The sequence below is a fragment of the Rathayibacter sp. AY1F4 genome (assembly GCF_002931775.1).
Lineage (GTDB): Bacteria > Actinomycetota > Actinomycetes > Actinomycetales > Microbacteriaceae > Rathayibacter.
Genome location: NZ_PSVE01000009.1, coordinates 1 through 56,184 on the forward strand (window position 1 = coordinate 1; position 56,184 = coordinate 56,184).

Below are 56,184 nucleotides of genomic sequence, written 5' to 3' on the forward strand. Positions count from 1 at the left end.
GCGAGCCGGGCAGGGACCGGCTCACCACAAGCACAGCCGAACCAGTGATCCGCGTGCCAGCGGATCGCTGTAGGCGGACGCGACCCGCTCCACCCACCCAGCCACCCCCGGGAGCCGACCGCGGCGAGCCGGGCAGGGACCGGCTCACCACAAGCACAGCCGAACCAGTGATCCGCGTGCCAGCGGATCGCTGTAGGCGGACGCGACCCGCTCCACCCACCCGCCATCTCCGGAAGCCGACCGCGGCGAGCCGGGCAGGGACCGGCTCGCTATCTGATCAACCGCGACAGCAGCCGGTCGGCGAGGATCCTGCCGTCGGTCTGGCAGGTGGGGCAGTACTGGAGCGTGGAGTCGTGGAAGACCACCTGCCGGATCGTGTCGCCGCAGACGGGGCACGCCTCTCCTGTGCGGCCGTGGACGCGCATGCCGAGCTTCTTCTCGCGCTTGAGGTCGGCCGCGTGCAGGCCCTCGGCGCGGGCGAGCGCCTCCTCGAGGGTGTAGCGGAGAGCCGCGTAGAGGCGGCCCAGCTCGTCGGCGGTGAGCGCGGCGGGCTTGAAGGGCGACATGCGCGCCACGTGGAGGATCTCGTCGGAGTAGGCGTTGCCGATGCCGGCGATGCGGGACTGGTCGCGGAGGACGCCCTTCACCTGCGCCCTGCCCGCCGTGGCGAGGATCGCGCCGAGGATCTCCTCGGTGAACTCCGGGTCCAGCGGATCGGGACCCAGCCGGGCGACGCCCGGGACGTCGAGCGGATCGGCGACGATCGAGAGCGCGAGGCTCTTCTTGGTGCCGGCCTCCGTCACGTCGAACCCCGACCCGTCGTCGAGGACCAGCCGCGCGGCGAGCGGGCCCCTGCCGGGCTTCGCCGGCGCCGTCGGCCGCTCGGGCCGCCATCGGACCCAGCCGGCGCGGGCGAGGTGCAGGAGGACGTGGGCCCCGCCGACTGCGAGGTCGAGGAACTTGCCGTGCCGCGACACTCCGTGGACGGTCTCGCCGGACAGAGCGGACGGCGGGATGGCGACGGTCTTGAGGGCGGAGATCGCGAACACGTCGAGCCGCTCGAGGACGCGTCCGCCCAGGCGTGCGTCGAGATCGAGGGCGAGGGCCTGGACCTCGGGGAGTTCGGGCATGCGACCACCCTGGCCCGCGGGTCCCGCACCGTCCACCCCTGGCGGAGGGGACGGCAGCGGGTCAGTCGCCGAAGCGCGTCGCCGCGACCTTCCGCAGGAACAGCTCGTGGAACCGGTAGTCGCCGGTGATCTCGGGATGGAACGCCGTCCCGAGGAGGTTGCCCTGCTCGACCGCGACCACCCGCCCGTCGGCGACGCTGGCGAGCGCGGTCGCCCGCTCCCCCAGCTCCTCCACGACCGGTGCGCGGATGAAGACCGCGTGCACGGGCGGATCGCCGATCGCCGGCACGTCGAGATCGGTCTCGAAGGAATCGAGCTGGTTGCCGAACGCGTTCCTCCGGACCGACACGTCCAGGCCGCCGAAGCTGCTCTGGCCGTCGATGCGGTCGAGGACCCGGTCGGCGAGCATGATCAGCCCGGCGCAGGTCCCGTAGACGGGCATCCCCGCCCCGATCGCCTCGACGACCGGCTCCGCGAGGCCGAAGAGGCGCGACAGCTTGTCCATCACCGTGGACTCGCCGCCCGGGATGACCAGCCCCGCGACGGCGGCGAGCTCCTCCGGGCGGCGCACGAGCACCACCTCGGCGCCCAGCTCGCGCAGGACCTGCGCGTGCTCGCGGAAGTCGCCCTGCAGCGCGAGGACGCCGACGCGGAGCCCCTCGAGGGACTCCCGCGTCGGTCCTGCGCCGGCGAGCGGCGCGTCGGCGCTACCAGCCACGCTCGGCGAGGCGGTGCGGCGCGGGCACGTCGGCCACGTTGATGCCGACCATCGCCTCGCCCAGGCCGCGCGAGGCCTCCGCGACGACCTTCGCGTCGTCGAAGAAGGTGGTCGCCTTCACGATCGCGGCCGCGCGTTTGGCGGGCTCGCCCGACTTGAAGACGCCGGAGCCGACGAACACGCCGTCGGCGCCCAGCTGCATCATCAGCGCCGCGTCGGCCGGGGTCGCGACCCCGCCGGCGGTGAAGAGGACGACGGGGAGCTTGCCGGTCCGGGCGATCTCGACGACCAGGTCGTAGGGGGCCTGCAGCTCCTTGGCGGCGACGTAGAGCTCGTCCTTGGTCATTGCCTTCAAGCGGTTGACCTCGCCGGAGATCGTGCGGATGTGCTTGGTCGCCTCGGAGACGTCGCCGGTGCCGGCCTCGCCCTTCGAGCGGATCATCGCTGCGCCCTCGGTGATGCGGCGCAGCGCCTCGCCCAGGTTGGTCGCTCCGCAGACGAAGGGGACGGTGAAGTTCCACTTGTCGATGTGGTTCACGTAGTCGGCGGGCGAGAGGACCTCGGACTCGTCGATGTAGTCGACGCCGAGCTCCTGCAGGATCTGCGCCTCGACGAAGTGGCCGATGCGCGCCTTCGCCATGACGGGGATCGACACGGCGGAGACGATGCCGTCGATCAGGTCGGGGTCGCTCATGCGCGCGACGCCGCCCTGCGAGCGGATGTCGGCGGGGACGCGCTCGAGCGCCATGACGGCGACCGCGCCGGCGTCCTCCGCGATGCGGGCCTGATCGGCGTCGACGACGTCCATGATGACGCCGCCCTTGAGCATCTCGGCGAGACCGCGCTTGACGCGGCTCGAGCCGAACTGCTCGGGAGCGGACGAGGACGGAGTGGTGGTGTCGGTCATGTTCGCGAGTCCTGTTCTGTGCGGCGACTTCCGCCGACGGCAGCTCCGAGTCTACGAGACGGCGCCTACCGCCCGCGGCGCTGGACAGGGGGCCGGGCGGCGGTCTAGAGGCTCGGCCAGGCCGCCGCGAGGCTCGCCCGCACGTCGCCGAGCAGCTGCGGGAGCGCCTTCGTGCGGGCGATGATCGGGAAGAAGTTCGCGTCGGTCGCCCAGCGCGGGACCACGTGCTGGTGCAGGTGCGCGGCGATCCCCGCTCCCGCGACCGCGCCCTGGTTCATCCCGAGGTTGAAGCCGTCGTTGTTCGAGACCGAGCGGACGACGCGCATCGCCGTCTGCGTGAGCGCTCCGATCTCGGCCACTTCCTCGGGAGTGGCCTCGTCGTAGAGCGGGATGTGCCGGTACGGGCAGACCAGGAGGTGGCCGGAGTTGTACGGGAAGAGGTTCAGCAGGACGTAGGCGTGCTCCCCGCGGGCGACGATGAGGGCCTCCTCGTCGCTCAGCGTCGGCGCCACGCAGAAGGGGCAGTCGTCGGCTCCGGGCTGCCCCTTCTGGATGTAGACCATCCGGTGCGGCGTCCACAGGCGCTGGAACTCGTCGGGAACCCCGGCGAGGTGCGCCGAGCCCTCCGCTCCCTCGGGCACGTGGCCGTCGCTCACGCTCAGACCTGCGCCTTCGAGGCGACGGCCTCGCGGATGCGCGCGACGGCGTCGGCGACCGGGATCCCGTTCTCCTGCGTGCCGTCGCGGAAGCGGAAGCTGACGGCTCCGGCGTCGCGGTCCTTCTCCCCCACGATCATCTGGAAGGGCACCTTCTGCAGCGTGGCGTTGCGGATCTTCTTCTGCATCCGGTCGCTGGAGTAGTCGATCTCGGCGCGGATGCCCGACCGCTTGAGCTCGCCGACGACCTCCTCGAGGTAGGGCAGGTACTCGTCGGCGATCGGGATGCCCACGACCTGGACCGGCGACAGCCAGACCGGGAACGCTCCGGCGTAGTGCTCGGTGAGGATCGCGAAGAAGCGCTCGATGGAGCCGAAGAGCGCTCGGTGGACCATCACGGGCCGCTTCTTCGAGCCGTCCGAGGCCGTGTACTCGAGCTCGAAGCGCTCGGGCTGGTTGAAGTCGAGCTGGATGGTCGACATCTGCCAGGTGCGGCCGATGGCGTCGCGCGCCTGCACCGAGATCTTCGGACCGTAGAACGCCGCTCCTCCCGGATCCGGCACCAGCTCGAGACCGGAGGCGACGGCGACCGCGCGCAGCGACTCGATCGCCTCCTCCCACTGCTCGGGCGCACCGACGAACTTCGGGTTGCCCTCCTCGTTCGTGGACAGCTCGAGGTAGAAGTCGTCGAGGCCGTAGTCGCGCAGCACCTGCAGCACGAACTCGAGGTTGCGGGTCAGCTCGGCCGACACGTCCTCCTGCGCGACGTAGATGTGGGCGTCGTCCTGGGTCAGGCCGCGCACACGCGTGAGGCCCTGCAGGGTGCCGCTCTTCTCGTAGCGGTACACGGTGCCGAACTCGGCCAGGCGCAGCGGGAGCTCGCGGTAGCTGCGGCCGCGCGAGCGGAAGATCAGGTTGTGGAACGGGCAGTTCATGGGCTTGAGGTAGTAGTCCTGGCCCTGGCGGGTGACGTTGCCGTCCTCGTCCTGCAGCTCGTCGAGGTGCATCGGGGGGAACATCCCCTCGGAGTACCACTGCAGGTGCCCGCTCGTGAGGAACAGGTCGCCCTTGGTGATGTGCGGCGTGTAGACGAGCTCGTAGTCGTGGGCGAGCAGCTGCTCGCGCATGTACTGCTCGATCTCGTAGCGGATGATCCCGCCCTTGGGGTGGAAGACCGCGAGGCCGGAGCCGATCTCGTCCGGGAAGGAGAACAGGTCGAGCTCGTGGCCGAGCTTGCGGTGGTCGCGGCGCGCCGCCTCCTCGAGGCGGGCCTGGTGCTCGCGCAGCTCGTCCTTCGTGGGCCACGCGGTGCCGTAGACGCGCTGCAGCTGCGGGTTCTTCTCCGAGCCGCGCCAGTAGGCGGCAGCGTTGCGGGTCAGGGCGTAGCCGTTGCCGATCATGCGGGTGTTGGGCAGATGCGGGCCGCGGCAGAGGTCCTTCCAGACCGTCTCGCCGGTACGCGGGTCGACGTTGTCGTAGATGGTGAGCTCGGCGCCGCCGACCTCGACGCTCTCGTCCTCGGCTCCCCCGCCCTTGATCCCGATCAGCTCGAGCTTGTAGGGCTCGCCGGCGAGTTCGGCGCGCGCCTCCTCCTCGGAGACGACGCGGCGCACGAACCGCTGGCCCTGGCGGACGATGCGGTCCATCGCCTTCTCGAGCGCCTTCATCGCCTCGGGCGTGAAGGGCTCCTCGACGTCGAAGTCGTAGTAGAAGCCGTCGGTGACGGGCGGGCCGATGCCCAGCTTCGCCTCCGGGTTGATCTGCTGCACCGCCTGCGCGAGCACGTGGGCCGCGGAGTGGCGGAGGATGTTCAGCCCGTCCGGCGAGGAGATGAGCACCGGCTCGATGCGGTCGCCCGGCACGACGTCGGCGGCGAGGTCCTTGAGCTCCCCGTTGACGCGGATCGCGACTACGGCCCGGTCGGTGAAGTGCGTGAATCCCGTGCCCGCCTCGGTGACGACCGAGTGGGACTCGTTCTCTGCGGGATTCGACGGTTCGTTCGACACGTGCGGGCACTCCTCGGGCTCGGTTGACCCCTCGACTGTAGTCGGCGGCGGCCTCTACCCGAGCGCGTCGCGCACTCGGGCGTCGAGCGCGCGCAGAGCGGAGGCGAGCTCGTCCCGGTCGGCGCCGGGGAGTACGAGCGAGGTGCGCTCGAGCTGGTGCAGGAGGACCTCCTCCAGGCCGGGCGGCAGGGAGTCCACGGCGAGCGCCCCCTCGAGTGCGGCGAGGACGGCGACGACGGCCACGGCGTCGCGTGCCGCGAGTCTGCGTGCGCTGATCTCCATGCGTCTCCGTCCGTGTCGTCCGACCCCGTCACCCTGCCGACAGGACGTGCCCCGGACACGGACGCGGGGGCGACCGGTGCGCAATCCGTCCAGGTGGCATCCTGGTCCGATGGGTGCCGGTCCTTCGCTGCAGCGCTTCACACGCTCCGGGGCCGACCTGGAGGAGGCGCGGCGCTTCTACTCGGACGGCTACGGCGGGTCGGGATTCCGGACGGAGACGGTCGAGCGGCCCTTCTCTTTCCGCTACGACGTCTCCGGGAGCGAGGGCGTGAGCCTGCGGACGTCGGTGTTCCGCGGCTCCGTGTCCGGGGGGCTGCGTCCGGAGGGCGAGTACGTCGTCTCGTGGTTCCTCTCCGGCACGAGCGTGGTGGACCCGGAGGGCGATCGGATCGTCCACCTGCCGGGGCGGCCGGTCGTCTTCCCCAGCGCGCGTCCGTTCGAGTTCGTCAGCCGCGACTTCCAGCAGCGGCTCGTGCACGTGGCCGCCGGCCTCCTCGAGCAGGTCTCGTCCGAGGCCGGCGACGGCGTGCCGCTGCCGCTCGTCTTCGACCACCGCTCGATCGCCTCCGCCTCGGCGCTGCCGGGCTGGTGGCGGGCGGTCGACGACTTCGCGGGCGTCCTGCGGTCGGGCCGCGAGGCGACCGCGCTGCAGCTCGTGGCGGCCGAGCGCGGTGTCGCTCTGCACCTGCTCGCGACCTTCGCGCACCGGCCGGTCGTCGTTCCGGCGCAGGTGCTGCGGCCGGGGCTCGAGCACCTGCTGCGGGCCGCCGAGTTCCTGCACGCGTTCGCCGCATCGCCCGTCACCGTGTCCGACATCGCGGCAGCGGCGGGGCTCACTCCGCGGGCGCTGCAGGCCGCGTTCCGGAGGCACTTCGGCGACACTCCGCTCGGCTACCTGCGCGGCGTGCGTCTCGACCGGGCGCGCGTCGAGCTCCGCGAGGGCGCTCCGGGCGAGGAGACCGTGCGCGCCGTCTCCGCGCGCTGGGGCTTCCTCAACCAGGGCCGTTTCTCGGGGGCGTACCACCGCCGCTTCGGCGAGTACCCGGTGGAGACCCTGCGCCGCTGACGCTCAGGCGCCGGGAGCGAGATCGCGGGCGTAGCAGACCGAGTGCTCGGACCCGATGTAGGCGCCGAACGGCGGGATGGCGTGGTAGCCCTCCCGGAGGTAGAACCGCATCGCGTCGGGCTGGAGCGTCCCGGTCTCCAGCACCAGGCGCGTCGTGCCCAGAGCGGCCGCCCGCGCCTCGAGCGCGCGAAGGACGGCCGTGGCCGCTCCGGTGCCGCGGGCGGCGCGGTCGGCGAACATCCGCTTCACCTCGATCGCCCCCGGTCCGAGGACGTCGTCGTCGAGAGGCCGCAGTCCGCCGCAGGCCACCGCCGCGCCGCTCGCGTCGCGGGCCACGAGGAAGACGGGCACGTCGTCGGCCGAGGGCGGCGTGCCGGGCTCGTGGTCGTCGTTGCCGTAGCGCTCGTCGAGCTCGCGCCGTTGCGCGTCGCGCAGACACTCGGCGTCCGGGTGGGTCCACGCCACCTCGTCGATGGTCCAGCTCATGAGGGCTCCTCCCGGCCGCGCGGCGGGCACGGCCGAGGCCATTCTGCCGCGCTCGCCCCCCTCCGGCCGGCCCGGTGGCAATCCCTTCCGCGCCGGGCCGCAGCGGGCGTCGACTGGAGGCCCACCGACGAAAGGGCTCACCGTGCTCTCCGACTCCCCCATCGGCCCCGTTCTGCTCTCCCGCGACCTCGCCGCCTCCCGCGCCTTCTACGCCGGCTCCCTGGGACTGGAGGTCCTCGAGGAGAGCGAGTCGGCGATCGCCTACTCCTGCGGCGGCACGCGGCTCACCGTCACCGCCAGCAGCACGGGCTCGAAGGACGAGCAGACCAAGGCCGCCTGGCGGGTGGCCGACCTGCGCGCCGAGCTGGACGCGCTGGCGGCTCGGGGCGTGGCTCCGGAGGACTACGACAGCGACGAGCTGCGCACCGAGAACGGCGTGGCCGACCGCGGCAGCGTCTGGGCGGCCTGGATCCTCGATCCCGACGGGAACGCGCTCGCCATCGAGCAGCCGAAGAGCTGATCGGCGCCGCTCTAGACTCGCCCCATGCCCGACGACTCCGCTCCGCTGCCCGCGCCCGGGTGGTACCCGCACCCGGCCGACCTCGGCTCGGAGCTCTACTGGGACGGCGCGGCGTGGACGGACCGGTCCCGCCCGTCCTCCTCGGAGCCCGCTCCCGCCTACGGCACGCCCCCGGGCGCTCCGGAGCAGGAGCTGTACGCCTATCCGTCCGCCCCGTCCTCCGCGGCGGGCCGCAACCCGATGGCGATCGCGAGCCTCGTGCTCGGCGTCCTGAGCCTGCTGATCAACCCGCTGCTGATCCCCTCGATCCTCGCCATCGTCTTCTCGGCGAAGGGCCGGGCGGCCGCACCGCTCGTCGGAGGCGGTCGCGGGCTCGCGACGGCCGGACTCGTCACCGGGATCCTCGGTCTGGTGTCGGGCGTCTTCACCATCGTCGGCAACCTCTCGGCCGGGGTCCCCGGCCTGGCCGGCTGACCGGGGTGCCGCGGCCCTCGACGCCCCGATGACCGCGCGCCGAAGCGCTCCCTGGCTCCTCGTCGTGGCGGTCGCCCTGGTCGCGCTGGTCCTGCGCGGTCCGATCGTCGCCGTCGCGCCCATCATCGACGCGGTGCGCGAGGACCTCGCGCTGTCCGCGGGCCAGGCGGGGATCCTCACCAGCATCCCCGTGCTCTGCTTCGCCCTGGCGACTCCGCTCGCCCTCCTCGTGATCCGCCGCGCGGGACCCGACGCCGCCGTGACCGTCACGGTGATCGGCGTCGCGCTCGGCACGATCGTCCGCTCGATCGGCGACGTGGGACCGGCCGTGGCGGGCACCATCCTGATCGGCGTCTCCATCACGATCGGCAACGTCGTCCTCCCCGTCGTGATCCGGCGGGACGTCGCTCCCGAGCGCGTCGACCTCACGACGGGCGTCTACACCGCGGCCCTCAACATCGGCTCGACGATCACCTCGCTCGGCACCGCTCCGCTCGCTCTAACCCTCGGCTGGCGCGGCGCCCTGCTCGTCTGGCTCGCCCTCAACGCCCTCGCTCTGGCCGGCTGGCTCGTGGCCGTGGGGCCTCGGGCGGCCCTGCGTCCGACTCCCCGCCAGGCCCGCGCCGACCGCGCACCGGCCGCACCGGCTCCGCGGATCTTCCGCAGCGCGACCGTGCTGGCGCTCGCGCTCTGCTTCTCGAGCCAGGCGTTCTCGTACTACGGAGTGACGGCGTGGCTCCCCTCGCTGCTCGTCGACCGCAACGGCTTCTCGATCGCGACCGCGGGCGCGAGCGCCTCGGTGTTCCAGCTCGCCGCGGTCGCCGGCGCCCTCGGCGTCCCGCTCCTGGTCCGGAGGCTCGGACCCCTGGGGAGCATCGTGCTCGTCGGCCTCCTCTGGTGCACGGTGCCGGCGGGGCTGCTGCTCGCCCCGCAGCTCTGGGCGCTCTGGTGCGTGCTGGGCGGCGCGGCCCAGGGCGGAGGATTCACGGTGGTCTTCGTGCTCGTCGTGCGGCTCTCCCGCTCCGACGCCCATGCGTCGCGGCTCTCGGCCACGGTGCAGGGGATCGGCTACGCCGTGGCCGCCACCGCCCCGACCGTTATCGGCTTCGCGCACGACGCGAGCGGCGGCTGGGAGGCTCCCCTGCTGACCGTCCTCGCCGCGACCTGCTCCTTCCTCCTCTTCGGCACCCTCGCCGCTGCGCGCCAGCGCCGGGCCTGACCCGCGACACGACCGGCCGCGCCGTCAAGGGGGCCGTCCGATGACTGTCGGCCCCGTAGCGTGTCCGCATGGCCGAGCAGAGCACGACCCGCGAGAAGACAGCGCCCGATCCCGACGATTCCCGGAAGCCCGACGACGTCACCGACATCACCAAGCGCTCCTGGTTCTACGTCCTCAAGAAGACGGCCCGCGAGTTCGGCGCGGACCAGTGCACCGACCTCGCCGCCGCGCTCACCTACTACGCCGTGCTCGCGCTCTTTCCCGCCCTGCTCGCGATCGTGTCGGTGCTGGGGCTCTTCGGCCAGGCGCAGGCCACCACCGATCTGGTCCTCGACCTGATCGGGAACCTCGCGTCGAGCGAGGTCGTCGACCTGCTGCGCGACCCGATCCAGGCGCTGACCAGCTCCTCCGCCGCGGGTCTCGCCTTCGTGACCGGTGTCGTCGGAGCGATCTGGTCCGCCTCCGGCTACGTCGGCGCCTTCGGCCGCGCGATGAACCGCGTCTACCAGATCGACGAGGGGCGCCCCTTCTGGAAGCTCCGCCCGACGATGCTCGGCGTGACCGTGGTGACGGTCGTCCTGATCGTGATCGCGGCGCTCATCCTCGTGCTCAGCGGACCGGTCGCGACCGCCGTCGGCGACGTCGTGGGCCTCGGCCCCGCCGCCCTCACCGTGTGGAACATCGCGAAATGGCCGGTGCTCGTGGTGATAGCGATCGTGATCGTCGCGATCCTGTACTACTGGGCGCCCAACATCCGCCAGCCGAAGTTCCGCTGGATCAGCATCGGATCGATCGTCGCCCTGGCGATCTGGCTGATCGCCTCGACCGGCTTCGCGTTCTACGTGGCCAACTTCTCCAACTACAACAAGACCTACGGCTCGCTCGGCGCGGTGATCGTCTTCCTCCTCTGGATCTGGATCACCAACATCGCCCTGCTCTTCGGCGCGGAGTTCGACGCCGAGCTCGAGCGCGGACGCGAGCTGCAGGCGGGCATCGAGGCGGAGGAGACCATCCAGCTCCCCCCGCGCGACACCGCCGCGAGCGACAAGAAGGCGGCCGTGCACGAGAAGGACGTCCGCGACGGACGCTGGCTGCGCCTGGCGAGCGAGAACCGCAGCGACGAGGGCGCGGCCCAGGACGACGAGGCCGCGAAGAAGAAGTGACTCAGGACTCGGACGACCAGAGCGCGCGGTAGTAGGCCGCGCGCTCGTCGTCCGGCTCCGCTCCGTACTCCGCGAGGAGCAGCGGAGTGTGGCCGGGTCCGTAGTTCCAGCCGAGGCTGACCGCGGCGACCGCCAGATCCGCCCAGCGGTCGCCCACGCCCAGGTCGCCGACGTCGACCGTGCCGCTCCAGCGTCCGTCGTCGTCGACGAGCGTGTTCGGAGCGCACGCGTCGCCGTGCACCACGACGGGGTCCACGAGCTCCGGAGCCGAGCCGAGCGCCGACGGCCGGCGCGCGAACCAGGAGTCGCCGCGCAGCTCCTCGGGCACCGCGTCGACGGAAAGCGCGTGGACCGCCCGCAGGCCGGCCGCGATCGCACGGACGGCCTCCTCCGGCCGGGCTGTCCACTTCGGATCGACGGCGCTCCGCCCGGGCAGCGGTGCGGTGAGGAGCCACTGCCCCTCCTCGTCCTCGCCCGCCTCCAGGATCCGGGGCGCGTCGATCCGCCCCTCCAGCCAGCGCAGACGCGCGATCTCGCGGCGAAGGTCGACGCCCGTGGACCGGGGATTCCACTTCAGGTACCCGGCGTCCACGCGGAAGGTCAGCCCGTCGAGCTCGTTGCGCCAGACGAGCGCCGGATCGGTGCCGCCGTTCAGGCGCCTCGCCGGCGACGGGATCCGGACGCCCTCGAGCGAGGACTGCCGTGCGAGGTCCGGACCGCTCATGCCCCCAGGGTAGGCGCTTCGATCCTGAGAGGATCCGCATGCCGCGGACCGCGCCATCCGCCTCCTCAGAGCAACGCGCCCTTACCCTGACGGGCGTGCCGGAGCAGCCGCCCGGCGCGATCCGGTGACGAGGGAGCCCCCGTGACGCAGAGCGACGACGACCGCGGGCCCGTGCAGCCCGACTTCTCGAAGGAGCAGGAGGGCTACCGTCCCGGCCTCAAGCCCCGGCAGCTGCAGATGATCGCCATCGGCGGCGCGATCGGCACCGGCCTCTTCCTCGGCGCCGGCGGCCGACTCGCCACCGCCGGTCCCTCGCTCGTCGTCGTGTACGCGGTCTGCGGCGTCTTCGCCTACCTGATCCTCCGCGCGCTCGGCGAGCTGGTCCTGCACCGGCCGAGCTCGGGCTCCTTCATCTCCTACGCCCGCGAGTTCCTGGGCGAGAAGGCCGCCTTCGTCGCCGGCTGGATGTACTTCCTGAACTGGGCGATGACCGCGATCGCCGACGTCACCGCGGTGGCCCTCTACGTGAAGTACTGGTCGCTCTTCTCCTCCGTGCCCCAGTGGCTCCTCGCACTCATCGCCCTGGTCGTCGTGCTCTCGCTGAACCTCGTCTCGGTCAAGGTCTTCGGGGAGCTGGAGTTCTGGTTCGCGCTGATCAAGGTCACGGCGCTGGTGGTCTTCCTGGTGATCGGCGTCGTCGTGCTCGCCGCGGGCTGGCCGCTGCAGTCCGGCGGCGTCGCCGTGGACCCCGGGATCAGCCTCTGGAACGACAACGGCGGCATCCTGCCCGGCGGCCTGATCGCCAGCGTCCTGGTCGTCCAGGGCGTGGTGTTCGCCTACTCCGGAGTCGAGCTGGTCGGCACGGCGGCGGGCGAGACCGCGGAGCCGGCGAAGGTCATCCCGCGGGCGATCAACTCGGTCATCCTGCGCATCGCCGTCTTCTACGTCGGCTCGGTGCTGCTGCTGACGCTGCTGCTGCCCTACACGGCCTACTCGAAGGGCGAGAGCCCGTTCGTCACGTTCTTCAGCTCGCTGGGCGACGGCTCCTCGGGCGAGATCGCCGGATCGATCATGAACTTCGTCGTGCTGACGGCCGCGCTCTCCAGCATCAACGCCGGGCTCTACTCGACCGGCCGCATCCTCCGCTCCATGGCGCTCAACGGCTCCGCCCCCGCCTTCACCGGCCGCATGAACAAGCAGGGCGTCCCCTACGGCGGCATCCTGCTCACGGCGAGCATCACCCTGATCGGGATCGTGCTGAACCTCTTCGTGCCGTCCGAGGCCTTCGAGATCGTCCTCAACGTCTCGGCGCTGGGCATCGTCACGGGCTGGGGCATGATCGTCCTCTGCCAGATGCAGCTGCAGCGCTGGGCGACACAGGGGCGCCTGGAGCGCCCGTCCTTCCGGATGCCCGGCGCCCCGGTGACCTCGTGGCTCACCCTGGCGTTCCTGGTGATCGTGGTGGTCCTCATCGCCGTCGACTTCCCGACCGGCACCTGGACCGTGGGGATCGTCGCGGTGGTCGGCGTGCCCGCCCTGATCGTGGGCTGGCACGTCGCGAAGCCGCGCATCCTGGCGATCGCGTCCGCCCGTGACGGCTTCACCGGCGCCCACCCCGTGATCGCCGCCCGTCCGGCCTCCGAGGCCAAGCGCGACGGGAACGAGCGGCGCCGCGAGTAGGGCGGGTCAGCGCCGGCGGAGGTAGCGCAGGAGCAGCGTGTCGCCGGCGCTGAGCACGTGCGCCAGGTGCTGCGGGCGCGGTCCGGGGACGTCGCCGCGGGCGAGCCTCCCGGAGTCCCCCGCCTCGAGCGTCGGAGCGACGGTCAGGCAGAGCTCGTCGACGGCGTCCGCCGCGAGGAGGGTCCCGAGCAGCGACGGACCGCCCTCGCAGTGGATCCTGCCGAGCCCCCGCTCCGCGAGCTGCGCCCGCATCCGCGTCGCGTCGAGCTCTGCGTCGCCGCAGACGAGCACGTCGGCGACCTCGGCGAGCTCCGCGCGGCGGCGGGCCGGCGAGGAGCCGGTGGTCACGACGATCGGGCGCACCGGCGCCTCGGTGAAGATCCGCGAGGCGGGATCGAGGTCGAGCGACCCCGAGACGATCGCGAAGACGGGCTGCGGGGCGCGCCCGGTGCCGAGCCGCGCCCGCACGGACTCGTCGCTCAGCACCATCGGACCGTAGCCCTCGGTCCGCACCGTGCCGGCCGCGACGAGCACGACGTCGGCGAGCCGACGGAGCAGGTCGAACACGCGCAGGTCGGCCGCTCCCCCGAGATCGCCCGAGACGCCGTCGCGGGTGACCGCTCCGTCGACGCTCGCGACGAAGTTGACCCGGAGCCACTGCTCGCCGGCCCCGTCCGCGTAGAGGGCCAGCAGAGCCTCGTCGGACAGGTCCTGCACGGCCGGCGACAGGCCGTCGATGCGGGCGCTCACGCCGCCGGCTCCACGTTGTGGCGGAGGAAGACGGGCGCCCGCCAGCCGAGCACCGCCTCCGTCATCCGCACGGCGTCCACCGCCTGGCGCACGTCGTGCATGCGCACGATCCGCGCACCGTTCAGGATGCAGATCACCGCGGCGGCGAGGGAGCCCTCGAGGCGCTCCCCCTGCGGCCGGTCCAGCGCCTCGCCGATGAAGTCCTTGTTGGAGACCGCGGCGAGCACCGGGAAGCCGAGCGCGGCCACCTCGCCCAGCCGGCGGGTGAGCTCGAGCGTGTGCAGGGTGTTCTTGTTCAGGTCATGGCCCGGATCGACGATGATCCTCCCGGCAGGCACTCCACCCGAGAGCGCGCGATCGACCCGGCTCCGCAGGTGGTCGACCACCGTCGCCACGACGTCGTCGTACTCGGGTCTCTCCGGCTCGCTGCGGGGAGCGCCCACGCTGTGGGTGATGACGAGCTGAGCGGAGGAGGAGGCGACGACCTCGAGCATCCGGGGGTCGTGCAGCCCGCTCGTGTCGTTGATGACGGAGGCGCCCACGGCGATGCTCGCGTGCGCGACCTCGGCGCTCGTCGTGTCCACCGAGACGACCACGTCGCTCCGCTCCGCGATGCCCGCCACGACGGGGACGACCCGGTCGAGCTCCTCCTGGAGCGTGACGGCGGGGCCGCGGCCGAACGGCACTCCGCCGATGTCGACCCAGTCGGCGCCGAGCTCCGCGGCGCGCGCGGCGGCCGCGATGGCGCTGTCCAGGGCGAAGGTGGAGCCCTTGTCGTAGAAGGAGTCGGGAGTGCGATTCACGACCGCCATCACGGCCACCTGCCGCTCGAAGTCGAACTCTCGTCCGCCGATGTGCCGCGTGGTCATGGGCGCGTCCCTCCCGCTCGGAGCGCCGGGAGAAGGCCGGCGCCGCTCACCCTAGACGAGCGGAGTCGGCGGAGGCTGGAGCGGGCCGCCCTCGAGCAGCGCCTGGAAGAGGACGTGGTCCTGCCACTCCCCGGCGATCCGCAGGTATCGCCGCGCGACGCCGATCCGCTCGAAGCCGTTGCGCTGCAGCACGGTCTGCGATCCGACGTTGTGGAGGAGCGTCCCGGCCTGCACGCGGTGCAGCCCCAGATCCTCCCGCGCGGTGCGCAGGACGGCTCCGACCGCGCGGGTCATCACGCCGCGGCCCTGCAGACCGCTGTCGAGCCAGTAGCCGAGATCGCCGCTGTCGAAGGCGCCGCGGACGATGTTCGCGAGAGTCAGCCGACCGACGATCACGCCGCCCGCGTCGAGGACGAGCGGGAGGACGCTGCCGGCCCGATGCGCGGCGAGCGCGTCCGCGACGGCGTCGGTCTGGCCCCCCGCCTCGAAGAAGCGGGTCGAGCGCGTCGGCTCCCAGGGCGCGAGGTGCCGGCGGTTGCGCCGGTACGCGGCGGCGAGGGCAGGTCCGTCGTCCCGCGAGACGAGCCGCAGGAGGGTGCCCTGGTCGTCGACGGGGATCGGGGCGGGCATCCTGCGAGGGTAGCGCCGGAGCCGGGAACGACAGAACCCCCGGCCAGGGGCCGGGGGTTCTCGTGGTGGGCGATACTGGGATCGAACCAGTGACCTCTTCCGTGTCAGGGAAGCGCGCTACCGCTGCGCCAATCGCCCGTTGCTCCGTGCGGAGCACCTCGTTCGGTGAACGATCGAGGTGGATACGGGATTCGAACCCGTGTATACGGCTTTGCAGGCCGCTGCCTCGCCTCTCGGCCAATCCACCGTGTACGGGATTCGGTGTCGGCGGCCCGAGGGCCGACCAGGTGGGAGGCACCCGAGGGTGCCGTCCCGATGACGCCGGTCCGAGGACCGGTGTTCGAGCGGATGACGAGATTCGAACTCGCGACCCTCACCTTGGCAAGGTGATGCGCTACCGCTGCGCCACATCCGCATGTAGGTCGTACTGGTGTTGCCGTCTTGTGTGTCGTGCTGTCGTGCTGCCTGTCCGGCGCTTTCGCTGCCCGGCTCGACCTAGAAGAATGTATACGACAGCGGCGCCGGAATCCAAATCGAGCGGACGCCGATCCCGCCGCTCGGAGTCCGATCCGCGTCTTTCCGCGCGAAACCGGCTGGTCGCCGTCCGTTCACCCGGGCGTGGCGGGCGTCGGCGGTGCATCCGGGCCCCGCGGATCCGCTACGATCGTCTCTCGGGTCGTCCAGCACGTCCCCCTGGGCGATTGGCGCAGTTGGTAGCGCGCTTCCTTCACACGGAAGAGGTCATCGGTTCGAGTCCGGTATCGCCCACCCTCACCCCCGGTCCGTGCTCACGCACTCGGCCGGGGGTTCTCTCGTCCCGCCGCGGCCGTCCTCCGTCGTCGCAGCGCCCAGTCGAAGGAGCCGACCCGCGATGATGGGCCGCTCGCACGCCGTGTCCGGTGCGCTCGCCTGGGCCGTGGCCGCCTCCGTGCCCGGCGTCGCCGGACCCCTCGGCCTCGCGGGTCTCCCGCTCGACCTCAGGCTGGTCGGCCTCGGAGTCGCCGCCGGCTGGGCGCTGGTGCCCGACGCGGACCACGCGAGCGCGACGGTCTCCCGCTCGGCGCCGGGCGCCTCCCTGCTCACGGCGACCGCGGGCCGGATCAGCGGAGGGCACCGGCACGGGATGCACTCGCTGCTCGCGGTCGCCGTCGTCTGGTACCTGGTGCCGGTGCTCACGGCACTGCGCTTCCCGGTGCCGGTCGTCGGCCCCGTCGCCGTGGCCGCCGTGCTCACGCTGCCGGCTCTCGCGTTCGCCGCGAAGGCCGTCCGGGCCGCCCCCTCCTGGCGCATCGCCTGGGCCGGGGCGACGGTCGTCACGGTCCTGCTCGTCGCGCTCGCCGACGGCACCTGGGCGTGGCTCCGGGTCGCCGCGACGCTGGGCTACCTCGTGCACGTGGCCGGCGACGCCCTCACGACCGGCGGGATCAACTGGCTGTGGCCGCTGCGCGTGCGCCTGCCACGGCGCCTGCGCCGGACACCGCTGCGCCACGTCTGGACCACCGGAGGCTACGCCGCGCTGCCCGTCCTGGGCTCCGCCGGGTCCTGGCGCGAGACGGTCCTCTACTGGCTCATGTCCGCGGCGACGATCGTGCTCACCGCCTCGATGATCACGGCCGAGCTGCTGTAGCCCGAGGCGCCCTCCTCAGAAGACCTTCCCCGGGTTCATGATCCCCAGCGGGTCGAACACGGCCTTGATCCCGCGCTGGAGCGCCAGCGAGTCCTCGCCCAGCTCCTCCGCCAGCCAGCGCCGCTTGAGCAGTCCCACGCCGTGCTCGCCCGTGAGCGTGCCGCCGAGGGCCAGGGCCGTGCGGAAGAGCTCCGCGGCGGCGTCCCAGACGCCATCCCCCACGGGTCCGTCCCCCGCGGGCAGCACGAAGTTCGGATGGAGGTTCCCGTCCCCCGCGTGGGCGACGGTGGGGATGCTGAGGCCCGTCCGCTCCTCGATGCCGCGGATCGCCGCGAACATCGCCGGCAGCGCGGAGCGGGGCACGCAGACGTCCTCGATCAGCACCCGGCCCTCCGCCTCGAGCGCCGGGTGGAAGGCCCGACGGACGACCAGCAGAGCCTCACCCTCGGCCGGGTCCTCGGTCGCCTCGGCGGCGCCCCCGGAGGCGGTCACGATCTCGAGGACGCGCTGCGACTCCTCCGCCGCTCCTCCGCCGTCCGTCTGGACGAGGAGGTAGGCGGCACCGCGGTCCAGGGCCGCTCCGGTGTAGCGCGAGATGGCGGCGAGCGCCGCCTCGTCCATCAGCTCCATCACCGCGGGACGGAGCCGCGCGGCGGTGATCGCGGCGGAGGCGGCGGCCGCGGCGACGACGCTCGGGAAGTACGCGCCGACCGTGACCACGCGCCCGGTCGGGATCGGGCGGAGCTTCACGGTGGCCTCCACGATGACGCCCAGCGTCCCCTCGGAGCCGGTCAGGAGCGCGGTGAGGTCGTACCCGGTGACTCCCTTCACGCTGCGGCGGCCGGTGCGGAGCAGTCGTCCGTCGGGGAGGACGACCGTCAACCCGAGCACCGCTTCGCGGGTCACGCCGTACTTGGCGCACAGCAGCCCCCCGGCGTTCGTCGCGATGTTTCCGCCGATGCTCGAGATCGCGCGGCTCGCGGGGTCGGGCGAGAAGACGAGGCCGTGCGGAGCGACGGCGTCCGACAGCGCCTGATTGATGACCCCGGGCTCGACGACCGCCAGCTCGTCCTCGAGCGACACCTCGAGGATGCGGTCCATGGCGGCGGTCGAGAGGACGAGCGCTCCCTCGCTCGCCACTCCCCCGGCAGCGAGGCCCGTTCCCGCTCCGCGCGGCACGACCGGGAGCCGGTGCTCCGTCGCTATGCGCAGCGCCGCCTGCACGTCCTCGACCGAGCGGGCAGCGACGAGCGCGAGCGCGCGACCCGGTGCGGAGAAGCCCGACTTGTCGGTGTGCACGGCCTCGAACCCGGGGCCCTCGGTCAGGACCGCGTCGCCGAGCGCGTCGCGCAGCTGTCGGAGGATCTCGTGGTCGTGCATGGTTCACTCCGTGCGGTCGCGGGCGGGTCCTGCCGATCCTTCCACGGGCGCGGGGCAGGATGGCGGGATGACCGGAGAGACGCGATGGCCGCGGTGACGAGCGCGGGGATCCTGCTGCACCGCGAGGGCCCCTCCGGCACCGAGGTGTTCCTCGGGCGGATGGGCGGCCCCTTCTGGACCCGGCGCCCCCGCGCGTGGACGATCCCGAAGGGCGTGCACACGGGCGGCGAGACGCCGCTGGACGCCGCGCGCCGCGAATTCGAGGAGGAGACCGGCGCTCCTCCGCCCGACGGGGAGCTGACCCTCCTCGGCGCGTTCCGGCAGAGCGCTGCCAAGACCGTCACGGTCTTCGCCGGGCGCGGACTCGCGGACACCGCCTTCGTCGCGAGCAACACCTTCGAGCTGGAGTGGCCGCGGGGCTCCGGCGTGCTGCGCAGCTTCCCCGAGCTGGAGGACGCCCGGTGGCACCCGCTCGACGAGGCCCGCTCGCTGGTGGTGGCCGGGCAGGTCGCCGCCCTCGACGCGCTGGCCGAGCTGCTGGCGGATCCGGACGGCGGGGACCGGGCCGGCACCGCCCCCTAGTCGGCGGTCGCGTAGACCCGCAGGCCCAGCGGCACGATCCGCACCACGGCCTCGTCGAATCCGTCGCGGGAGCCGTCGAAGCGCTCGGTCTCGCCGTCGTGCGCCCACTCGGGGTCGTCCCCCGCGGGTCGGCGCGCGCCGACGGTGATCTCCGGCGTCGAGAACGACTCCACCACCGGTGCCCGCCAGCCGGGCACACGGCCGACCACCGGGGTCGCCGTACGGCCGAGCAGGAGCGAGAACGCTCCCCGGGTGCGCGGAGTCCGTCCTGAGTGCAGGATGCGCACGTCGAGGTGGCCGTCGTCGAGCCGACGCCGGGCGAGCGGGGCGGCCGTGCGCGGGTGCTCCTGGTTCACCCCGACGAAGTACGACCAGACGAGCTGCGTGCGCCCGTCGCGCCGGAGCTCGAACGGATCGGTGCGCCGCACGACCGAGAGGGCCGCGATCACGGCGGCGAGCGGCTTCCCGATCCGCTTCTCGCGCTTCTCGCGGGCCGCGACGAACTCCGGGTAGACGCCGATCGAGACCGTGTTGAGCACCGTGACCGGGTCTCCCCCGTCCGCGACGACCTCGGCCACGTCGACGTCGCGGCGCTCGCCGATCGTCGCCGCGTCGAGCGCGTCCTGGACGGTGAGCAGCCCCAGCGCCTTCGCGAAGTGGTTCATGGTCCCGCCCGGCAGCACGAGCAGCGTCATCCCCTCGGCGCGGGCGAGAGCGGCACCGACCGACATGGTCCCGTCCCCGCCGTAGATCCCGAGCACCCGGGGCGGAGAGTCCCCCGAGCGCGCCTCGCGCACCACGTCGGCGAGGTCCTCCCCCTCGGTCAGCCGGTGCACGCGCGCCTTCGGGAACCGGGCTCGGACCAGCGGCTCGGGATCGGGGCGGTGCGAGTCCCGGCCCGCGCCGGGGTTGAGGACCACGAGGAGGGCGGCGCCGTCCCCCAGCGGGCTGCGATCGACGGGGGGCCGGGTCGCGCGCTCCGAGACGGGCACGTGGCGCGGCTCGGCCGGCAGGACGGCTCGGCCGACGACCGCGACCGCCGCGCCGAGCGCCGCGCCGCCGAGGACGTCCGAGAGCCAGTGGACGCCGACGTGCAGGCGGGAGAAGGCCACGGCGGCGGCGAGCGGGGCGACCGCCGCCCCCACTCGGGGCGACTCGAGCGCGACCCCGGCGGCGAAGGCGGCGGCGCTCGCCGCGTGCCCCGAGGGGAAGGACGCCGACGTCGGCACCGTCGCCAGGCGCCGGCCGACCGGGACGTCGACGAGGAGCGGCCGGTCGCCGCCGAACACGCGCTTGCCGACCAGGTTCGCGAGCGCGCTGGCCGCAGCGAGCGAGGCGGTCCCCCGCAGAGCCTCGCGGGGACGCCCCGCCAGGAGCAGCAGAACGCCGACGCCGGCCCAGAGGACTCCGTGGTCCGCGGCCCGGGAGAGCCCCACGAGCGCCCCGTCGACGACGGGCGACGGCCGACGGGCGTTCAGCCGCCGGGCCGCACGAGCGTCCGCCCGGCGCACGACGCGCGGGACGGTGACGAGTCGGCGGAGCAGGACGGACGGGGGTCGGGTTCCGCGAAGGGCCATGCGCTCAGCGTAGGAGGAGGCGCCTCCGCGGTCCCTGGACCGGTCGACGGCGCGCTACACCTCGCCGAAGCCCGACTCGACCAGATCGCCGAGCCGGCCGACCGCCTCCTGGGCCTGCGGCCCCGACGCCGAGAGGACGACCTCGTCCCCGCGGTCGAGCCCCAGCGACATCACGCCGAGCAGGCTCGTGGCGTCCTTGCCGTTCGCGTCGATCCGGGCGTCGAAGGTGGCGGCGAGCGTCACGAAGTCGGCCGCGGGACGGGCGTGCAGGCCGTTCGGGTTGATGAGGCGGACGCGGCGCTGCACGCGCTCGTCACCGGGCGGAGCCTCCTCGGCGGGAGCAGCGAGCGCCTCGCCCCGGGCCGACTCCGCGGCGGCGAGCACCTCGTCCAGCGACGCCCCCGTGCCCGCGGCGACGGCGGCCGCGACCGCCCCCTCCACCAGCGGGGCGTCGGCGATCCGGACCCGGGCGCGCGCGTCGTCGCCGAGGAACTCGACCGCGGTCTCCGCCGTCATGATCGCCGAGCCGAGGTCGCAGAGGACGACGACCCCCTCGCCGGAGTCCGCCTCCGCCAGCGCCGCCGTGATGCGGTCGAAGCTGGTGCCGATGCCGCCGTCGTCCGTCCCGCCCGCGGCGACCAGCGCGACCGAGGCCGCCATCTGCTCCGCGAGCTCGACCAGCCCCTCCGCCAGCTGCGCGCTGTGCGAGACCAGGACCAGCCCGACGCTCACGCTGCCGCCTCGGCCGCTGCGCGGAGCAGGAGCACGGTCGACACGCTGCCGGGATCACGGTGCCCGATGGCGCGCTCGCCGAGGTAGCTGGCTCGTCCCTTGCGGGCGACCAGCGGGTCCGTCGACTCCGCTCCGCTCTGCGCCGCCTCCGCCGCCGCGGCGAGGACGTCGGCCGGAGCCGCTCCCTCCTCGGCGGCGGCCGCGGCCGCGTCGACCGCCGGCGTCCACGCGTCCACCATCGTCTTGTCGCCCACCTCGGCCTTGCCGCGGAGCACGATGCCGTCCCTCGCCGCGGCCAGGAGCGCTGCGACGTCCGCGCCCTCGAGCGCGACCTCGCCCGCGACCGCGGCGGAGGCCTTCAGGAACGCCGTGCCGAACAGCGGGCCCGAGGCGCCGCCGACGGTGGAGATGAGCGTCGTCGCGACCAGCTTGAGCACGTCCGCCGGGAGCCCCTGCTCCGGCGCCGCGTCTAGCTTCGCGACCACCGCCTGGAAGCCGCGGTCCATGTTCTCGCCGTGGTCCCCGTCGCCGATCGCCCGGTCGAGCGTGATCAGCTCGACCCGGTGCTCCGCGATCGACTCGGCGGCGCGGCGGATCCACGCCGTCGCCCACGCCGCGTCGAGCCCGGCTCCCTGTGCGTCCTGCATGGTCGTCTCCTCCTCGTGCGCCGCTCCTGCGGCTGTCGTTCCGGTCATGGTGCGCGCGCGGGCGCTCAGCGTCCCCACCGCAGCGCCGCGGTCTGCACCGGGGAGTCCCACAGCTCGGTCAGGGCGTCGTCGAGCTTGAGGACGGTGAGCGAGAAGCCCTGCATCTCGAGCGACGTCGTGTAGTTGCCGACGAGGCTGCGTGCGACGGTGATCCCCTTCTCGGCCAGCGCCTCGGCTGCGCGGCGGTAGGCGAGGTACAGCTCGATCTGCGGCGTGCCGCCCATGCCGTTCACCAGGAGCAGCACCTCGTCCCCGGAGGAGAACGGCAGGTCCTCCAGGATCGGGCCGAGGATCCGGTCGACGATGCGGTCGGCCGGCTCCAGCGCGATCTTCTCCCGGCCGGGCTCGCCGTGGATGCCGATGCCGATCTCGATCTCGTCCTCGCCCAGCTCGAAGCTCGGCTCGCCCGCGTGCGGGACGATGCACGGCGTGAGGGCGACGCCCATCGAGCGCACGTTCGCGATCACCGTCTCGGCGATCGTCGCGACCTCGTCGAGGGAGTCGCCCCGCTCGGCCGCGGCGCCCGCGATCCGCTCGACCAGCACGGTGCCGGCCACCCCGCGGCGGCCCGCGGTGTAGAGCGAGTCCTTCACCGCGACGTCGTCGTCGACGATCACGCTGCGCACCTCGATCCCCTCGGCGCCGGCGAGGTCGGCCGCGGTCTCGAAGTTCAGGACGTCGCCCGTGTAGTTCTTCACGATGTGCAGCACACCCGCGCCGCCGTCGACGGCCTGCGTGGCCGCGACGATCGGGTCGGGCGTGGGCGAGGTGAAGACGGGACCCGGGACGGCGGCGTCCAGCATCCCGAATCCGACGAAGCCCGCGTGCAGCGGCTCGTGCCCGCTGCCGCCTCCGCTGACGATGCCCACCTTGCCCGAGCGGGGCGCGTCGGCCCGCACCACGAACAGGGGATCCGGCACCACCCGCACCAGGTCGGCGTGCGCCAGGCCGAAGCCGGCCACCGACTCCGTGACGACGTTCTTCGGGTCGTTGATGAGCTTCTTCATCGAGGTCTCCTCCAGGATCGGGCCACCACTCGGGCGTCCCGTGACCTGCGGGCGATCCGGCGCGTGGTGGATCGCCGCCCGCACCGTCGCGGACAGCAGCCCCACGTTACGCCCTGCGCTCGCGCCTACGGCAGCGGGACGACGGCGCGCTGCGTCTCGCGGACCCACTCCTCGAGCTTGGCCGTGGCGGCCCCGGAGTCGACGGCCTCCGCCGCGCGGTCCATCGACGTCCGCAGGCGCTCCAGGACGGGCGTGCGCACCAGGTCCGGGTCGCGCGCCAGGTCGAACGCCGCGAGGCCTGCGGCCGCGTTCAGAAGGACGATGTCGCGGACGGGGCCGCCGTCTCCCGCGAGCACCGAGCGCACCACGCTCGCGTTGTAGGCGGCGTCGCGGCCGCGCAGGTCGTCGATCCGCGCGCGGGGCAGGCCCAGGTCGCGCGGGTCGAGGTCGTGCTCGACCACGGAGCCGCGCGACACCTCCCAGATGTGGCTGTGACCCGTGGTGGTGAGCTCGTCGAGGCCGTCGTCCCCGCGGAACACCAGAGCCGTCGCCCCGCGCGTCCGGAACACGCCGACGACCAGCGGCACCCGGTCGAGGTGCGCCACCCCGACCGCAGAGGCCTCGGGACGCGCCGGATTGCAGAGCGGGCCGAGGAAGTTGAACACCGTCGGCACGCCCAGCTCGGCGCGCACCGGACCGGCGTGCCGGAAGCCGGGGTGGAAGAGGGACGCGAAGACGAAGGCGATCCCCGTCCGCCGGAACACCTCGGCCACCCGCTCGGGGGAGAGGGAGAGGTCGACCCCGAGTGCCGCGAGCACGTCGGAGGAGCCGGAGGAGGAGGACGCGGCCTTGTTCCCGTGCTTCACGACGGGCGTGCCGGCGGCGGCCGCGATGATCGACGCGGTGGAGGAGATGTTGACGGTCCCGAAGCGGTCCCCGCCCGTCCCGACGATGTCCAGGGCCATCGGGTCCACGTCCAGCGGCACCGCGTGGTCGAGGATCGCGTCGCGGAAGCCGACGACCTCGTCGACGGTCTCGCCCTTCGCCCGGAGGGCCACCAGCAGTCCGGCGAGCTGCGCCGGAGTCGCCGCGCCCTCCATCACCTGCTCCATGGCCCACGTCGCCTCGGAGACGCTCAGATCGGAGGACTCGAGGAGTGCGCTGAGAACGTGCGGCCAGGACAGGGTTTCCGACATGGCTCCCAGATTATGCGACGAGGATCGCCTCCCGGCTAGTGCGACTTCCCTCCCCTGCCATCGGCCATAATGGTCTGTGTGACGAGCACCTCTCTCTCCCCCACGGCCACCGCGCCCGTAGTGAACCGACCCAACCCGGTCGCGGTCGGAACGATCGTCTGGCTGGGCAGCGAGGTCATGTTCTTCGCGGGCCTCTTCGCGATCTACTTCACCCTGCGCAGCACCTCCCCCGAGCTCTGGGGCGCCGAGACCCAGATCCTCAACGTCCCCTACGCGGGCGTGAACACGGTGATCCTCGTGGCCTCGTCGTTCAGCTGCCAGTTCGGCGTGTTCGCCGCCGAGCGCCTGCAGCCGCGCGCGACGGGCCTCAGCCCGTTCAAGTGGGGCATGGTCGAGTGGTTCTTCCTCACCTACGCCCTGGGCGCGGTCTTCGTCTCCGGCCAGGTGCTCGAGTACGGGACCCTCGTCTCCGAGGGCGTCACGCTCTCCAGCAACGCCTACGGCTCCGCCTTCTACCTGACGACCGGCTTCCACGCCCTGCACGTCACCGGCGGTCTGATCGCGTTCCTCCTCGTCATCGGCCGCGGCTTCGCGGTCAAGAACTTCGGCCACAAGGAGGCGACGAGCGCCATCGTCGTCTCGTACTACTGGCACTTCGTCGACGTCGTCTGGGTCGGCCTGTTCGCCGTCATCTACTTCCTCAAGTGACGCGCCCGCCGATGCCCCACTCCACTCCCGACCCCCGCAGGAAGGACGCCTCGATGGCCTCCCCGAAGACGAAGAGCCGAGCCAAGAAGGGTCGCCGCCACCCGCTCGCCACCCTGGCCCTGATCGCCATCGGCCTTGGGCTCACCGGCGGGACCTACGCCGCGGTCGGCGTCGCGACGTCCGCCTCCGCCGAGACGTCGTCCACCAGCCAGCAGACGATCGACGAGGGCTCGAAGCTCTTCGCCGCGAACTGCGCCACCTGCCACGGCCTCGACGCCGCGGGCACCGACAACGCTCCCTCCCTCATCGGAGTGGGCGCGGCGTCGGTCGACTTCCAGGTCGGCACCGGCCGCATGCCGATGCAGATGCACGGCCCCCAGGCGCTCGAGAAGCCGGTGCAGTTCACCGACGAGCAGGTCGGCGAGCTCGCCGCCTACGTCGCGTCGCTGGCCCCCGGCCCCGCGATCCCCGAGGGCGAGGTCCTCGACGGACAGGGCGACGCGGCGAACGGCGCCGAGCTGTTCCGCATCAACTGCGCCATGTGCCACAACGTCGCCGGAGCCGGCGGCGCGCTCACCGAGGGCAAGTTCGCTCCCCCGCTGGGCGGCGTGACCGAGGCGCACATCTACGAGGCGATGGTCACCGGCCCGCAGAACATGCCGGTCTTCAACGACCTCAACATCTCGCCCGAGGACAAGCGCGACATCATCTCGTACCTCAAGTACATCGAGGCCAACCCGTCCCCGGGCGGATTCGCGCTCGGCTCCCTCGGACCCGTCGCAGAGGGCCTGTTCCTCTGGATCTTCGGCCTCGGCGCGATCGTGGCCCTGACGGTGTGGATCACCGCCCGATCCAACTAGACGACTGCAGCGCCCTGACGGGCGCGACTGACCCACGGCACCGACTGGTGCCGACACGGCGTGAAAAGGAGAACCATGGCAGAGCACGATGAGGGTGGCACGGACCTCGCCACCTCGTCGGCCACCGGGCACGGAACGGCTCCGGCCGGCACCGCGGTCGTGACGCGGGATCGCGTCCAGGACCCGGGCCTCCCGCCGCACCGCCCCCGGATGACCGACCTCGACCCCAAGGTCGAGAAGCGTGCCGAGCGCACGGTGTACACGCTCTTCTACCTCTCCTTCGCGGGCTCGATCTTCGCGGTCGCCGCGTACATGGCGTTCCCGATCACCGAGGACGTCGCGTCGGTCCGGCTGAACACGCTGTTCATCGGCCTGGGCATGTCCCTCGCGCTCCTGGGCATCGGCATCGCCGCCGTCCACTGGGGCAAGCAGCTCATGTCGGACCACGAGGGCATCGACATCCGCCACCCCGTCCGCAGCGCGGAGCCCACCCGCGCCCGTGCGCTCGAGATCTTCGACCAGTCCGACAAGGAGTCCGGCTTCGGCCGCCGCTCCCTCGTCCGCAACAGCCTGATCGCCTCCCTCGTCGTGTTCCCCCTGCCCGCCGTGATCCTGTTCCGGGGCCTCGGCCCGCAGGACCAGAACCCCGTCGCCCTCCTCAAGACCACCCTGTGGGAAGAGGGCACGAGGCTCACCCTGGACCCGTCGGGAGCGCCGATCCTCGCATCGGACGTCACCCTCGGATCCGCCTTCCACGTCATCCCCGAGGGCCTCAACGACGCCGAGGGCAAGCTGGAGGAGAAGGCCAAGGCCGCCGTCCTCCTGATGCGCCTGAAGCCGGAGGACCTCATCGTCAGTGAGGGTCGCGAGACCTGGAACTACGACGGAATCGTCGCCTACTCCAAGATCTGCACGCACGTCGGCTGCCCTGTGGCGCTGTACGAGCAGCAGACCCACCACCTGCTGTGCCCGTGCCACCAGTCGCAATTCGACATCACGCGCGAGGCCGCCGTCATCTTCGGCCCGGCGAAGCGTCCGCTTCCGCAGCTCCCCATCACCGTCGACGCCGAGGGTTACCTGGTCGCCAGAAGCGACTTCACGGAGCCCGTCGGACCGTCCTTCTGGGAGCGATGACTCACATGTCCACCACCACCCCCTCACGCCCCTCCAGCTCCCCCGCGGAGCCCGAGGACGGCGTCATCCTCGGATCCGGCAAGTTCCAGAAGGGGTACGTCGGAGCGGCGTCGAACTACATCGACGAGCGCACGAGCATCTCCGCGGTCGTCAAGGAGTTCGGTCGCAAGATCTTCCCCGACCACTGGTCCTTCCTCCTCGGCGAGGTCGCGCTCTACAGCTTCGTCATCATCCTGCTGTCGGGCACCTTCCTCACCTTCTTCTTCCAGGCCTCGATGGTCGAGACGCACTACGAGGGCAGCTACCTGCCCCTCAAGGGCATCGAGATGTCGGCGGCGATGTCGTCTTCGCTCGACATCTCCTTCGACATCCGCGGCGGCCTGCTGATGCGGCAGATCCACCACTGGGCGGCGCTGCTGTTCGTGGCCTCGATCGGCCTGCACATGCTGCGCATCTTCTTCACCGGTGCGTTCCGCAAGCCCCGCGAGCTCAACTGGGTCATCGGCTTCGTCCTCTTCATCCTCGCGATGGCCGAGGGCTTCACCGGCTACTCGCTCCCCGACGACCTGCTCTCGGGCAACGGCCTCCGCATCATCGACGGCATGGTCAAGGGCATTCCGATCGTCGGCACCTGGATCTCGTTCCTGCTCTTCGGCGGCGAGTTCCCGGGCACCGACATCGTCGGCCGCCTCTATACGCTGCACATCCTGCTGCTGCCGGCGCTGGTGCTCGCGTTCATCGCCCTGCACCTCGTGTTCGTGGTCGTCCACAAGCACACCCAGTTCCCCGGTGCGGGCAAGACCGAGCAGAACGTCGTCGGCTACCCGGTGCTGCCGGTCTACGCCGCGAAGGCCGGTGGATTCTTCTTCATCGTCTTCGGCGTCGTCGTCCTCATCGCCTCGCTGTTCACGATCAACCCGATCTGGAACTACGGCCCGTACGACCCCTCGCCCGTCTCCGCGGGAACCCAGCCCGACTGGTACATCGGCTTCGCCGACGGCGCCCTGCGCCTCGTCCCGCCGGGACTCGAGTGGGCCATCCCGGGCATCGGAACCCTGTCGTTCAACATCCTGATCCCGCTCGTCGGCCTCGGACTGTTCATCGCTGTGGTCATGCTCTACCCGTTCCTCGAGGCGTGGATCACCGGTGACAAGCGCGAGCACCACCTGCTCGACCGCCCGCGCAACGCCGCGACCCGCACCGCGATCGGTGCCGCCGGAGTCAGCTTCTACGCCGTCCTCTGGGCCGCCGCCTCGTCCGACCTCATCGCGACGCACTTCCACCTCACGATGGAGGGCGTGATCCACAGCCTGCAGTTCCTGCTCATCGCGGGTCCGTTCATCGCATACTTCATCACCAAGCGCATCTGCCTGGCGCTGCAGAAGAAGGACCGCGAGATCGCGCTGCACGGCTTCGAGTCGGGCCGCATCGTCCGCCTCCCCGGCGGCGAGTTCATCGAGGTGCACCAGCAGCTCGACGAGTACGAGCGCTGGAAGCTCGTCGGTCAGGACGAGTACGAGCCGCTGATGATCCGTCCGGACTCGCGTGGCCGCATCACCGCCCCTCAGCGCGTGCGCGCCGGCCTCTCCCGCTGGTTCTTCGAGGACCGGATCACCCCCGTCACCCAGAAGGAGCTCGAGAGCTCGCACAGCGAGCACTGATCCTCCCCCGAAGGGCCCGGACGTTCATTCGTCCGGGCCCTTCGTCGTTCCCGCAGCGGGGCGGCGCCTGTCCTCCGGCGCGGTGGAGGTCGGCGGTGGACCGAGAGGCGGTGAGACCGGATCACAGCGCCTCGTCGGCGACAAGCCGGCAGGGACGTGGGGCGATCCACCGGACCTCGAGGCCTCCGCTCCTCGGATCACGAGACGCCATCTCCCTGCCGAGCTGGAGACGTCCGCCCCCGTCCGATCATGGAGTGATCCGGCCTCTCTGCGTGCTCGCAGTGTGGTCCTCCGGTGAGGTCCCCGGTCCCCGTACACGTCGAGACGCTCCGGATTAGTTCGAGGGTACCCATCCCCAGCAGGCCTGTCAGGACTGCCCTCCCCCACTCACGGTCGATCCCTCTGTGATCGGCGACGGCGACGCTCGCCGGTGAGACAGAGGAGGCGACCTCCGGGCATCGACGCCCGTCGCTGCAGCGGCGTCTCAGGCTCCTTGTCCTCGCAATGACCGGCATGACCCGCTAGACGTACCGAGGAACTCTCAGAGCCGCAGGGGCGCCCGCGGTTCCGCCGGGATGCGGGGTCCCCCTGAGTTCGGAACGGTGTGCAGAGGTCCGGAGGGCGGCGCAGGCGTCAGAGCGCGGCAGGCCCAGGACAGCCGCGGGCGCAGCAGTATCCGCGACCGTAGCGCGCCACCGCCGCTGGCACGCCACAGGCGCACAGGAGAGCCGCCACAGGCTTAGCCCGCTCACCCGTGGCCGGAGCAGGAGCCGTCGCAGCGCAGCCCGTATGGGTGATGACGCTGCCCGGCGCTCCTGCTCGGCGCCGCTCGCTGCGCTCCCCTGCGAGCTTCCGAGTCGCGGGCCGTCGGGATGTTCCCAAACGTGCGCCTCCGAGCGGAACGCCTCTGTGTCCTGCCAGCAGGACACCAAGAGAGATCCCGCTCAGCTCGTCATCCCTCACTGAGTGGTCCCGGCCCTCACCGGGAGGTCCCGGCCCTCACCGGGAGGTCCCGGCCCTCACCGGGAGGCTCGATCCCCCACCGATCGGCGAGTGACGCCCCTGCATGAAGCCGAACGGCCGAGCCGACTGGGCCCCGACCGCGCGTCGCTTCCTCCTGGATAAGCGGAAGGGCCGGGTGCACGGAGCCGAAGCCCTCGTGCACCCGGCCCTCGGCCGTGCGATGCGCCCTAGCGGGCGAAGTACCCGCGGTAGTACTCGTAGACCCAGCCGGCGATAGCGACCAGGAAGAGTCCGACGGCGATGTAGGTGATCCAGAACCCCACGGCCAGGCCGAGGAATCCGAGGGCCGCGGAACCGCCCAGGATCAGCGGCCACCAGCTCCACGGGCTGAAGAAGCCCAGCTCGGGGTCTCCGTCATCGATGTCCGCATCGAGGCGGTCCTCGGGGAGCTCAGCACCCTGCGCCTTGTGGACGCGGCCGACGTAGAACGCGATGAACGCGCCCAGCACGGCCGAGAGGCCGATGCCGACGGTGCCGACCCACTCCACCTGGCCCGTGTCGAGCAGCGACCACACGATGTACGTGATGTCGGCGAGGAGGAAGAAGCCCGCGAGGAGCCAGAAGAGATTGACGTTGGCGCGCATGGCCTACTTCACCGTGCCTTCGGACTTGTCGTACGTGGGGGCGTCCGGAGCGTCCTTCGCCGGACCGATTCCGACGGGGATGCCGGCCTCGGGGTGGTTGAGGTCGAACGCCGGGGCCTCGCTTCGGATGCGCGGGATCGAGGTGAAGTTGTGGCGGGGCGGCGGGCACGACGTGGCCCACTCGAGCGACCGGGAGAAGCCCCACGGGTCGTTCACCGTCACCTTGGGCGCCTTGCGGGCCGTGATGTACACGTTCAGGAAGAACGGGATCAGCGACACCGCGAGGATCATCGCTCCGACCGTCGACACCTGGTTCATCCAGGTGAAGCCGTCCTCGGGGAGGTAGCTGGCGTAGCGGCGCGGCATGCCGACGACGCCCAGCCAGTGCTGGATGAGGAAGGTGGTGTGGAAGCCGATGAACAGCAGCCAGAAGTGCCACTTGCCCAGCGTCTCGTTAAGCATCTTGCCGGTCCACTTGGGCCACCAGAAGTAGAAGCCCGAGAACATCGCGAAGACGACGGTTCCGAACACGACGTAGTGGAAGTGCGCCACCACGAAGTACGAGTCCGAGACGTGGAAGTCGAGCGGGGGCGACGCGAGGATGACGCCGGTGAGTCCACCGAAGGTGAAGGTGATCAGGAAGCCGATCGCCCAGATCATCGGGGTCTCGAAGGTCACCGATCCGCGCCACATGGTGCCGACCCAGTTGAAGATCTTCACGCCGGTAGGGACCGCGATGAGCATGGTCATAAGCGAGAAGAACGGCAGCAGGACCGATCCGGTGACGTACATGTGGTGCGCCCACACCGTCACGGAGAGAGCGGCGATCGCGATGGTCGCGTAGATCAGCGTCTTGTAGCCGAAGATCGGCTTGCGGCTGAAGACCGGGAAGACCTCGGACACGATGCCGAAGAACGGCAGCGCGATGATGTACACCTCGGGGTGGCCGAAGAACCAGAACAGGTGCTGCCAGAGCAGGACGCCGCCGTTGGCCGCATCGTAGATGTGTGCGTCGAACACGCGGTCGGCGCCGAGGGCGAACATCGCGGCGGCGAGCACCGGGAACGCGAGCAGCACGAGGATCGACGTCACCAGGATGTTCCAGGTGAAGATCGGCATGCGGAACATCGTCATGCCGGGGGCGCGCATCGTGATGATCGTCGTGATGAAGTTCACCGCGCCGAGGATCGTGCCGAAGCCCGAGAGCGCGAGGCCGAAGACCCAGAGATTGCCGCCGAGCCCTGGTGAGAACGTCGTGCTCGACAGTGGCGCGTACGCGAACCACCCGAACGACGCCGCACCCTGCGGGGTGACGAATCCGGCGACCGCGATGAGCGAGCCGAAGCTGTAGAGCCAGTACGCGAAGGCGTTGAGGCGGGGGAACGCGACGTCGGGGGCGCCGATCTGCAGCGGCATCAGGACGTTGGCGAACCCGGCGAAGAGCGGCGTCGCGAACATCAGCAGCATGATCGTGCCGTGCATCGTGAACAGCTGGTTGTACTGCTCGCGCGTCTCGACCACGTTCAGGCCGGGCTCGAACAGCTGGGCGCGGATGACCAGGGCCATCACGCCGGCGATGCAGAAGTAGATGAACGACGTGATCAGGTACATGTACCCGATGACCTTGTGGTCGGTCGACGTCATCCAGCGGACGAGGACGTTCGCCTTGCGCTGGACCGGCGGAGTGCCGGCGGTGCGCGTCGGGCGGGGTGCCGTGGCGGTGCTCATGCTCCCTTACTCCTCGTTCTCGCGGGCCGGCGCGCCGGTTCCGGGAAGGTTCGAATTGCGGTTGTACTCGGCGCCGAGCTGACCGGTCTGGCCCGCGTCGCGCAGCGACTGGATGTAGTCGTCGTACTCGCCCTGCGAGACGACCTTGACGTTGAAGAGCATCGCGGAGTGGTACTCGCCGCAGAGCTCGGCGCACTTGCCGGCGTAGGTCCCCTCCTTGAGAGGCGTGACGTACATGTAGTTCGTCTTGCCGGGGATCATGTCCTTCTTGTAGAGGAAGTCGACGACCCAGAAGGAGTGGATCACGTCGCGTGCGTCGAGCTGGATCTTGATCTTCTGTCCGACGGGCAGGTAGAGCGTGGGGATCTCGGACTCGACGAGCGAGCCGGCGGCGTCCCCGCCCTCCTGGTACTGGCCCTGGATTCCGGCGGAGTAGACGTCCTCGTCGACGTAGTTGAAGTCCCACGCCCACTGCTTGCCGTACACCTGGATGGTCTCGTCCGGGTCGTCGTAGGGCTGCTCGATCGCGGCCTGGTCGCGCGCGGTGAAGGCGAAGAAGCCGATCACGAGGATCAGCGGCACGATCGTGTAGAAGATCTCGATCGGCATGTTGTAGCGCAGCTGGACCGGCAGGCCGGTCTGCCCCTTGCGACGGCGGTAGACGACCACCGCCCAGATGGTGAGACCCCACGTGACGACGCCGACGGCGAGCAGGACGATCCAGGAGGTGACCCAGAGTCCGATGACGCGGTCGACGTGGTTCGTCGTGCCGGGTTCGGTGGGGAGCCAGCCCTGGAGCTGCTCTTGCGTGCAGCCCGCGAGGACGAGGGCGAGGGCTCCTGCGACGGGGGCAGCGACCCATCTGCGGATTCGGCGATTGAAGCGCACCGGTGACCTTTCGGAAGACTGGGGACCAGTTCACACGAAACTGTATTAGACCGGCTCCAGCCTACCCTTCCGCTCCGGCGGCCCGGTGCACGACGACCCGCTCTTGACGTCCCGGCCGAGTGGTGCAGTCGTGACGAACGGCGCCCGACGGCCACCGGAGTGGACTGTCGGACGCCGTTCGGAGGCGCAGCGGCCCGGGGCCGCGCGGCGTCAGTGGAAGCTGTCGCCGCAGGCGCAGCTGCCGCCCGCGTTGGGGTTGTCGATGGTGAAGCCCTGCTTCTGGATGGTGTCCTCGAAGTCGATCGAGGCGCCGTCGAGGTAGGGGACGCTCATCTTGTCGACGACGAGGCCGACGCCCTCGAACTCCACCGCGGCGTCGCCGTCGAGGGTGCGCTCGTCGAAGTAGAGCTGGTAGATGAGGCCGGAGCAGCCGCCGGGCTGCACGGCGACGCGCAGGCGCAGGTCGTCGCGGCCCTCCTGCTCGAGCAGGCTCTTGACCTTGGCGGCGGCGGTCGGGGTCATCGAGACGCCGTGGGCCGCGCTGGGCGGGGTGGCGAGGGGGGTCGCCGTCTGGTCGGTCAGTGTGTCTGACATGTCACTCCTCAGGGGACGGGCGGAACGGTCGTCGTGCCTTCCGGGATTCTACGGCTGCAACCCGGGTGGTCACCCGGGTATTCCACGACCGGTGGTCAGTCGCGGTGAGCGGCGGCGCGGAGCAGGAACAGCGCCTCGGTCTGCGCGGCGCGCTTGAAGACGCCCAGGTGCAGCGACTCGTTGGGGCTGTGCGCGCGCGAGTCGGGGTCCTCGACACCGGTGACGAGGATCTGCGCCTCGGGGAACTCGCGCACGAGGTCGGCGATGAACGGGATGCTCCCGCCGATGCCGGTCTCGAGAGGCTCGCGTCCCCACGCGTCGGCCATCGCGCCCTTCACCAGGTCCACGGCCCAGCCGCTCGCGTCGACCAGGAAGGGGCTGCCGGTGTCGACGTCCTCGACCGCGAGGTGTGCGCCGAACGGGGAGTTCGCCCGCAGGTGGCTCTCGATCGCGGCGAAGGCCTCCTCCGCGTCCTGGCCGGGGGCGATGCGGGCGCTGATCTTCACGCGCACGGACGGGACGAGGGTGTTGGAGGCGTCGACGACGCTGGGCGCGTCGATCCCGGTGACCGTGACGGCCGGCTTCGACCACAGGCGCGAGAGGATCGCGCCGGTGCCGATCGGCGAGACCCCGTCGAGCAGCCCGGAGTCGCGGCGGAGGTCCTCCTCGGTCGTCTCCGGCACCGCTCCGTCGTGCTCGGTGAGGCCGGCGACGGCGACCGAGCCGTCCTCGTTCCAGAGCGTCGCGAGCAGGCGGACCGCCGCGAGCATCGCATCCGGGACCGCTCCGCCGAGCATGCCCGAGTGCGAGGCGTGCGCGAGGGTCCTGACGGTGAGGGTGAAGGTGACGTTGCCGCGCAGGCCCACCGTCAGCGCGGGGGTGTCGACGTCCCAGTTGTCGCTGTCGGCGACGATGATCGCATCCGCGCGGAGGGCGTCGTGGTGCTCGCGGAGGAAGGTGGGGAACGAGCGCGACCCGAACTCCTCCTCCCCCTCGATGAAGAGGACGAGCCCGAGGTCGTGGTCCTCGCCCGCGACCTCGCGCAGTGCGCGCACCGCGGCGAGGTGGGACACGACTCCGGCCTTGTCGTCGGCGGCACCGCGCCCGTACAGGCGGTCGCCGCGCACGGTCGGCTCGAACGGAGGCGTCTCCCACGCCGACTCGGCGCCCTGCGGCTGCACGTCGTGGTGGGCGTAGAGGAGGACGGTCGGCGCTCCGTTGCGGGCGGCGCGGGTGGCCAGGACGGCCGGCTGGCCGAGCACGTCGGTGCCGTCGATCGTGGCGCTGTGGATCGCGACCTCATCGAAGACGCCCGTCTCGCGTGCGAGCTCGGCGATGGCCTCGGCGCTGGCGGCCACGCGGGTGGCGTCGAAGCCGTCCCACGAGACGGACGGGATCCGCACGAGCTGCCCGAGCTGGGCGAGCGAGCGCGGCAGATCGTCGCGGACGGCGGCGAGGACGGCCTCCTCGTCGGAGGAGAGTGCGGGCGGAGTCGGAGCGTCGTGAGCCATGGAGGTAATCTTAAGAGACCCCCGATTCCAAGGACGTTCCCCGTGGCCAAGCACCCGATCGCAACCGACACGCCCGACGACGCCGGCTCCCCCGGCTCCGGGAAGGGCCGGCCGACGCCGACCCGGCGCGAGCAGGAGCTGGCCCGCAAGCGTCCGCTGGTCGTCACCGATCGCAAGCAGGCCGCCCGCGACGCCCGCGAGAAGGCCGCCGTGTCACGCGAGCAGGCCCGCATCGGCCTGGCCGCCGGCGACCAGCGCTACCTGCCGCTGCGCGACAAGGGTCCTCAGCGCAAGTTCGTGCGCGACTGGGTCGATGCGCGCTTCAGCCTCGGCGAGTTCCTCATCCCGGTGATGGTCGTCGTCCTGCTGCTGAGCTTCTTCCCGCAGCCGGAGCTGCAGTACGCGACGCTGGTCATCCTCTGGGTGTTCTTCCTCCTCGCGGTGATCGACTGCATCCTCCTCGGCATGCGGATGCGCCGGAAGCTCGCCGAGCGCTACGGCGCCGACAAGGTCGAGAAGGGCATCCGCTGGTACGCCGCGATGCGCGCCCTCCAGCTGCGCGTCATGCGCCTGCCGAAGCCCCAGGTCAAGCGCCGCGCCTTCCCCGAGTAGTCGGACGGCGGACCACGAAGGGCCCCTGCGGTCGCGCCTCGCGCGGCTCCGGGGGCCCTTCGTGGTGCACGGCGGGTCAGGAGGCGCGGGCCAGTCCCCGGTTGATGTCCCGAGCCCACAGGGGCCCGCGGTAGATGAAGGCGGTGTAGCCCTGGACGAGGGTGGCGCCCGCGTCGAGGCGCTCGCGCACGTCCTCGGCCGTCTCGACTCCTCCGACGGAGATCACGCAGAAGGCCGCGGGGACGACGCCGCGGATCACGCGGAGCACCTCGAGCGAGCGCGCGGCCAGCGGGGCACCGGAGAGGCCGCCGGCGCCGGCCGCCTCGACCACGGCACGGTCGGTCGAGAGGCCCTCCCGGGAGAGTGTCGTGTTGGTCGCGATGATCCCGTCCAGACCCAGGCGGACGGCGAGCTCGGCGACCCGGCCGACCTCGTCGTCGGAGAGGTCCGGGGCGATCTTGACCAGCAGTGGTGTCGTGTCGGCGGCGTCCTTGACGGCCGCGAGGAGCGGCTCGAGGCGGTCGATCTCCTGCAGGCCGCGGAGACCGGGGGTGTTCGGCGAGCTGACGTTCACGACGAGGTAGTCGGCGAGCGGCGCGAGCAGGCGCGTGCTGATCAGGTAGTCCTCGATCGCGTCGTCCACCTCGACCACCCGGCTCTTGCCGATGTTCACGCCGATCACGGGGCGGCGGCGCGCGCTGCGCAGCCGGATCAGCCGCTGCGCCGCAGCCTGGGCGCCGTGATTGTTGAAGCCCATCCTGTTGACGACGGCGCGGTCCGCGATCAGCCGGAAGAGGCGCGGCCGGTCGTTGCCCGGCTGCGCCCGAGCGGTCAGGGTCCCGACCTCGACGTGTCCGAAGCCGAGCGCGCCGAAGCCCAGGACCGCGGTGGCGTCCTTGTCGAAGCCGGCCGCGACGCCGAACGGGGTCTCGAAGCGGAGCCCCAGCGTCTCGACCGCGGGCGTTCCGCGCGGGACGGTGGTCCGGCGCAGGACCGGAGCGAGGGCTCCGAGGGCCCGGATCACCGGGAAGCTCAGGTGGTGAGCCCGCTCCGGGTCGAGGCGGCGCAGGACGGTGCGGAACAGGAGCGGGTACACCCGGGCCTCAGATCTCGTCGGCGCTGTGCGGCACGGAGGTGCGCTCGGCGCGGAGCAGGGTGATCGCCGACTCGAAGTCGTCCAGCGAGTCGAACGCCTGGTAGACGCTCGCGAAGCGGAGGTAGGCGACCTCGTCGAGCTCCCGCAGCGGCGGCAGGATGGCGAGGCCGATGTCGTTCGCGTCGATCTGCGAGGCGCCCGTGGAGCGGATGCTCTCCTCCACCCGCTGCGCGAGCACGGCCAGATCGGTGTCGGTGACGGGCCGGCCCTGGCAGGCCTTGCGGACGCCGCTGACGATCTTCTCGCGGCTGAACGGCTCCACGACTCCGCTGCGCTTGATCACGACGAGGCTCGCGGTCTCGGTCGTCGAGAAGCGCCGGCCGCATGACGGGCACTGCCGGCGGCGGCGGATCGAGAGGCCGTCGTCGCTCGTGCGCGAGTCGATCACTCGGGAATCGGGGTGCCGGCAGAAGGGGCAGAACATCGAGGGCCTCTCGGTCTCAGGCGAAGCGGGCGTCGACGGCGTCGCCGTGGGCGGGCAGCGCCTCGGCGTCGCTGAGAGCGCGGATGTGCGGGGCGACGCGCTCGAGCGCACCGCGGTCGTACGAGATCAGCTGCTGCGGCCGGAGGAAGGTGTAGGCGCCGAGCCCGGACGAGAAGCGCGCCTGCCCCAGCGTCGGGAGCACGTGGTTGGAGCCGGCGAGGTAGTCGCCCAGGCTCACCGGGGTGGTCGGGCCGAGGAAGATCGCGCCGGCGTCGTGGATCCGCTCGGCCGTCGCGACGGGGTCGGCCGTGTGCAGCTCGAGGTGCTCGGGGCCGTAGGCGTCACTGAACGCGCAGGCGAGCTCGAGGTCGTCGACGATCACGAGCGCGGACTGCGGGCCGTCGAGTGCGATGGCCACGCGCTCCGCGTGGTGGGTGGCGGCGGCCTGGGCGGCGACCTCGCGCTCGACGGCGGCGGCGAGCTCGGCGCTGTCGGTGACCAGGACCGCGGAGGCGGCCTCGTCGTGCTCGGCCTGGCTGACCAGGTCGGCGGCGACCAGGCGCGGGTCGGCGGAGTCGTCGGCGATGACGAGGATCTCGGTCGGGCCCGCCTCGGAGTCGATGCCGACCTGGCCGAGCACCTGGCGCTTCGCGGTGGTGACCCAGACGTTGCCCGGCCCGGTGATGATGCTGACGGGATCCAGCCCGATCGAGTCGACGCCGTAGGCCAGTGCGGCGACGGCTCCGGCGCCTCCGACCGCGTAGACCTCGTCGATGCCGAGCAGGGCGGCCGCCGCGAGGATCGTGGGGTGGACGGAGCCGCCGAACGCCTTCTGCGGCGGCGAGACCAGGGCGATGGAGGCGACTCCGGCGGCTTGCGCGGGCACGGCGTTCATGACGACGCTCGACGGGTAGACCGCCTTGCCGCCGGGGACGTACAGCCCGGCGCGGGCGACGGGCTGCCAGCGCTGGGTGACCGTGGCGCCGTCGTCGAGCTCGGTGGTGCGGGGCGGGGGGATCTGCGCGGCGCTGGCGCGGCGGACGCGCGCGATCGCCTCCTCGAGTGCGCTGCGGATGGCGGGGTCGAGGCGGTCGAGCGCCTCGGCGATCTGCTCGGCGGGCACGCGGAGGTGCGGGGGGCGCACGCCGTCCAGCCGCTCCGCCTGGTCGAGGAGCGCTTCCGCGCCGCGTTCGCGGACGTCGGCGATCAGCTCGGCGACGACGGGCCCGACGGAGGCGGACGCGCCCGGATTGCGGGGCACGAGGGCGAGGAGCTCGGCGGAGGAGGGACGACGGCCGCGGAGGTCGAGAGTCTGGATCATGGCCGCCCCAGTCTACGCGCCGCCCTCCCCCCGCTCCCTCGCCGCGCGCTCCCCCGCCCGGACCCCGTCCCGCCCGGCCCTCGCCCGGTCCCGATACGCCGCCGCGCGGCTACTCGACCACCCGGAGGACACCGGCGGCCGCAGGCTCGCACTCCGATCCGCCACCCTCTCGCCGCACCCTCCGAGGAAAACCGGCGATCCGCGTGTCAGCGGATCGTCGTAGCCGTACGCAGGACGCCCTTGAGAACCCGGCCACCCTCCCCAGCCGACCGCGCCGAGCCGGGCAGGGACCGGCTCGGAATTCAATACAGACAGTTCGGCCCCAGCAGGCTCTTCAGCTCGCCGAAGAGGTCCGGGGTGATGCGCACGGGGAACGGCACCTCGAACACGCGGGCCGTGTCGCCCTTGATGAGCTTCAGGCGCACCTCGGTCTGGCCGGAGTGGCGGATGAGCACGTCGCTGAGCTGCGAGACCGTGTCGGTGGTCGCGCGCGACTCGGGCATCGAGACGGTGAGCGGTCCCGAGTCGCCGTCCTGGCTCATCTCGGGGGCGAACAGGCTGAACGCGTGCAGATTCATACCGTCGTCGCGCATGCTGACGCGGCCTCTGACGACGACGATGGAGTCGTTCGTGAGCGCCGGGGCGAACTCCTGGTACGCCTTCCCCATGAACATGCAGGTGATCTCGCCACCGAAGTCCTCGACCTGGATCATCCCGTACTGGTTGCCGGAGGCCTTGGCCATGCGGTGCTGGACGCTCGTGACGAGGCCCGCGACGACCACGGTCTCGCCGTCGGCGATCGTCTCCGAGATCAGCAGGTCGGCGATCGTGGTGCTGTAGTGCTTGGCGAGCTCGGTCTCGAGTCCGGCGAGCGGATGGTCGGACACGTAGAGCCCGAGCATGTCGCGCTCGAAGGCGAGCTTGTCGCGCTTGGCCCATTCGGGCCGCTCGGGCACCTGGATCGCGGCCTGCGGCTCGTCCCAGAGGCTGTCGAAGTCGAAGCCGACCTGGCCGTTCGCCTCGTTGCGCTTCTCCCCCACCGCCGCCTCGACGGCGTCCTCGTGCACCTCGACCAGGGCGCGGCGCGTCGAGCCGAGCGAGTCGAAGGCGCCGGCCTTGATCAGCGACTCGATGGTGCGCTTGTTGGTCACCTGCAGCGGCACCTTGCGGAGGAAGTCGTGGAACGTCTCGAAGCGGCCCTTCTCCTCGCGGGCGGCCCGGATGCCCTCGACGACGTTCATGCCGACGTTGCGGACGGCGCCGAGGCCGAAGCGGATGTCGGTGCCGACGGCGGTGAAGAAGCCGATCGACTCGTTGACGTCCGGCGGGAGCACCTTGATCCCCATCCGCCGGCACTCGTTGAGGTAGGCGGCCATCTTGTCCTTGGAGTCGCCGACGCTGGTGAGCAGCGCGGCCATGTACTCCGCGGGGTAGTGCGCCTTGAGGTACGCCGTCCAGTAGGAGACGACGCCGTACGCCGCCGAGTGCGCCTTGTTGAAGGCGTAGTCGGAGAAGGGCAGCAGGATGTCCCAGAGGGTCTTGACGGCCTCCATCGAGTAGCCGTTGGCGATCATGCCGCCCGAGAAGCCCTCGAACTGCTTGTCCAGCTCGGACTTCTTCTTCTTGCCCATCGCGCGCCGCAGCAGGTCGGCCTGCGCGAGCGTGAAGCCCGCGAGCTTCTGCGCGATCGACATGACCTGCTCCTGGTACACGATCAGGCCGTAGGTCCCTCCGAGCACCTCCGAGAGCGGCTCCTCGAGCTCCGGATGGATCGGGGTGATCTCCTGCACGCCGTTCTTCCGCAGCGCGTAGTTGGTGTGGGAGTCGGCGCCCATCGGGCCCGGCCGGTAGAGCGCGAGGACTGCGGAGATGTCCTCGAAGTTGTCGGGCTTCATCAGCCGGAGAAGGCCGCGCATCGGGCCGCCGTCGAGCTGGAAGACGCCGAGCGTGTCGCCACGCGCGAGGAGGTCGTAGGCGGCCTGGTCGTCGAGCTCGAGGTCCTCGAGCACGAGGTCCTGTCCGCGGTTGGCGCGGATGTTGTCGAGGGCGTCGTCGATGATCGTGAGGTTCCGCAGCCCCAGGAAGTCCATCTTGATCAGCCCGAGCGACTCGCACGCGGGGTAGTCGAACTGCGTGACGATCTGGCCGTCCTGCTCCCGCTTCATGATCGGGATGATGTCGAGCAGCGGATCGCTGGACATGATGACGCCGGCCGCGTGCACGCCCCACTGGCGCTTGAGGTTCTCGAGTCCGAGCGCGGTGTCGAAGACCAGCTTGGCCTGCGGGTCCTCGGCGATGACGTTGCGCACGTCGAGCGCTTCCTTGTAGCGCGCGTGGGCGGGGTCGTTGATGCCGCTGAGCGGGATGTCCTTGCCCATGATCGCCGGCGGCATGGCCTTCGTCAGCTTCTCGCCCATCCCGAACGGGAAGCCGAGGACGCGCGAGGCGTCCTTGAGAGCCTGCTTCGCCTTGATGGTGCCGTAGGTGACGATCTGCGCGACGCGCTCGTCGCCGTACTTCTCGGTGACGTAGCGGATGACCTCGCCGCGGCGACGGTCGTCGAAGTCGACGTCGAAGTCGGGCATGGAGACGCGGTCGGGGTTGAGGAAGCGCTCGAAGATCAGGCCGTGCCGCAGCGGATCGAGGTCGGTGATCTTCATCGCGTAGGCCGCCATCGAGCCGGCACCGGAGCCGCGGCCGGGACCGACGCGGATCCCGTTGCGCTTGGACCAGTTGATGAAGTCGGCGACGACGAGGAAGTAGCCGGGGAAGCCCATCTGCAGGATGACGCGGGTCTCGTAGTCCGCCCGGTCGCGCACCTCCTGGGAGATGCCGTCCGGATAGCGCTCGCGCAGTCCGGCCTCGACCTCCTTCACGAACCAGGTGTCCTCCGTCTCGCCCTCCGGCACCGGGAAGCGGGGCATGTAGTTCGCCGAGGTGTCGAACTGGACGTCGCAGCGCTCCGCGATGAGGAGCGTGTTGTCGCAGGCCTCGGGGTGGTCGCGGAAGACCTGGCGCATCTCGCGCGGCGACTTGAGGTAGAACTCGTCCGCGTCGAACTTGAAGCGCTTGGGGTCGTCGAGGGTGGTTCCGGACTGCACGCAGAGCAGCGCCGCGTGCGAGGTCGCGTCGTGCGCGTGCGTGTAGTGCAGGTCGTTGGTGGCGACCAGCGGGAGGTCGAGGTCCTTCGCGAGCCGGATGACGTCGCCGATCACCCGCCGCTCGATGTCGAGGCCGTGATCCATGATCTCGGCGAAGAAGTTCTCCTTGCCGAAGATGTCGCGGTAGTCGGCGGCCGCCTGGCGGGCCTCCTTGTACTGGCCGAGGCGCAGGCGCGTCTGGACCTCGCCGCTCGGGCAGCCCGTGGTGCCGATCAGGCCCTCGGAGTACTGCGAGAGGATCTCGCGGTCCATGCGCGGCTTGAAGTAGTAGCCCTCGATCGACGCGCGCGAGGAGAGGCGGAAGAGGTTGTGCATCCCCGTCGTGGTCGAGCTGAGCAGCGTCATGTGGGTGTACGCGCCGGAGCCGGACACGTCGTCCCCTCCGCCGTCGCCCCAGCGGATGCGGGTCTTGTCGGAGCGGTGCGTCCCCGGGGTGAGGTAGGCCTCGGTGCCGATGATCGGCTTGATCCCCGCCGCCGTCGCGGTGCGCCAGAAGTCGAAGGCGCCGAACACGTTCCCGTGGTCGGTCACGGCGATGGCCGGCATGCCCTCCTCGACCGCCGCGTCGATCAGCGGCTTCACCCGCGCTGCACCGTCGAGCATCGAGTACTCGCTGTGCACGTGGAGGTGGACGAAGGAATCGTTACTCGGCAAGGATGCGCCTCCGGCGGACTGCGGGCAGGGGAGGGATGGCCGGCGACAAGGGAGGGCCCGTGGACACGGCGGGAAGAAGTCTAACCGCGCTGGACGCGGGTCCGGCCGGGAGAGCGCGGATCACTCCCCGCGCAGCACCTCGAGGGCGTGCACCAGGTCCTCGGGGTAGGACGCCTCGAACTGCACCCACTCCCCCGAGCCCGGGTGGGTGAAGCCGAGCCGGACCGCGTCGAGCCACTGGCGGGTGAGGCCGAGCCGCTTCGAGAGGGTCGGATCGGCGCCGTACATCGCGTCGCCGATGCACGGATGGCGCTGGGCGGCCATGTGCACGCGGATCTGGTGGGTGCGGCCGGTCTCGAGGTGGATCTCGAGGAGGGAGGCGAACGGGAAGGCCTCGATCGTCTCGTAGTGGGTCACCGAGGGCTTGCCGTCGGCGCGGACCGCGAACTTCCAGTCCGAGGACGGGTGGCGGCCGAGCGGGGCGTCGATCGTGCCGGCGAGCGGGTCGGGGTGGCCCTGCACGACCGCGTGGTAGACCTTCTCGACCGTGCGGTCGTGGAACGCGCGCTTGAGGTGCGTGTAGGCGCGCTCGGATTTCGCGACGACCATGAGGCCGCTCGTGCCGGCGTCGAGCCGGTGCACGATGCCCGCGCGCTCGGCCGCACCGGAGGTCGACACGGTGAAGCCCGCGGCGGCGAGGGCGCCGAGCACCGTCGGTCCCTCCCAGCCCACGGCGGGGTGCGCGGCCACTCCGACGGGCTTGTCGATCACCACGATGTCGTCGTCGTCGTGCACGATGCCGAGGCCGGGGACCGCCATCGGCACGATCCGCGGCTCCTCGCGCGGGTTCCACTCGACGCTCAGCCAGGTTCCGGCGCGCACGCGGTCGCTCTTGTCGAGGACCCGTCCGTCGGCGCTCACTCCGCCCGCCTCGGCGACCTCGGCCGCGAAGGTGCGTGAGAAGCCGAGCAGCTTCGCGACGGCCGCGTCCACGCGGAGGCCGTCGAGCCCGTCCGGGACCGGCAGCTCTCGGGACTGCGCCATCAGCGTCCGCCGGGGCGGTCGGCGTCGCGGGCCGCCTCCTCGACGGAGGAGGCCGCTGCGGGGGCGCCCGCTCCGGGGGCGGCGGGAGCGCCGTCCTCGGACGCGACCTGCTCGTCGCGGCCCGCGCGCTCGCGGGTGCCGTCGAGGCCGACGCCCCGCACGCTCAGGAGGACGAACAGCGCCATCGCCGTGCAGATCGCGATGTCGGCGACGTTGTAGATCGCCGGGAGCAGCCACGGCGTGAAGAGGAAGTCGACGACGTGTCCGAGCCCGAAGGAGGGCTCTCGGAACAGCCGGTCGAAGAGGTTGCCGAGGGTGCCGCCGAGCAGCAGGCCGAAGAAGACGCCCCACGCGGTGGAGCGGATCCGGCGCGAGAACCAGATCACGGCGACGACGACGCACGCCGCGATGATCGAGAAGATCCAGGTCGACCCGCTCGCGAGGGAGAAGGCGGCACCCGGGTTCTTCACGTAGTGCAGGATCAGGACGTCGCCGAGGACGTGGACGTCCTCGCCCAGGGTCAGGTTCGTCGTGACCAGGAACTTCGCGGTCTGATCGATCGCGAAGACCGCGAGCGCGACGAGGCCGAGGGTGACGAGCACCCTCGGCCTGACGTCCGCTGCGGCGGGACTACGCCCCAAAGCCCGACAGCGAGGACTCCGTCGACGCCGGCTGGGTGTCGAGGTCGCGGAGCTGGCCCTCGATGTAGCTCTTCAGCTTCTGGCGGTACTCGCGCTCGAAGGTGCGCAGCTCGTCGATGCGGTGCTCGACCGTCGCGCGCTCCTCCTCGAGCTTCGCGACCTGCTGGCGCTGCTTGGCCTCGGCCTCGGCGACGATGCGGGCGGCCGTGGCACGACCCTCGGCGACGAGCGCGTCGCGCTTCTCGGCACCCTCGCGCACGTGCTCCTCGTGGAGGCGGCGGGCGAGCTGCAGGAGTCCGCTGGAGCTCTCGGCCTCGTCGACCGGAGCCGACTGCGAGGAGCTGACGGGAGCGACGACCGGTGCGGGAGCCGGGGTGGGCTCGGGCTCGGGCTGCGGCTCCGGCTCGGGTGCCTCATCGACCACCGGGGCGGGAGCAGGAGTGCTCTCGCGCGGGGCGTCGGAGACTCGGGCGTCCGAGGGGCGGCTGTCGCCGGAGGAGAGGCGCTGACGAAGCTCCTCGTTCTCCTGGTTCAGGCGGCGGAGCTCCACGACGACCTCGTCGAGGAAGTCGTCGACCTCGTCCTGGTCGTATCCCTCACGGAACTTGGTCGGCTGGAACCGCTTGTTGACAACGTCTTCGGGAGTGAGCGCCATGGCTTTCCACCTTCGATTTCAAGTAGGTACACGTTTAACAACGCGCGACTAAAGCTAGCAACTTCAGGCGCACGGCGCAGTGCTGACACCGCGGGGAACGTCCGGACGTGCCAACGATACAGGGACGGTCAGGCGCGCTGGAGCCACGTGGCGATGTACATGCCCACGATGACGCAGAGCATGGTGAGGCTCCAGCCGAAATCGAGGGCGATCGGACCGATCGAGACCGGCTTGATCAGGCGTCGGAAGAAGCCGATCGGCGGGTCCGTGACGGTGTAGACGCCCTCCGCGGCGACGAGGCCGGCACCGCGGGGGCGCCAGTCCCGTCGGATCACGCGGACGAGGTCGAGCACGAACCGCGCCCACATCGCGAAGAAGTAGAGCAGCAGCACGAAGTACAGGACGCTCCCGAGGAGCGAGACGACGGAGGTCACCGGGGGCCAGGGCTCCCCGGGATCAGGACTTCGCGAAGAACGACGCGTCGGCGTCGCTCTCGGCGGAGGCGGAGTCGCCGGCGACGGTGATGTGCGACGGCGAGAGCAGGAAGACCTTGCTCGTCACGCGCTCGATGCGGCCGTAGAGGCCCTGCGAGAGTCCGCTCGCGAAGTCGATGAGGCGGCGGGCGTCCGCATCGCTCATCTGCGAGAGGTTGATGATCACGGGGATGCCGTCGCGGAAGTTCTCCGCGATGACCTGCGCGTCGCGGTACTGCTTCGGGTGGACGGTGAGGATCTCGTTCATCTCGGCGGGTGCCGTCGCCTTCGGGGTCTGGGGGGTGGGCTTGCGGAGCGGGGTGACCGTCGCGCGGGGCTGCTGCACCGGCTCGACGGGAGGGACGGGCTGCACCGGGGAGACCGGTGCGCGGTGGGCCGTCGCCGGGGCCGCCTCGACGGGCTCTGCGCGCTCGTACTCGACCTCTTCGTCGGCGAGTCCGAGGTAGACCATCGTCTTCTTCAGCGGGTTGGCCATGGGGTGTCCTCCGTGTCGTGTGTGCTCCCACAGGTGGGTCACCACGAGGTTAGGTGCGGGCGGGGCGTTCTCCGGTGATTGCCGATCCGATTCGCAGGTGTGTCGCACCCTCCGCGATCGCCTCGGCGAAGTCGTTCGACATGCCCGCCGAGATCGCCGTGGCGGAGGGCTCGACGGCGCGCACGCGGTCGGAGATCGACCGGAGCCGGGCGAACGCCTGACGGGGCTCCTCGTCCAGCGGAGCGACCGCCATCACGCCGCGCAGCGTGAGGCCGGGCGCCCCGGCGAGAGCCTCGGCGAGGGGCTCGACGTCGGCGGGCGACGCTCCCCCGCGGTCGGGATCCTCGGTGAGGTTGACCTGCAGGAACACGTCGAGAGGCTCCTCCCCCGCGTCCAGCAGCGGGACGAGCGCGAGCCGGTCGACGGAGTGGACGGCGTCGGCGTAGCGGCGCACCTGGCGCGCCTTCTTGCTCTGGAGCTGCCCGATGAAGTGCCAGCGCGCAGCGGTCCCCGCCAGCTCGGCCGACTTCTCCTGCGCCTCCTGGTGCCGGTTCTCGCCGAAGTCGACGACGCCCAGCTCGAGGAGGTCGCGGAGCAGCGACACGAGGTGGAACTTGGTCACCACGATGGTCGTGACCGAGGACGCCTCGCGACCGGCCGAGCGGGTCGCGTCGGCGACCCGCTCGGAGACCTCGGCCCAGCGCGCGGCCAGCTCCGGATCCGGCACGACTACTTGAGGAAGTCGGGGATGTCCAGGTCGCTGTCGTCGTCGTCGAAGGACGGGTCGGCGACAGGGGCCGGGGCGGCGACGGGGGTGCTCGACCAGATCGAGCCGGCCGCAGGGGCGGCTGCGGGAGCCGGGACGGGCTCGGCGGCCGACTCGCTCGCCGAGCTCTGCTGCTGGCGCGGCTGGGCGATCGCGGCCTGAGCGGTTCCGCCCGGCTCTCCGCCGTCGAACCCCGCGGCGATGACGGTGACGCGCACCTCGTCGCCGAGCGTGTCGTCGATCACGGCACCGAAGATGATGTTCGCCTCGGCGTGCACCGCCTCCTGGACGAGGCGCGCCGCGTCGTTGATCTCGAAGATGCCGAGGTTCGAGCCGCCCTGGATCGAGAGGAGCACGCCGTGCGCGCCGTCGATGCTGGCCTCGAGCAGCGGTGAGGCGACGGCCAGCTCGGCCGCCTTGATCGCGCGATCGGCGCCGCGCGACGAGCCGATGCCCATCAGCGCCGAGCCCGCGCCCTGCATGACCGACTTCACGTCGGCGAAGTCGAGGTTGATCAGGCCGGGCGTGGTGATCAGGTCGGTGATGCCCTGGACGCCGGCGAGGAGCACCTGGTCGGCGGTCGCGAAGGCCTCGAGCATCGAGATGCCGCGGTCGCTGATCTCGAGCAGGCGGTCGTTCGGGACGACGATGAGCGTGTCGACCTCGTTCTTCAGCGTCGCGACGCCGGCCTCGGCCTGCGTCTGCCGACGGCGTCCCTCGAACCCGAAGGGCTTGGTCACGACGCCGATGGTGAGAGCGCCGATCGACTTGGCGATCCGCGCGACGACGGGCGCGCCGCCGGTGCCGGTGCCGCCGCCCTCGCCCGCGGTGACGAAGACCATGTCGGCCCCCGCGAGGACCTCCTCGATCTCCTCGGCGTGGTCCTCGGCGGCGCGGCGGCCGACCTCGGGGTCGGCGCCGGCGCCGAGTCCGCGGGTCAGCTCGCGGCCCACGTCGAGCTTGACGTCGGCGTCGCTGAGCAGGAGCGCCTGTGCGTCCGTGTTGATCGCGATGAATTCGACACCGCGCAGGCCGAGCTCGATCATGCGGTTGACGGCGTTGACGCCGCCACCGCCGATGCCGACGACCTTGATCACGGCGAGGTAGTTCTGGTTTGAAGTCACGTCTCCGGCCTCCGGGCTGAACCTTAAACCTGTAGTTGAGGCTTAAAGTTATGCTGAGTATGCATTTGGGGTTCGGCTCCGACGGTAGGCGGAGTCCGGTCGCGCTCCCAGCAGACACGCCCGCAACGCTCGAAAGAACGCGCGGATCCGCCGCTGGTCACGGCCGGGGCGCCACGACGGCGGCCTGGGGCGAGGACACGTCGTAGGTGCCGACGACGGCGGGATCGGTCGCGGCCATCAGCTTCTCGAGCACGACGGCCTTGAGCGCCGACTCGTCCGACCCGCCCCACACGACTTCCGTGCCGTTCTGCAGGGTGAGCGAGACGTCGTCGCCGGTCGTGGCCGTGGCGGCCGTCACCTGCGGAGCGAGCGACGCGGGCAGGGAGCGCAGCACCCGCGCGGTCGCGCGGAAGCCGGCTCCCGAGGCGTCGCCGGACGCGGTGGTGAGGACCGGGTAGCCGGGCTGCGCCGAGTCCGCCGTCTCGATGACGACTCCGGCCGCGTCCACGAGCTCGAAGCGGCCGCCCGCCGCGATCACGCCGAGGGGCGTGCGCTCGACGATCGACACCACGAGGGTGCTCGGCGGCCGGGTCTGCACCGAGTAGCTCTGGATGAGCGGGGACGCGCCCAGCACGCGGCCGACCTCGTCCCGGTCCACCAGGGTGAGCGGGACGCCGAGCTGGTCGTCGAGCTCGCTCTGCAGGGCGGCGGCGTCGACGCGCTGGGTGCCCGAGATCTCGATCGTGCGCACGGCCATGAGCGGCGAGAAGGCCGCGACTCCGACGATCAGGGCGAGGGCGACGAGCGACCCGGCCACGACCAGGGCGATCAGGCGTCGCCGACGCGCGCGCTTCGTGAAGCGGCGGACCTCCCCCCGCTCGTAGCGCCTCCGCTCGCGGGCGGCCCGGGAGACGGCCCGGTTCTCGGCACCGGGCAGGCGCAGGCCCGAGAGGGTGCGGCGGACCGCGCCCGCGCGCGACGGAGTGCGCTCGGCCGGTTCCGGATCCACGCGGGTCGCGGTGACGATCCGGATCGGCTCGGTGTCCGGCTCCGGCTCGCCGCCGCGCGTAGGGACGCTCCGACCGGGCGCCGGAGGGCGTCCGCCGTCCGGCCGCTTCACGGCCGCTCCCCCGCTTCGGGCGCGAGGACCGCGGTCATCGTGCGACCGGCGCGGCCTCGCTGGCGCCGAGCGACTCGAGCACCTGCGGGATGATCCGGTAGACGTCGCCGCAGCCGAGGGTGATGACGAAGTCGCCCTCGCGCGCGATGCCAGCCGTGAGGCGGGCCGCCTCCGCCCAGTCCGGGACGAACGAGACGTGCGACGGGTCGGCGAACTTCTCGCTGACCAGCGCTCCGGTCACTCCGGGCTCCGGATCCTCGCGCGCCCCGTAGACGTCGAGGACGATCGTCTCGTCGGCGTAGCGCTCGAGCGTCTCGGCGAACTCGCGGGCGAAGAGGCGGGTGCGGCTGTAGAGGTGCGGCTGGTGCACGGCGATGATGCGGCCCTCGCCGACCACGGTGCGCGCGGCGGAGAGGGCGGCGGCCACCTCGGTGGGGTGGTGGGCGTAGTCGTCGTAGACGCTGACTCCGCGGACCGCTCCGTGCAGCTCGAAGCGGCGCTCCGTGCCTCCGAACGCCGACACGGCCTCGAGCGAGGCGGCTGGATCGAAGCCCAGGCCCACCAGCACTGCGAACGCGCCGGCCGCGTTGATCGCGTTGTGCCGGCCGGGGATGCGGAGGCGGGCCGAGTAGCGCCTGCCCTCGTACTCGACCGAGAAGCCGACGGGGCCGACGAGGTCGAGGTCGACGACGCGGACGTCCGCCCTCTCGGCCTCGCCGAAGGTCAGCACCCGTCCGCCGTCCAGCCGCTCGGTGACGCGGACGGCGCCGGGGTCGTCGGAGGAGATGACGACGAGCTCGCTCGCGGAGGAGGCGAACGTGACGAAGGCCTCCTCGAACGCCTCCAGCGATCCGTAGTGGTCGAGGTGGTCCGGGTCGACGTTCGTGATGAGGGCGACCGCGGTGTCGTAGAGGAGGAAGCTGCCGTCCGACTCGTCGGCCTCGACGACGAAGACCTCGCCGGAGCCGGCGGCGGAGGAGGTGCCGAGGCTCTCGATGATGCCGCCGTTGACGAAGCTGGGGTCGGCGTCGACGCCGAGCAGGCCGGTGACGATCATGCCGGTCGACGTGGTCTTGCCGTGCGCTCCGGCCACCGCGACCAGGCGCCTGCCGCGCACCAGCCAGGCGAGGGCCTGCGAGCGGTGCAGCACGGGCAGGCCGCGCTCCTTCGCGAGCAGGTACTCGGGATTGTCGGGCCACAGGGCGGAGGTGACGACGACCGCCTCGGCGTCCCCGAGGTTCGCCGCGTCGTGGCCGATGGCGACCGGGACGCCGAGCTCCCGCAGCTGCTCGATGGGGTGGGACTCGCGGACGTCGGAACCGGTGACCCGGTGCCCGGCGTGGTGGAACAGCCGGGCGATCCCGCTCATCCCGGAGCCGCCGATGCCGATGAAGTGGACCGAGCCGAGCTCGTCGGGGACGGTGATGCCGAGGTCGGGCTTGATCACGGGGCTCTCGCTTTCGGGTGGGTCGCGGCGGGCGGGAGGGGCCTCCCGCGGTGCGCCGGATCAGTGTAGACGGTGGGCGGGAGTGCTCTCCCGAGCCGCGCGGAGCGGGCTCAGCGCGGCTCGGAGAGGGTCGACTCGATCAGGTCGACGAGCCGCCCGGAGCCGTCGCGGACTCCCACGCGGGCGGCCCGGCGCGCCATCTCGTCGCGACGGGCGGTGTCGTCCAGGAGCGGTACGAGCTCCCGCTGGACCCAGCCGGGGAGGAAGGCGGCGTCCTCGACGAGGACCGCTCCCCCGGCGTCGACGACGCCGCGCGCGTTGTAGCGCTGCTCGCCGTTGCCGACCGGGTACGGGACGTAGACCGCGGGCAGGCCGAGGGCTGTCAGCTCGCTGACCGTCGCTGCCCCCGCGCGGGAGACGGCCACGTCCGCGGCGGACAGCGCGAGGTCCATCCGGTCGCAGTAGGCGAGGAGGTGGTAGCCGGCCACCCCCGGGTCCGTGATCTCGGCGCGATCGCCCGTGATGTGGAGGACCTGGAAGCCGGTGGCGACGAGATCCCGGGCGGCGGCGTGCACCGTCGCGTTGATCCGTCGAGCGCCGAGGGAGCCGCCGGTCACCAGGAGGGTCTGCCGGGACGGGTCGAGGCCCAGCGCCGCCATCGCCTCGTCGCGGCGCGCGGCCCGGTCGAGCTCGGCGATCTCGCGGCGCAGCGGCATGCCGACCACCCGCGCGTGCGGCAGGGGCGTGCCCTCGAAGGCCACGCCGACCGAGCGGGTCGCGCGCGCGCCGAGACGGTTGGCGAGCCCGGGGCGCGCGTTGGCCTCGTGGACGGTGAAGGGGACGCCGGCGCGGCGGGCCGCCAGGTAGGCGGGTGCTGCCGCGTACCCTCCGAAGCCGACCACCGCGTCGATCCGCCGGTCGCGGATCGTCCGGACGATGCCGGCGATGGTCGCGCGGAAGGCTCCGGGGAACCGCAGCGCCGCCGCGTTCGGGCGGCGCGGGAACGGCAGCCGCGGGATCACCGAGAGCTCGTAGCCGCGGAGGGGGACGAGGCGCGCCTCGAGCCCCTCGGCGGTGCCGAGCACGAGCACCTCGTCGCGCGGGTTCCGCCTGCGGATCTCGTCGGCCGTCGCGAGCAGCGGATTGACGTGGCCGGCGGTGCCGCCGCCGGCGAGGAGGTAGCGGGTCACTCCGCCGCCGCCTTCCTGCGGCGCAGCACGCCCGCGCCGGGCAGGGGCGCGGTCTGAGTGCGGGCGAAGGAGAGGACGACGCCGATGGCGAGGAGCGAGCTGAGCAGGGCGGTGCCTCCGGAGGAGATCAGCGGCAGCGGGACCCCCAGCACCGGGAGCACCCCCAGGACGACGCCGATGTTGACGAACGCCTGGCCGATCAGCCAGACCATGATCGCGCCGGTGCTGATCCGCACGAACGGATCGGAGGACGCGTGGATGACGCGGAAGAAGGCGACCGCGAGGACCACGAACAGCGCCAGGACGACGATCGCTCCGATCAGCCCGAGCTCCTCGCCGATGATGGCGAAGATGTAGTCGTTGTCCGCGGCGGGCAGCCAGGACCACTTGGCCTTGGAGTTGCCGAGGCCCACGCCGAAGATCCCGCCGGAGGCCATCGCCCAGGTGCCGTGCACCGGCTGCCAGCACGAGTTCTGGTACTCCTCGACGTTGGAGCAGTCGCCGAGGAAGGACATGATCCGGGTGAGGCGGTTGTCGCTGGAGACGGCGAACAGCACCGCTCCGATCGCGCCGGCCACCACGATCGGCACGAGGACCTTCATCTGGACGTTCGCGTAGAAGAGTGCGGCGAGGACGATGCCCGCCATGATCACGACCGTGCCCAGGTCGCCTCCGATGAGGACCAGTCCGATCGCCGCGCCGCCGACGATCAGGACGGGGATGAGCGCGTCCTTCCAGTCCTTCGGCGACCGGTAGCGGCGGGCGAGCAGGAGCCCCAGCCAGAGGGCGAGCGCGAGCTTGATGATCTCGGAGGGCTGCATGCTGAAGGCGCCGAGGCGGATCCAGTTGCGGTTCCCGCCGACGGAGTCGCCGAGCGGTGTGAAGAGCACGAGGCACTGGAGGACGCAGCCGGCGATGAGCAGGATCGGCGTCACGCGCTTCCACACGCCGAGGGGCAGCCGCGAGACCACCAGCATCATCGGGATCCCGAGGAGGGCGAACCCGCCCTGGCGCAGGAAGCCCCCAAAGGAGTCGTCGCTCGACACGTAGGAGGTGACCGACGAGGAGGAGAGCACCATCGTCAGTCCGAACAGCACCAGGAAGAGCGTGGTTCCGAAGAGGAGGTAGAAGTTCGGCGAGTGGGAGGCGAAGACCTTCGAGAGGACGATCCGCGCGGAACGGGCCCCGCTCCGGTCCTTCCCGCGCGGCTCAGTGCGCGAGCGGCCCGCGGGGCGGCTCGTCGTCGGAGCGGTCATCGGCTCCCCCTCCCAGGTGTGTCGCCACGGCGGCCGCGAAGGAGCGGCCCCGAGCCGCGTAGTCGAGGAACTGGTCCATCGAGGCCGCGGCGGGTGCGAGCAGGACGACGTCCCCCGAGCGGGCGAGCGTCGCGGCCGCCTCGACGACCGCCTGCATCACCGCACCAGTGTCGTCCGGCACCGCCTCGCTCACGGGGAGGGCGGGCGCGTGTCGTCGGAATGCCGCGAGCAGCGCCGAGCGGTCGGCGCCGATCACCACGGCGCCCCGCAGGCGGCCGACGTGCGCGGCCACGAGGGCGTCCACGTCGACGCCCTTGAGCAGCCCGCCGACGACCCATACGACCGACGGATACGCGCGCAGCGAGGCGTCGGCGGCGTGCGGGTTCGTGGCCTTGGAGTCGTTCACCCAGGTCACCCCGTCGCGCTCGGCGACGACCTGGATGCGGTGGGCGTCGAGCTCGAAGGACGCCAGCGCGGTGCGGACGGCCGTGACCTCGATCCCGCACGCTCGGGAGAGCGCTGCCGCGGCGAGCACGTTCTGGACGATGTGCGGAGCGGCGAGGTTCCATGCGGCGAGCTCGTCCACGGTGGTGATCTCGAGGGCACTGGTGCGGCGGTCCTCGAGGAAGGCGCGGTCGCAGAGGATGCCGTCGACGATCCCGAAGTCGCTCGGGCCGGGCACGCCGAGGCCGAATCCGATCGCCCGGGCGCCCTCCACCACCTCGGCGTCGAGCACCATCTGCTCGGTCGCCGCGTCGGCGCGGTTGTACACGCAGGCGACGCGGGTGCCGGCGTAGACCTTGCCCTTGGCCGCGCGGTAGGCGTCGAACGAGCCGTGCCAGTCGAGGTGGTCGTCGGCGATGTTGAGGCACGCGCTCGCGATCGGCTCGATCGCGCCCAGGTAGTGCAGCTGGTAGCTCGAGAGCTCCACGACGAGGACGTCGAAGCCCTGCGGGTCGCGGACCGCGTCGAGCACGGGCACGCCGATGTTGCCGCAGGGTGCGGCGCGGAGGCCGCCGGCCACGAGCATCGTCGCCGTGAGCTGGACGGTCGTGGTCTTCCCGTTGGTGCCGGTGACGGCCACCCAGTCGGCCGGAGTGCCGTCGGCGCGCACGACCTTGTCGCGGACGCGCCAGGCGAGCTCGACGTCGCCCCACACGGGGATCCCGGACTCCGCCGCCCACACGAGGATCGGGTGGGTCGGCCGGAAGCCGGGCGACACCACGACCAGCTCCGGTGCGAACGCGTGCAGCTCCTCCGGAGCGGAGTCGAGGCGGTCGGCCCGGTGCAGGCGGGCGCCGATCACCTCGAGCAGGCGCTCGCGCTCCTCGTCTGCGCGGTCGGCGAGGACGAGCACCTCGGAGCCGAGCTCGGTCAGCGTGTCGGCCACCGAGAACCCGGTGACGCCCAGGCCCAGCACGGCGACGCGCAGGCCGCGCCAGTCCGAGTGCCAGCTGCGGAGGGAGTCGGGACGGGCGGGATCGGTCATGCCAGCGACAGCCATTCCAGGTAGAAGAGCCCGACTCCGGCGGCGACGAAGATGCCGGCGATGATCCAGAACCGGACCACGACGGTGATCTCGGCCCAGCCCTTGAGCTCGAAGTGGTGGTGGAGCGGGCTCATCAGGAAGATGCGCTTGCCCCGGGTCAGCTTGAAGTAGATCCGCTGGAGGATGACCGAGCCGGTCACGATGACGAACAGGCCGCCGATGAGGAGGACCAGCAGCTCGGTGCGGGTGAGGATCGCCAGGGCCGCGAGCGCGCCGCCGAGGGCGAGCGAGCCGGTGTCGCCCATGAAGATCTGCGCCGGCGAGGTGTTCCACCAGAGGAAGCCCACCAGAGCGCCGGAGACGGCCGCCGCGATGATGGCCAGGTCGAACGGGTCACTCACCTGGTAGCACTTGTCGACGACCTCGGGGTTGAGGTGCTGGTCGAAGCACCACTGGTTCGACTGCCAGAACCCGATGATGACGTAGGAGCCGATCGCGAGGATCGAGGACCCGGTGGCGAGTCCGTCGAGCCCGTCGGCGACGTTCACGCCGTTCGACGTGCTGGTGACGATGATGCAGATCCACAGCACGAACAGGCCGATGCCGATCCAGCCGAGGGAGGCGAAGTCGAACGGCAGGTCGCGGATGAACGAGATCGAGGTGGACGCGGGGGTGAGGCCGTTGGAGTCGCGGACCATGATCGCGATCACCGCGAAGGCCGCGGCGACGATGACCTGTCCGGCGATCTTCGCCCAGCCGCCGAGGCCGAGGCTGCGCTGGTTGCGGGTCTTCAGGAAGTCGTCGACGAAGCCGACGAGCCCGAGCCCGACCATCATGAAGAGCACCAGCAGGGCCGACGGCGCGATCGCCCGGTTGCCGAACAGCATCCCGAGGAAGTAGCCGACCACGGTGCCGATGATGATGACGATGCCGCCCATCGTCGCCGTGCCGTGCTTGACGTGGTGCGACTTCGGTCCGTCCTCGCGGATGAACTGGCCCCATTGCAGGCGGTGGAAGAGGCGGATGAAAAGGGGCGTCATCAGGAGCGTGAAGGCTCCGGAGAACGCGCCGGACAGGAGGAGTGCCCTCATCGGTGACGCTCCCCGAGACGGTCGGCGAGGAAGCGCAGCCCCGCGGAGTTGGACGACTTGACCAGCACGGTGTCGCCGGGTCGCAGGTAGTCCTCGAGGAGGTCGAACGCCTCGTCGGAGGTCTCCGCGAAGACGGACTCGCCGCTCCACGACCCCTCGCGCTCGGCCGCGACGTGGATCCGGCGGGCGCCTCGGCCCACCACCACGATCTGGGAGATGTTGAGGCGGACGGCCAGGAGGCCCACGCGCTCGTGCTCCTCGTCGGCCCACTCGCCGAGCTCGCTCATCTCTCCCAGGACGGCGACGGTGCGCCCCCCGGGCTTCGCGATCTGGGCGAGGGTGCGCAGGGCGGCCGCGGTGGAGTCGGGGCTCGCGTTGTACGCGTCGTTGATGACGCGGACGTCCTCGCCGCCCAGGACCTCCATGCGGCCGCGCTCGGCGAGGGTGACGGTCGCGAGCGCCTCGACGATCGCGGGCAGCGCCACTCCGACCGAGAGCGCGGCGGCGGTCGCCGCGAGGGCGTTCATCACGTGGTGCTCGCCGAGGACGCGCAGCAGGAGCTCGGCGCGGGCGGCCTCGCGGCCCTCCCCGGCCGAGACCTCGATGGCGAAGCGGGTGCCGTCGGCGGTCGCGTCGATGTCGACGGCGCGCACGTCCGCGCTCTCGCCGCGGCCGAACCAGAGGACCCGGGCGGCGGTGCGGCCCGCCATCGAGGCGACCCGGCCGTCGTCGGCGTTCAGCACGGCGACGTCGTCGGCGGTGAGGTCGGCGACCATCTCGGTCTTGGCCTCGAGCGTGCGCTCGATCCCGCCGAACTCGCCGGCGTGCGCGAGGCCCACGGCGAGGACGACGCCGACGTCGGGCCTGGCCATCCGGACGAGGCGGCGGATCTCGCCGACCGCGCTCGCGCCCATCTCGGCGACGAGGAAGCGCGTCGACTCGGACACCTGGAGCATCGTGATCGGGGCGCCGACCTCGTTGTTGAAGGATCCGCGCGGAGCGACCGTCTCGCCGACCCGCTGGAGGACGGTGCGGAGGAGGTTCTTGGTCGTCGTCTTGCCGTTCGAGCCGGTGACGCCGATGACGGTCAGCCCGCCCTTCGCGCGGACGCGCCGGACGACCTCGGTCGCCAGCGCGCCGAGCGCCTCGACGGAGTCGTCGACGAGGACCTGCGGCACGTCGAGGTCGAGGGGGCGCTCCACGATGAGGAGCGCGGCACCGCGCTCGAGGGCGGCGGGAGCGAAGAGGTGGCCGTCGGTGTGCTCGCCGCGCTTGGCGACGAAGA

The 56,184-nt window shown here is 71.6% G+C and carries 53 protein-coding genes and 4 tRNA genes (1 of these 57 only partly in view); 14 read left to right on the forward strand and 43 right to left on the reverse strand.

Going from position 1 to position 56,184, the window contains the following annotated elements:
- Positions 1–269: 269 nt before the first annotated feature.
- The 6 genes from C5C59_RS07190 to C5C59_RS07215 form a co-directional block, all read right to left on the reverse strand.
- On the reverse strand, positions 270–1,130 hold the full coding sequence (locus tag C5C59_RS07190) for an Fpg/Nei family DNA glycosylase (protein ID WP_104239463.1): 861 nt from the start codon (positions 1,128–1,130) through the stop codon (positions 270–272).
- A gap of 61 nt (positions 1,131–1,191) precedes the next feature.
- Positions 1,192–1,764: a pyridoxal 5'-phosphate synthase glutaminase subunit PdxT gene (pdxT, locus tag C5C59_RS07195; RefSeq protein WP_374953893.1), complete on the reverse strand. Its 573-nt coding sequence runs from the start codon at positions 1,762–1,764 to the stop codon at positions 1,192–1,194.
- Positions 1,765–1,837: 73 nt separating this feature from the next.
- Positions 1,838–2,755, reverse strand: coding sequence for a pyridoxal 5'-phosphate synthase lyase subunit PdxS (pdxS, locus tag C5C59_RS07200; protein WP_104224629.1), 918 nt, complete (start codon positions 2,753–2,755; stop codon positions 1,838–1,840).
- A gap of 104 nt (positions 2,756–2,859) precedes the next feature.
- Positions 2,860–3,411 carry an HIT domain-containing protein gene (locus C5C59_RS07205; RefSeq protein WP_258062641.1) on the reverse strand — a complete coding sequence of 184 codons (552 nt, stop codon included), beginning with the start codon at positions 3,409–3,411 and terminating at the stop codon, positions 2,860–2,862.
- Between the two features lie 2 nt (positions 3,412–3,413).
- The gene (gene thrS, locus C5C59_RS07210) at positions 3,414–5,315 is read right to left on the reverse strand and encodes a threonine--tRNA ligase (protein WP_258062650.1); all 1,902 of its coding nucleotides are present in this window, start codon (positions 5,313–5,315) and stop codon (positions 3,414–3,416) included.
- A 156-nt stretch (positions 5,316–5,471) separates the two neighbouring features.
- Positions 5,472–5,699: a hypothetical protein gene (locus C5C59_RS07215; RefSeq protein WP_104239460.1), complete on the reverse strand. Its 228-nt coding sequence runs from the start codon at positions 5,697–5,699 to the stop codon at positions 5,472–5,474.
- Between the two features lie 109 nt (positions 5,700–5,808).
- On the opposite strand from C5C59_RS07215, the gene C5C59_RS07220 reads away from it, so the two are divergent.
- Positions 5,809–6,765, forward strand: coding sequence for an AraC family transcriptional regulator (locus C5C59_RS07220; RefSeq protein WP_219812493.1), 957 nt, complete (start codon positions 5,809–5,811; stop codon positions 6,763–6,765).
- A gap of 3 nt (positions 6,766–6,768) precedes the next feature.
- On the opposite strand, the gene C5C59_RS07225 is transcribed toward C5C59_RS07220, so the two are convergent.
- Positions 6,769–7,251: a GNAT family N-acetyltransferase gene (locus tag C5C59_RS07225; protein WP_104239459.1), complete on the reverse strand. Its 483-nt coding sequence runs from the start codon at positions 7,249–7,251 to the stop codon at positions 6,769–6,771.
- Between the two features lie 142 nt (positions 7,252–7,393).
- Between C5C59_RS07225 and C5C59_RS07230 the strand changes: the two genes are divergently transcribed.
- The 4 genes from C5C59_RS07230 (at position 7,394) to C5C59_RS07245 (ending at position 10,627) form a co-directional block, all read left to right on the forward strand.
- Complete coding sequence (locus C5C59_RS07230; RefSeq protein WP_181133496.1) at positions 7,394–7,771, forward strand: VOC family protein; 378 nt, start codon at positions 7,394–7,396, stop codon at positions 7,769–7,771.
- Positions 7,772–7,795: 24 nt separating this feature from the next.
- Positions 7,796–8,245 carry a DUF4190 domain-containing protein gene (locus C5C59_RS07235; RefSeq protein ID WP_104239457.1) on the forward strand — a complete coding sequence of 150 codons (450 nt, stop codon included), beginning with the start codon at positions 7,796–7,798 and terminating at the stop codon, positions 8,243–8,245.
- 28 nt (positions 8,246–8,273) lie between these two features.
- The gene (locus C5C59_RS07240; RefSeq protein ID WP_104239456.1) at positions 8,274–9,464 is read left to right on the forward strand and encodes a CynX/NimT family MFS transporter; all 1,191 of its coding nucleotides are present in this window, start codon (positions 8,274–8,276) and stop codon (positions 9,462–9,464) included.
- A gap of 68 nt (positions 9,465–9,532) precedes the next feature.
- On the forward strand, positions 9,533–10,627 hold the full coding sequence (locus C5C59_RS07245; protein ID WP_104239455.1) for a YihY/virulence factor BrkB family protein: 1,095 nt from the start codon (positions 9,533–9,535) through the stop codon (positions 10,625–10,627).
- Between the two features lies 1 nt (position 10,628).
- On the opposite strand, the gene C5C59_RS07250 is transcribed toward C5C59_RS07245, so the two are convergent.
- Positions 10,629–11,351: an aminoglycoside 3'-phosphotransferase gene (locus tag C5C59_RS07250; RefSeq protein ID WP_181134855.1), complete on the reverse strand. Its 723-nt coding sequence runs from the start codon at positions 11,349–11,351 to the stop codon at positions 10,629–10,631.
- Positions 11,352–11,492: 141 nt separating this feature from the next.
- Here C5C59_RS07250 and C5C59_RS07255 point away from each other — a divergent pair, with 141 nt between their 5' ends.
- Positions 11,493–13,031 carry an amino acid permease gene (locus C5C59_RS07255; RefSeq protein WP_258062643.1) on the forward strand — a complete coding sequence of 513 codons (1,539 nt, stop codon included), beginning with the start codon at positions 11,493–11,495 and terminating at the stop codon, positions 13,029–13,031.
- Between the two features lie 6 nt (positions 13,032–13,037).
- Here the strand turns inward: C5C59_RS07255 and C5C59_RS07260 are convergent, their stop codons facing one another.
- The 6 genes from C5C59_RS07260 to C5C59_RS07285 form a co-directional block, all read right to left on the reverse strand.
- Positions 13,038–13,781 carry a pyrimidine reductase family protein gene (locus tag C5C59_RS07260; RefSeq protein WP_104239453.1) on the reverse strand — a complete coding sequence of 248 codons (744 nt, stop codon included), beginning with the start codon at positions 13,779–13,781 and terminating at the stop codon, positions 13,038–13,040.
- Positions 13,778–14,650: a dihydropteroate synthase gene (gene folP / locus C5C59_RS07265; protein WP_104239452.1), complete on the reverse strand. Its 873-nt coding sequence runs from the start codon at positions 14,648–14,650 to the stop codon at positions 13,778–13,780. Before folP ends, C5C59_RS07260 begins: the two co-directional genes overlap by 4 nt.
- 51 nt (positions 14,651–14,701) lie before the next feature.
- Entirely contained in the window at positions 14,702–15,280 is a 579-nt protein-coding gene (locus C5C59_RS07270) for a GNAT family N-acetyltransferase (RefSeq protein ID WP_104225349.1), read from the reverse strand.
- Positions 15,281–15,343: 63 nt separating this feature from the next.
- A tRNA-Val gene (locus C5C59_RS07275) sits at positions 15,344–15,418 on the reverse strand.
- A 38-nt stretch (positions 15,419–15,456) separates the two neighbouring features.
- Positions 15,457–15,527 (reverse strand) — tRNA-Cys (locus tag C5C59_RS07280).
- A gap of 96 nt (positions 15,528–15,623) precedes the next feature.
- A tRNA-Gly gene (locus C5C59_RS07285) sits at positions 15,624–15,695 on the reverse strand.
- Between the two features lie 280 nt (positions 15,696–15,975).
- Here C5C59_RS07285 and C5C59_RS07290 point away from each other — a divergent pair.
- Positions 15,976–16,048, forward strand: a tRNA-Val gene (locus tag C5C59_RS07290).
- Between the two features lie 103 nt (positions 16,049–16,151).
- Positions 16,152–16,907, forward strand: a complete 756-nt coding sequence (locus C5C59_RS07295) for a metal-dependent hydrolase (RefSeq protein WP_104239708.1) — start codon at positions 16,152–16,154, stop codon at positions 16,905–16,907.
- A gap of 15 nt (positions 16,908–16,922) precedes the next feature.
- On the opposite strand, the gene C5C59_RS07300 is transcribed toward C5C59_RS07295, so the two are convergent.
- Positions 16,923–18,287, reverse strand: coding sequence for an FAD-binding oxidoreductase (locus C5C59_RS07300; protein ID WP_104251251.1), 1,365 nt, complete (start codon positions 18,285–18,287; stop codon positions 16,923–16,925).
- Between the two features lie 84 nt (positions 18,288–18,371).
- Here C5C59_RS07300 and C5C59_RS07305 point away from each other — a divergent pair, with 84 nt between their 5' ends.
- A complete protein-coding gene (locus C5C59_RS07305) occupies positions 18,372–18,869 on the forward strand; it encodes an NUDIX domain-containing protein (RefSeq protein WP_104239317.1) in 498 nt (165 codons plus the stop codon).
- Here the strand turns inward: C5C59_RS07305 and C5C59_RS07310 are convergent.
- From C5C59_RS07310 to trpD, 5 genes are all read right to left on the reverse strand, one after another.
- Positions 18,866–20,446, reverse strand: coding sequence for a bifunctional phosphatase PAP2/diacylglycerol kinase family protein (locus C5C59_RS07310; RefSeq protein ID WP_104239316.1), 1,581 nt, complete (start codon positions 20,444–20,446; stop codon positions 18,866–18,868). The two genes, C5C59_RS07305 and C5C59_RS07310, sit on opposite strands and share 4 nt — an antisense overlap.
- A gap of 54 nt (positions 20,447–20,500) precedes the next feature.
- The gene (gene dhaM / locus C5C59_RS07315) at positions 20,501–21,178 is read right to left on the reverse strand and encodes a dihydroxyacetone kinase phosphoryl donor subunit DhaM (RefSeq protein ID WP_104239315.1); all 678 of its coding nucleotides are present in this window, start codon (positions 21,176–21,178) and stop codon (positions 20,501–20,503) included.
- A complete protein-coding gene (gene dhaL / locus C5C59_RS07320) occupies positions 21,175–21,825 on the reverse strand; it encodes a dihydroxyacetone kinase subunit DhaL (RefSeq protein ID WP_104233336.1) in 651 nt (216 codons plus the stop codon). The genes dhaM and dhaL overlap by 4 nt, the downstream gene beginning before the upstream one ends.
- Positions 21,826–21,890: 65 nt before the next feature.
- Positions 21,891–22,892, reverse strand: a complete 1,002-nt coding sequence (gene dhaK / locus C5C59_RS07325) for a dihydroxyacetone kinase subunit DhaK (protein ID WP_104233337.1) — start codon at positions 22,890–22,892, stop codon at positions 21,891–21,893.
- A 125-nt stretch (positions 22,893–23,017) separates the two neighbouring features.
- Positions 23,018–24,088, reverse strand: coding sequence for an anthranilate phosphoribosyltransferase (gene trpD, locus C5C59_RS07330; RefSeq protein WP_104239314.1), 1,071 nt, complete (start codon positions 24,086–24,088; stop codon positions 23,018–23,020).
- Between the two features lie 69 nt (positions 24,089–24,157).
- Between trpD and C5C59_RS07335 the strand changes: the two genes are divergently transcribed.
- From C5C59_RS07335 to C5C59_RS07350, 4 genes are all read left to right on the forward strand, one after another.
- Positions 24,158–24,796, forward strand: coding sequence for a heme-copper oxidase subunit III (locus C5C59_RS07335; RefSeq protein WP_104239313.1), 639 nt, complete (start codon positions 24,158–24,160; stop codon positions 24,794–24,796).
- 53 nt (positions 24,797–24,849) lie between these two features.
- Positions 24,850–25,656 (forward strand): c-type cytochrome, encoded by an 807-nt coding sequence (locus tag C5C59_RS07340; RefSeq protein WP_104224648.1) that lies wholly within the window; start codon positions 24,850–24,852, stop codon positions 25,654–25,656.
- 75 nt (positions 25,657–25,731) lie between these two features.
- Positions 25,732–26,790 (forward strand): ubiquinol-cytochrome c reductase iron-sulfur subunit, encoded by a 1,059-nt coding sequence (locus tag C5C59_RS07345; RefSeq protein WP_104225358.1) that lies wholly within the window; start codon positions 25,732–25,734, stop codon positions 26,788–26,790.
- Positions 26,791–26,795: 5 nt separating this feature from the next.
- The gene (locus C5C59_RS07350) at positions 26,796–28,451 is read left to right on the forward strand and encodes a ubiquinol-cytochrome c reductase cytochrome b subunit (RefSeq protein ID WP_104224650.1); all 1,656 of its coding nucleotides are present in this window, start codon (positions 26,796–26,798) and stop codon (positions 28,449–28,451) included.
- Positions 28,452–29,641: 1,190 nt separating this feature from the next.
- On the opposite strand, the gene C5C59_RS07355 is transcribed toward C5C59_RS07350, so the two are convergent.
- The 5 genes from C5C59_RS07355 to C5C59_RS07375 form a co-directional block, all read right to left on the reverse strand.
- On the reverse strand, positions 29,642–30,058 hold the full coding sequence (locus C5C59_RS07355) for a cytochrome c oxidase subunit 4 (protein WP_104224651.1): 417 nt from the start codon (positions 30,056–30,058) through the stop codon (positions 29,642–29,644).
- Positions 30,059–30,061: 3 nt separating this feature from the next.
- Positions 30,062–31,786 carry a cytochrome c oxidase subunit I gene (gene ctaD / locus C5C59_RS07360; RefSeq protein ID WP_104224652.1) on the reverse strand — a complete coding sequence of 575 codons (1,725 nt, stop codon included), beginning with the start codon at positions 31,784–31,786 and terminating at the stop codon, positions 30,062–30,064.
- Between the two features lie 6 nt (positions 31,787–31,792).
- Positions 31,793–32,674, reverse strand: coding sequence for a cytochrome c oxidase subunit II (gene coxB, locus C5C59_RS07365; RefSeq protein ID WP_104224653.1), 882 nt, complete (start codon positions 32,672–32,674; stop codon positions 31,793–31,795).
- 210 nt (positions 32,675–32,884) lie between these two features.
- Positions 32,885–33,268, reverse strand: coding sequence for an iron-sulfur cluster insertion protein ErpA (gene erpA, locus C5C59_RS07370; protein ID WP_104224654.1), 384 nt, complete (start codon positions 33,266–33,268; stop codon positions 32,885–32,887).
- A 95-nt stretch (positions 33,269–33,363) separates the two neighbouring features.
- Positions 33,364–34,779, reverse strand: a complete 1,416-nt coding sequence (locus C5C59_RS07375) for a dipeptidase (protein WP_104239312.1) — start codon at positions 34,777–34,779, stop codon at positions 33,364–33,366.
- Positions 34,780–34,821: 42 nt separating this feature from the next.
- Here C5C59_RS07375 and C5C59_RS07380 point away from each other — a divergent pair, with 42 nt between their 5' ends.
- A complete protein-coding gene (locus C5C59_RS07380; RefSeq protein WP_181027102.1) occupies positions 34,822–35,391 on the forward strand; it encodes a DUF3043 domain-containing protein in 570 nt (189 codons plus the stop codon).
- A gap of 76 nt (positions 35,392–35,467) precedes the next feature.
- Here C5C59_RS07380 and C5C59_RS07385 read toward each other — a convergent pair whose 3' ends face one another.
- The 18 genes from C5C59_RS07385 to murF all read right to left on the reverse strand — a co-directional run.
- Positions 35,468–36,487: a quinone-dependent dihydroorotate dehydrogenase gene (locus C5C59_RS07385; RefSeq protein WP_104239311.1), complete on the reverse strand. Its 1,020-nt coding sequence runs from the start codon at positions 36,485–36,487 to the stop codon at positions 35,468–35,470.
- A gap of 7 nt (positions 36,488–36,494) precedes the next feature.
- On the reverse strand, positions 36,495–36,971 hold the full coding sequence (gene nrdR / locus C5C59_RS07390; protein WP_104224657.1) for a transcriptional regulator NrdR: 477 nt from the start codon (positions 36,969–36,971) through the stop codon (positions 36,495–36,497).
- A gap of 16 nt (positions 36,972–36,987) precedes the next feature.
- Complete coding sequence (gene hisD, locus C5C59_RS07395) at positions 36,988–38,292, reverse strand: histidinol dehydrogenase (protein WP_104251252.1); 1,305 nt, start codon at positions 38,290–38,292, stop codon at positions 36,988–36,990.
- Positions 38,293–38,594: 302 nt separating this feature from the next.
- Positions 38,595–42,056 (reverse strand): DNA polymerase III subunit alpha, encoded by a 3,462-nt coding sequence (dnaE, locus tag C5C59_RS07400; protein ID WP_244229655.1) that lies wholly within the window; start codon positions 42,054–42,056, stop codon positions 38,595–38,597.
- A gap of 171 nt (positions 42,057–42,227) precedes the next feature.
- Positions 42,228–43,151 carry an RluA family pseudouridine synthase gene (locus C5C59_RS07405; protein WP_104239386.1) on the reverse strand — a complete coding sequence of 308 codons (924 nt, stop codon included), beginning with the start codon at positions 43,149–43,151 and terminating at the stop codon, positions 42,228–42,230.
- Positions 43,151–43,753, reverse strand: a complete 603-nt coding sequence (gene lspA / locus C5C59_RS07410) for a signal peptidase II (RefSeq protein WP_104239385.1) — start codon at positions 43,751–43,753, stop codon at positions 43,151–43,153. Before lspA ends, C5C59_RS07405 begins: the two co-directional genes overlap by 1 nt.
- Positions 43,754–43,781: 28 nt before the next feature.
- Complete coding sequence (locus tag C5C59_RS07415; RefSeq protein ID WP_104222600.1) at positions 43,782–44,447, reverse strand: DivIVA domain-containing protein; 666 nt, start codon at positions 44,445–44,447, stop codon at positions 43,782–43,784.
- Positions 44,448–44,575: 128 nt separating this feature from the next.
- Positions 44,576–44,881 (reverse strand): YggT family protein, encoded by a 306-nt coding sequence (locus C5C59_RS07420; protein WP_258059242.1) that lies wholly within the window; start codon positions 44,879–44,881, stop codon positions 44,576–44,578.
- Between the two features lie 22 nt (positions 44,882–44,903).
- Entirely contained in the window at positions 44,904–45,416 is a 513-nt protein-coding gene (locus tag C5C59_RS07425) for a cell division protein SepF (RefSeq protein ID WP_104222599.1), read from the reverse strand.
- 49 nt (positions 45,417–45,465) lie between these two features.
- A complete protein-coding gene (locus C5C59_RS07430) occupies positions 45,466–46,143 on the reverse strand; it encodes a YggS family pyridoxal phosphate-dependent enzyme (RefSeq protein ID WP_104239384.1) in 678 nt (225 codons plus the stop codon).
- Between the two features lie 2 nt (positions 46,144–46,145).
- The gene (ftsZ, locus tag C5C59_RS07435; RefSeq protein WP_104222597.1) at positions 46,146–47,306 is read right to left on the reverse strand and encodes a cell division protein FtsZ; all 1,161 of its coding nucleotides are present in this window, start codon (positions 47,304–47,306) and stop codon (positions 46,146–46,148) included.
- A 157-nt stretch (positions 47,307–47,463) separates the two neighbouring features.
- The gene (locus tag C5C59_RS07440) at positions 47,464–48,315 is read right to left on the reverse strand and encodes a cell division protein FtsQ/DivIB (protein WP_146082882.1); all 852 of its coding nucleotides are present in this window, start codon (positions 48,313–48,315) and stop codon (positions 47,464–47,466) included.
- Positions 48,316–48,460: 145 nt separating this feature from the next.
- Positions 48,461–49,873, reverse strand: coding sequence for a UDP-N-acetylmuramate--L-alanine ligase (gene murC, locus C5C59_RS07445; RefSeq protein ID WP_104239382.1), 1,413 nt, complete (start codon positions 49,871–49,873; stop codon positions 48,461–48,463).
- A 110-nt stretch (positions 49,874–49,983) separates the two neighbouring features.
- The gene (murG, locus tag C5C59_RS07450) at positions 49,984–51,063 is read right to left on the reverse strand and encodes an undecaprenyldiphospho-muramoylpentapeptide beta-N-acetylglucosaminyltransferase (protein WP_104239381.1); all 1,080 of its coding nucleotides are present in this window, start codon (positions 51,061–51,063) and stop codon (positions 49,984–49,986) included.
- Entirely contained in the window at positions 51,060–52,319 is a 1,260-nt protein-coding gene (ftsW, locus tag C5C59_RS07455; protein ID WP_104239380.1) for a putative lipid II flippase FtsW, read from the reverse strand. The genes murG and ftsW overlap by 4 nt, the downstream gene beginning before the upstream one ends.
- Positions 52,273–53,808, reverse strand: a complete 1,536-nt coding sequence (gene murD / locus C5C59_RS07460; protein WP_104239379.1) for a UDP-N-acetylmuramoyl-L-alanine--D-glutamate ligase — start codon at positions 53,806–53,808, stop codon at positions 52,273–52,275. The genes ftsW and murD overlap by 47 nt, the downstream gene beginning before the upstream one ends.
- A complete protein-coding gene (gene mraY / locus C5C59_RS07465; protein ID WP_104239378.1) occupies positions 53,805–54,899 on the reverse strand; it encodes a phospho-N-acetylmuramoyl-pentapeptide-transferase in 1,095 nt (364 codons plus the stop codon). Before mraY ends, murD begins: the two co-directional genes overlap by 4 nt.
- A protein-coding gene (gene murF / locus C5C59_RS07470) for a UDP-N-acetylmuramoyl-tripeptide--D-alanyl-D-alanine ligase (protein ID WP_104251253.1) crosses the window boundary here: on the reverse strand, positions 54,896–56,184 show its 3' portion. The gene runs 136 nt beyond the window's last position; only the last 1,289 of its 1,425 coding nucleotides appear in the window; its start codon lies off the right edge, out of view — the gene reads right to left on this strand; its stop codon occupies positions 54,896–54,898. The genes mraY and murF overlap by 4 nt, the downstream gene beginning before the upstream one ends.

Coding starts and splice junctions, on each gene's coding strand:
- C5C59_RS07190 (WP_104239463.1), bottom strand. CDS start 1,130: ATGCCCGAACTCCCCGAGGTCCAGGCCCTCGCCCTCGATCTCGACGCA.
- pdxS (WP_104224629.1), bottom strand. CDS start 2,755: ATGACCGACACCACCACTCCGTCCTCGTCCGCTCCCGAGCAGTTCGGC.
- C5C59_RS07215 (WP_104239460.1), bottom strand. CDS start 5,699: ATGGAGATCAGCGCACGCAGACTCGCGGCACGCGACGCCGTGGCCGTC.
- C5C59_RS07220 (WP_219812493.1), top strand. CDS start 5,809: ATGGGTGCCGGTCCTTCGCTGCAGCGCTTCACACGCTCCGGGGCCGAC.
- C5C59_RS07225 (WP_104239459.1), bottom strand. CDS start 7,251: ATGAGCTGGACCATCGACGAGGTGGCGTGGACCCACCCGGACGCCGAG.
- C5C59_RS07235 (WP_104239457.1), top strand. CDS start 7,796: ATGCCCGACGACTCCGCTCCGCTGCCCGCGCCCGGGTGGTACCCGCAC.
- C5C59_RS07240 (WP_104239456.1), top strand. CDS start 8,274: ATGACCGCGCGCCGAAGCGCTCCCTGGCTCCTCGTCGTGGCGGTCGCC.
- C5C59_RS07245 (WP_104239455.1), top strand. CDS start 9,533: ATGGCCGAGCAGAGCACGACCCGCGAGAAGACAGCGCCCGATCCCGAC.
- C5C59_RS07250 (WP_181134855.1), bottom strand. CDS start 11,351: ATGAGCGGTCCGGACCTCGCACGGCAGTCCTCGCTCGAGGGCGTCCGG.
- folP (WP_104239452.1), bottom strand. CDS start 14,650: ATGACCACGCGGCACATCGGCGGACGAGAGTTCGACTTCGAGCGGCAG.
- C5C59_RS07270 (WP_104225349.1), bottom strand. CDS start 15,280: ATGCCCGCCCCGATCCCCGTCGACGACCAGGGCACCCTCCTGCGGCTC.
- C5C59_RS07295 (WP_104239708.1), top strand. CDS start 16,152: ATGATGGGCCGCTCGCACGCCGTGTCCGGTGCGCTCGCCTGGGCCGTG.
- C5C59_RS07300 (WP_104251251.1), bottom strand. CDS start 18,287: ATGCACGACCACGAGATCCTCCGACAGCTGCGCGACGCGCTCGGCGAC.
- C5C59_RS07305 (WP_104239317.1), top strand. CDS start 18,372: ATGGCCGCGGTGACGAGCGCGGGGATCCTGCTGCACCGCGAGGGCCCC.
- C5C59_RS07310 (WP_104239316.1), bottom strand. CDS start 20,446: ATGGCCCTTCGCGGAACCCGACCCCCGTCCGTCCTGCTCCGCCGACTC.
- dhaL (WP_104233336.1), bottom strand. CDS start 21,825: ATGCAGGACGCACAGGGAGCCGGGCTCGACGCGGCGTGGGCGACGGCG.
- dhaK (WP_104233337.1), bottom strand. CDS start 22,892: ATGAAGAAGCTCATCAACGACCCGAAGAACGTCGTCACGGAGTCGGTG.
- trpD (WP_104239314.1), bottom strand. CDS start 24,088: ATGTCGGAAACCCTGTCCTGGCCGCACGTTCTCAGCGCACTCCTCGAG.
- C5C59_RS07335 (WP_104239313.1), top strand. CDS start 24,158: ATGGTCTGTGTGACGAGCACCTCTCTCTCCCCCACGGCCACCGCGCCC.
- C5C59_RS07340 (WP_104224648.1), top strand. CDS start 24,850: ATGGCCTCCCCGAAGACGAAGAGCCGAGCCAAGAAGGGTCGCCGCCAC.
- C5C59_RS07345 (WP_104225358.1), top strand. CDS start 25,732: ATGGCAGAGCACGATGAGGGTGGCACGGACCTCGCCACCTCGTCGGCC.
- C5C59_RS07350 (WP_104224650.1), top strand. CDS start 26,796: ATGTCCACCACCACCCCCTCACGCCCCTCCAGCTCCCCCGCGGAGCCC.
- C5C59_RS07355 (WP_104224651.1), bottom strand. CDS start 30,058: ATGCGCGCCAACGTCAATCTCTTCTGGCTCCTCGCGGGCTTCTTCCTC.
- ctaD (WP_104224652.1), bottom strand. CDS start 31,786: ATGAGCACCGCCACGGCACCCCGCCCGACGCGCACCGCCGGCACTCCG.
- erpA (WP_104224654.1), bottom strand. CDS start 33,268: ATGTCAGACACACTGACCGACCAGACGGCGACCCCCCTCGCCACCCCG.
- C5C59_RS07375 (WP_104239312.1), bottom strand. CDS start 34,779: ATGGCTCACGACGCTCCGACTCCGCCCGCACTCTCCTCCGACGAGGAG.
- nrdR (WP_104224657.1), bottom strand. CDS start 36,971: ATGTTCTGCCCCTTCTGCCGGCACCCCGATTCCCGAGTGATCGACTCG.
- hisD (WP_104251252.1), bottom strand. CDS start 38,292: ATGATCCAGACTCTCGACCTCCGCGGCCGTCGTCCCTCCTCCGCCGAG.
- dnaE (WP_244229655.1), bottom strand. CDS start 42,056: ATGCTCGACGGTGCAGCGCGGGTGAAGCCGCTGATCGACGCGGCGGTC.
- C5C59_RS07405 (WP_104239386.1), bottom strand. CDS start 43,151: ATGGCGCAGTCCCGAGAGCTGCCGGTCCCGGACGGGCTCGACGGCCTC.
- C5C59_RS07415 (WP_104222600.1), bottom strand. CDS start 44,447: ATGGCGCTCACTCCCGAAGACGTTGTCAACAAGCGGTTCCAGCCGACC.
- C5C59_RS07425 (WP_104222599.1), bottom strand. CDS start 45,416: ATGGCCAACCCGCTGAAGAAGACGATGGTCTACCTCGGACTCGCCGAC.
- ftsW (WP_104239380.1), bottom strand. CDS start 52,319: ATGACCGCTCCGACGACGAGCCGCCCCGCGGGCCGCTCGCGCACTGAG.
- murD (WP_104239379.1), bottom strand. CDS start 53,808: ATGACCGATCCCGCCCGTCCCGACTCCCTCCGCAGCTGGCACTCGGAC.
- mraY (WP_104239378.1), bottom strand. CDS start 54,899: ATGAGGGCACTCCTCCTGTCCGGCGCGTTCTCCGGAGCCTTCACGCTC.